We start from the raw sequence: 56,096 nt of genomic DNA on the forward strand, positions 1-56,096 counted from the left end.
CGCCGTTCGTGGGTAATGGTTTTCGGCAACTTGACGACGAAGCGGAAGTCCGCGGCGGTCTGCTCGGCCCACGACTGCACCGTCCGCCGGGCCGGGGTGGCATAGAAGGTGGTGTTGCCCTCCACCGCGTTACACCATTCGGCATAGCCACGCAGCCGCGCCCGCGAATCCGGCTGCCGATCCTGCCAGGCGGCATGCGTCCATTGCGCACATCCGACGTAGAGCTGCATGAATCCGACGGTACCCGGCGCGGTTTCAGGGTCGCGGCAGGGCAGTGGCGGTGCGCAGGCCGAGCACAGGAGAGCCGGTAGGACTTCCGGGTGCTACTCCGTGCTCTCCGAATCCGAAGGTTTGCTGCACTTGTTGTTCCGACATTCACCACTGCAGCACTGCCGGCCGTCACCGTTAACGCACGTTGCCCCAATGGGCTTGCAGCACTTGCTGTCCTCGCTGCACTGCAACGTGCGGCGGCATTCGCGTTCGAGGCGGTGGTCGCCAGACCGAGCCCGGCGGCATACGAACGCACTGGTGGTCGCGTGCCGGGGTGGGGCGGGCGAAATGCCGTACAGGACAACGGGAATCAGATCCGAATCGGGACATGTGGTCGGTTTGTCGATTCGCCCCTGCGAACCTGCGGGAGGTGGTGTCATGGGTGTACCGGCACAGGGCGGTGCGGGTCCGAAGATCCCCGCCGAGGAAAGGGCGCACCTCATGTCCACGCCGACCATACCGAGCATCGTCTTCGCCCACGGAATTTGGGCCGACGGTTCGTGCTATAGCAAAGTGATTCCCACACTGCAGGCGCAAGGCCACCAGGTCGTGTCCGCCCAGAACAGTCTCGACACCGTGGCAGGCGATGTCGCCGCGGTCAAGCGGGCGCTGGGCCGGGTCAGCAGCCCGGCCATCCTCGTCGGCCACTCCTACGGCGGCACCGTGATCACCGCCGCGGGAACCGACGACCGCGTTGCCGGGCTGGTCTACATCTCCGCACTCGCCCCGGACGAGGACGAGACGTCGCAGAGCCTGCAAGCCAAGTTCCCCACTACAGACGCGTTCGGTCACATCGACATCGCGGACGGTCGTATCTGGTTGCGTCCGGACGGTATCGAATGTTTCGCGGGAGACCTCTCCGAGCAGGAGCAGCAGGTCGTCTGGGCGACCCAGGGTGCGCCAGCGGCGGATCTGTTCGACCAGAAGGTCGAAGGCACCGCATGGAAGTCGAAGCCGAGCTGGTACATCGTGGCCAAGAACGACCGCAGTGTCCATCCGGAGCTGGAGCGCTTCTGCGCCAAGCGCATGGACGCCAGCACCTACGAGGCCGACAGCAGCCACGTCCCCATGCTCTCCCAGCCCAGCCTGGTGATCGACGTGATCCTCACCGCCGCGAAGTCCGTTCGAGGGTCGTGAGCGGCCGCTCGCAGCGGAGGCCCGTATGGACTCCATGACGCACGACATCACGCGACTGTCCTTCGACACCGGCCTGCCGTATGAGGAATTCCGTGCCCGCTACGAAGCGGCGGTCCCGGAGCTCGACCCGACGCGGCTGGCCGGGTTCGTCGCACGCGAGGCGGGCTGGCCGGAGGTGGTCGCGGATGCCGATACACGCGCCACCCACGGCTTCCTCATCTACTGGCGATCCGATATGACCCCCGTGATGAGCTTGGCGGGCAACACCGGCCGATGTACCGCATACCTGATGGGCAACCACACGATCGCCGAGCGCATGTACCGGCACGACCCGGCAGTGATGCTGTATGCGCCGCTACGTACCGTCATCTGCGTCGACACCGACGGTCGCACGCGATTCGTCATCGATCAGCCGAGCACCGTATTCGCCGGCTTCGGCAATCCTTCGATCACCGCGGTCGGCTTCGAACTCGACCGAAAGCTCGCGGACCTGCTCGCAGCGCTGGAGATCCCGACAAACGGAGCGCTGGGTGTGTAGAAGGTGACGCCATCCCCGCAATGACCGAATACCGTGCGCGCGTTCTACGCCGGGATGTATACCGCACGACCACAATTCGAGCCGACCTCGGTTGTGCATCTGCGACAACTTCGATCGAAAGCAACATACATACAGATCTGTATGTATAGCCTTCGGGCGGAGCCGCCCGAGACGTTCGGGGCGGGCGGCTGCGACGAGCGAAGGGGAACAATGATGTTCGATGCGAGGATCGCGCGGGGGATGGTCCGGGTGCTCGCGCCGGCCGTGCTCATCGCGGCCGCACTGCTTCCGGGGCCGGTCTCGGCGGAGCCCGCGATGGCCGATGCCGCCGCTGGGTGGACCGCGATCGAGGATGGGCCGCAACGGTATCCGGGCGTGCACATCGATTGGGATGTGCCGATCGCCATGAGCGACGGAACCGTGTTGAAGGCCAACATCTATCGCCCGGCCGACGCCTCGGGGCCGATCGGCACGCCCACACCGGTGGTCCTCAACCTCACGCCGTACACCAAACTCGGCTCGATGCTGCTGGATTCGGCGGTGTCGATCCCGGGCCTGTCCGATGTGCTCGTGCGATTCTTCCGCGATCTCGATCTCACCGGCACACCGTTGCAGGGAATCACCGATCTGACCCGGGTCGCGGGCGGCGGGCTGGCCCGCAGCTTCGGCGTGGACCGCGATCTGATTCGCTCCGGCTACACCCAGGTGGTCGTCGACGTCCGGGGAACCGGCTTCTCCCAAGGTGATTGGGTGCCGTGGGGACCGCGCGAACAGCAGGACACCCCGGAGGTCATCGACTGGGTGGCGCATCAGCCGTGGTCCAACGGCCGGGTCGGCATGAACGGCGTCTCGTATTCGGGCATCAACCAGCTGCAGGCCGCCGCGCAACGGCCGCCCGCCCTGCAGGCCATCTTCCCGGTGGTCCCCGGCAACGACATGATCCACGACGCCTATGCCCCCGGTGGCGCGCCGATCGGCATCTTCGCGCCGTATCTGCTGATGGTGAACGCGGCCAAGCTCATGCCGGATCTGATGTCACTGCTGCAGGGCCGCTTCGACACCACCTGGCTGGCCGACCGGGTGGCCGACCCGATGTCGTATCTCGGTGTGGGACAGGCACTCATCGCCCCGACCGTCGACGCGCTGACGCCGCAGGCGCGCGAACTCATCGACCCGGACAGCGTGCTGCGCCGGGCCTGGCTCGGCCATCCCGAGCGAATCACCGTGCCCACCATGGTCGTCGGCGGCTGGCATGACGCCTTCGCCAATGCCGGGCCGCGCATCTACGACGCGATCCCCTTGCCGCCCGGGCGAAAACAGCTCGTCTACGGCGACGGCATGCACGTCACCGCGGGCTTCGATATGCGCGGCAAACCGGGTGAACCGCCGCGTATCGATGTGCTGCAGCGCGCGTGGTTCGACCACTGGCTCAAGGATATCGATAACGGCATCGATCGCTACGGCCCACTCACGATGTGGCAGCAGGGCGGCGGCTGGCAGACCCTGGACCAATTCCCCAGGGCCGGAACCGATTACCGGCGCATGTACCTCTCGGCGGCGGCCAGCGGCACGACGGCCACCAGCGTCCACGACGGCAGTCTCGGCCTCGCCTCGGACCCGCGGGGCACCCGGCTGACCGTCGCGCCCGGGCTGATGAGCCTGTGCTCCCGCGACGGCGAACAGGGCGCGATCGTGGATCCGTTCGAGATCTTCGCCGACTGCGTCACCGACGATCGCATCCACGAGCGCGACGGGCTCACCTTCACCAGTGCCCCGGTCGCCGCGCCCACCACGATCTCCGGGCCGATCGCGGCGCATCTGAACACCGTGCACGACACCGCCGACGGTTTCTGGGCGGTGACGGTGAACGACGTTGCGCCGGACGGACGTTCGACGGTACTGAGCACCGGGCAGCTCACCGCGTCGCTGCGCGCGCTCGACGAACGCAGGAGCGCACGCTCGGCGAACGGCGACTACACCGATCCGTATCCGGTGCTGTCGGCCGCGCTGCGCATGCCCACGGTCCCGGGCGAGCCGACCACGCTCGATATCGGCCTGATCCCCATCGACGCGGTGCTGCAACCCGGTCATCGCCTGCGCGTGGATGTCTATGCCAGCGATTTCCCCAAGGCCATCCCCCTGGGCCCGGCGACGGTCGACAGCCGCCTGGCACCCCAGCATCTGGATCTGGATCCGGCGCGCCCGAGCTGGGTCAATGTCCCGATCGGCGGCGAGCCGGGCTGGTAGCGGAACTACTCCGTGGTACCCCGGCGGCGGAAGAACAACACCTGATCCCCATAGTCCGCGAGCGGTCTGTCCTGACCGGCCTGGCGGATACCGCTCGCGGGCAGGTTGGTGAGCTTGGCGAACATGGCCGTATTGCCGAAGGCGGCGCGGACCTGGGTCTCCGAGGCGTAGTCGGCGCCGTACTCGGCGAGCTGGGAGAAATCCAAGGGCGCCAGCGGTTTATCGAGCGGCGGCTGTCCGGCGGGGCGGCCGAGCGCGGCGTAGTGGGTGGCGGAACCGTCGGCGTACCAGCACAATTCATAGGCCAGATTCTCGGTGGTGCTCACCGCGATAACCGGCCAGTCCTGCGAAAGCCGCAGCGCGAGTGGATGTTTACCAACCGGGGCGAGCTCCCAGTTCAGGCTCTTCACCGAGATCCAGTGCCCGCCCGAGCGTTCGATCAGCACCACATCGTCGCCGAGCCGCTCGGTCAGATTCAGCTCCGGATCCGGCAGCGCCGCCTGGGTCTTGTGCACGCCGTGGAAGAAGCCGCTGCCCACCGGCCGCGCATCGTCGGCCGAATACGCGGCGACCACGGCCGCGCGCACCTGCGCCAGCGCGTCGGGGGTGGTGCAGCGCACGCTCAGCGTGCCGAACGAATGGGCGATCTCCACCGGCTTGGAGGGCAGATCCGGGAGCGCCCCGGCGGCCAGCGGCTTGAGGCCCACCAGCCCGAGCTTCCAGTTGATCTCCTCGATGGTGCTCAGATCACCGGCGGTCTGATAGAGGATCTGCTGCTGGGTGAGCCGCGCGGCGCGATCGAGGGTGGGGCATTCGAGCTTCTGCAGGGCGGCGAAGGTCTTACTGGTGAATTCCAGCTCCTCGATGGGTGTTTCGCGCAGGCGCGTCGTCATCGCGGGCGAGGTCCACGCGGAATAGCGCTCGCGGTACATGGCCAGCGCCTGTTTGCGCGGCCGGCCGATCATCAGGGTGCGCAGCAACATGTTGAGGCTGGCCAGATAGCGGCCCGCGGTATCGGGATCGGCCGCGAACAGTCCGCCGCGGATCCGCACGGCCTCCGAACTGGCCGCGACGGCCGAACCGGGATCGAGGCGGCACAGCCACACCCCGCATTTGGACAGCCCGTCCGCACAGACACCCGCGGCCGCCGGATACTGCTGCGCCACCTGGTGATACGCATCGCAGGCCTGCCGAATGGTGGCGGTCGCCAGTTCGCGGTGGCCGATCGTGCGGGCGGCCTGCTCGAACAGCCGCAGCGCCTCCTGCACCTGCCCGGCGAACTGCGCGGTCACATGTCCGGCGGTCAGCCACCGCAGCCGGATCAGCACCGCCTCCTGCGCCGGTTCCAGCGCGGCCGGCGATCGATCGCGTTCGGTGCCATCCTCTTTGGTGGCAATGAACGCCTTGGCCAGCTCGACCAGCGCAGCGGCCAGCCGCAGCTCGGCTTCGTCCGTCCGCTCCTGGGCGGCGATCCGTCTCTCGTCGGCCACCTGTTGCTCGATGGCGCTCAACTCCATCGCGTTCCCAACTCCCGCATCACCTTCCACACACGGTCGTCGAGCGGCCGCATCGTGCGTGCCGAGTCTGCCACAGATTCGCGCGAGGCACCCGGTCGATGACGCGGACAACGACGGACAGCCCGAACGCCGAGCTATTCCGGAGGCCGGACGGCATCGGGCGAAGGCGGCGAGCACCTCGCCGCTCATTTCGCGACAGGATTCGGGATCGGCGACATCCGCGCGGACGCCCAGGGTCTTGCCCGATGCCACCGCCGCCAGGGCGTCGGCCGCGCGCCGCACCTCCTCGGCCGTGCGGGCCACGACCGCCACATTCGCACCGGCCCTCGCGAAGACCTCGGCGATGCCGTATCCGATTCCCTTGGTTCCGCCGGTGACGATCACCGACTTTCCGCTCAGCTCGAACATGCCTGGCTCCTTCCGGGGGGTGCGGCGAATCACATCCTTTGACAGTGGTTCCTAGTGGAATGACTATTGGGTAACCAGATGGTACGTCTTCTACGGAGGTACGTGATGACGGTCTTCAATACAGGAATGGCGACATCGAACTCCTCCGATGCCGGGCGAGGCCTCGACCCGCTCGCATTGACCGACACCCAGCTGTCCGCACTCCGGAAGCTGGCCGAATACCCGTTACTGGACGCCATCTACGGACGGCGGTCGCGACGTTTTCCGGTCGGCGGATCCATCCCCGCGGGCCCGCTCGCCTTCACCAGCGGCAAACCGCCCCAGCCGCTCAGCGATCTCGAGCGCGCGGTCGTGCTCAATACCGTCGCGGGCTGGACCGGCTGGCATTTCGGGATCACCCATCATCCCGGCTACGCCCCGGCGTGGCCAAACTACAACGGCTCGGCCACCGGGCGCACCTTCGGCTCGGCGGCCGGATTCCACACCAGCGAATTCTTCTTCACCGACGATTCGGGCACCTACTTCCTGCCGACCCGCGACGCGGCACCGAACCGGGCCTACGCCGAGGGCGAGGGTGCGACCGGGGATCAGCTGAATCGGCTGCTGTCGCGCGTGATCCGATTGTCCGACAACCGCATTCACATTCCGCGCGAGGAGCCCTATCTCGAGGGGCACAACACCTGGATCGCCAATCACCCTGGCTCCCTGCTGGTTATACCGGTCGCCGATATCGCCCAGCAGACCCTGGCCAATATCGCCTTCTTCACCCAGAACGGCTTCGCCCTCTACGACGACGTCCACGACCGGCCCATTCCAGGTATCGAAAACTACCGGGACCGTTTACGTTTCACCGATCCGATGCCGCTGAGCTTCGTCGAGCAGTATTCGCTCACCGAGGCGACGGCCGAGCTGATGGCGGCGGTGCACAACGGCCATCTGCTGCTGGGCGCCATGGGTCTGGGCGGCTGGACCTTCGACGGCATCGACCGATTGACCATGCTGGGCGCGAGCGGCCGGGCCGATATCCCCGGCCTCGGCTTCCGCTACGACACCGATTCCCGTTGGGCGCTGCCGAATCCGACCGGCCTGCCCGGGGTGTTCGAGGCCAGCTGCCGCCCGCACCACGCGACGATGGCCGACGCCGTCGACGCGTTGGCCGAACGCAAGTTCGGTCCCGGCGGGCCGTATCACCCGGACACACCGGGCCCGTTCGCCGACAATCCCGGCGTGCGTGGCGCGGCCGCGCCGTGGGACAGGCGATTCCGCGAACTGCTGTCGCTGCAGGCGACCTATATCGATGAGACGTTCGGCAAGTTCCCGGGCACGGTACCGACGATCTGGATCATGAACTATCTCCAGGCCCAGCACATCGATCTGGACTTCTACGACACGCTCGCCACCGAGACGGCCTATCTGTCTACCCATCGTGAGCATCAACGCGTCTGGCACGGTCACTGAACCATCCGCAGCGGCCACGCGACGTTCAGCCTCCGTTCGCACGCACTCCCGATCTCGCGAATATGCTCCGCGTTCTGCGCCGATCCGGCGCATGCTGGACTGATCGAGGGGAGAGCGGAGGTTATGGTCATGGCCCGCGCGGTGGCTCCGGTGGTGCGCGAGAAGGGCGCCGAACCCGATAAGGGGCAGGGCGACTCCTATCAGGAGCGGCTGGCCAAGTACTTCCCCATCGAGACCAGCGGCCCGTATCTCGCCGCATCGGCCGCGGTGACCGGTATGACCGCCGCGAATACGACCGACCGCACGATGTGGATGCTGGTCATCTTCGCGGTCTTCGGCCTCGGCACGATCCCGCTACTGCTGAAGCAGTATCCGACGGCCGAATATCGGCATCGGTGGCTGCCCGTGGGCTTCGGCGTCGGTGCCTTCGTCATCTGGGCGTATTCGCTCGGCACGCTGCCGATGGAACTGCATGTCTACAGCCCGATCGCGGCCGTGGTCCTACCGATTCTGTACGGATTCGGCGCTAACTTCAGCCCGTCGAAGGCCGACGCGACCAGCTGATCCCCTCGCCGAGATTGACGCCTACGAGGTGAACGAGGCCTTCGACCCGGTGCCGCTGATATGGCGGGACGAACTCGATGCCGACCCGGAGCGGCTGAAGCCGAGCGGCGGCGCTATCGCCATGGGCCATCCGCTGGGCGTCTCCGGTATCCGCATCCTGGCCACGCTGGTCAACCATCTGGAGCAGACCGGCGGCCGCTACGGCCCGCAAACCATCTGCGAGGCAGGCGGTTCGGCCAATGCTATCCCGAGGCCTGATAGGCCGAGCGCCGACAGCTGTCGGGCACGAGATGGCCGGCCCGGACGAGCGCGTCGAAGGCAGCGCGCTTGTTCCGGCAACAATCGGTCGAGCAATCGGTGTGCATCTGCATCACCCGGTGTGCGCGTTCTACGGACAACGACCCCTCGGGGGCCGAATGTGCTGTCAGTGCAATGAAATCCGCTATCGAATACTCCATGGCGAGCCCCCTTGTGTGTGGGTAGAAACCAACCATGTCCGTAACTACACAGTAGCTCCGGAGCGACCCGCCGCCGCAGGACAAACGCCGGACATCTCAGTGGCGAAAACCATCGCCCAAGCCCCTGCGACGGGCGGATCGTAGCTGGTCAGCTCGCCATTCCTGGCTAATCCCGGCGAAAAGCGCGCCGGGATCAGGAGGGGGTCACTCACTATCCGGAAACGCCTGCTGCCGATGGCCGCCGCGCAGGGTGCCCTCCAGATAGGCCGCCTTGCAGGCGCGCCGGGCGATCTTGCCGCTCGACGTGCGCGGAATCGATCCCGCGGGCACCAGCAGCAGATCGCGCACGGTCACGCCGTGCCGCTTGGAGATCGCCCCCCGCACCGTCTCCGCGACCGGCTCCGGATCCAATTTGGCCGCGCCGGTGTTCCTTTCGGCGACGATGACCAATTGTTCGGAGCCCGAGTCGATTCCGGTGCGCGCCGGATCCGGTAGCTCGCCGGCCGTCACCGAGAACGCGGCCACGAAACCTGGTCGCAGCGCATCGGAGGCTTCCTGCGCCGACATCTCCAGATCCTGCGGGTAGTGATTGCGGCCGTCGACGATGACCAGATCCTTGACCCGTCCGGTGATGTACAGCTCGCCGTCGTGGTAAGCGCCGAAATCGCCTGTGCTCATCCAGATCGCGTCCGGCTCGGTGCCCTCGGCGTGACTGCCCGAGGCCTGGCGCGCGACCAGCCGATTGTGGAAGGTCGACTCGGTCTCCTCCGGCCGTCCCCAATAGCCGATACCCATATTCTTGCCGTGCAGCCAGATCTCGCCGACCTGACCGTCATCGCGCTCGATACCGGTGGCCGGATCCGCGATCACCGCCCACTGCGAGCGGGCGACGTAACCGCACGACACCTGCGCCACAGCGCTTTCGGAGTCGGCATCCACCTCGACCATGCGTCCGGCATTGAGCTCGGCACGGTCGACGTAGACCATCCGGGCCTCGTCATCGCGCCGGGTCGCCGACACGAACAGCGTCGCCTCGGCCATGCCGTAACACGGCTTGATGGCCGTCTTGGGCAGTCCGTAGGGCACGAAGGCGTCGTTGAACTTCTTCATCGACGTCACCGAGACCGGCTCGCTGCCGTTGATCAGGCCGATCACGTTCGACAGATCCAGACTCTCGCCCGCCTTGGGCAGACCGCGCGTGGCCGCATGCTCATAGGCGAAATTCGGTGCGGCAGCGTAGGTTCCGGCCCCGTCGGACGCCGCGGCCAACTCCTTGATCCAGCGATACGGGCGGCGCACGAAGGCGCTCGGCGACATGATCGTGATGAACTTGCCGACGATGGTCGGCAGGATCACGCACAGCAGGCCCATATCGTGGAACATCGGCAGCCAGGTGACCCCTCGTGCGTTCTCGACCAGGCCGAGCGCATCGATCATCTGCAGCAGGTTGGTACCCACCGACCGATGAGTGATCTCGACCCCGGCGGGCACGCGCGTGGAGCCCGAGGTGTACTGCAGATATGCGACGCTGTCGATATTGATATCCGGCCGCACCCAGGTCGCACCGACGCTGTCCGGAATCGCGTCCACGGCGATGATGCGCGGGCGCTGCGAGGCCGGCAGCGCGCGGAAGAACTCCCGCACCACCGCCGCCGACGAACTGGCCGTCAGGATGGCCGTCGGCTTGCAGTCGCCGAGCACCGCGTGCAGCCGGTCGGTATGGCCCAATTCCTCCGGGTCGAACAGCGGCACCGCGATATTGCCCGCGTAGACCGCCGCGAAGATCGACACCACGTAGTCCAGGCCCTGTGGCGCCAGGATCGCGACGCGATCGCGCGGCGTCGTCACCTGTTGTAGGCGGGCCGCCACCGCGCGCAGCCGCACGCCGAACTGGCGCCAGGTGAGTTCCTGATACTCCCCGTCGCGTTCGCGTGAATAGTCGATATAGCGGTATGCGAGCTCGTCACCGTTCGTCGCACTATGCCTGTCGACGAAGTCGATCCAGGTCGAATCATCCGGGATCGTGATGTTGCCGTGCTCGTCCAGATAATCATCGTAGGTCTCGCCGATCATTCCCTATCCTCTTTCACGCACGCCGCTTTCGGCCGTGCAATGACACCGATACAGATCGACACCGAAGCCCGAAGACTAGCAGCGCTTCGGTAGGGGATTGCTCAATATCGTCCGAATGTCAGCGACACGTTGTGTCCACCGAAGCCGAACGAGTTGTTGATCGCGTAATCGATCCGGCCGGACCGCGCCTGACCCTTCACGATGTCGAGATCGATCTCCGGATCCTGATTGTCCAAATTCAATGTGGGCGGTACGACGCCATCGCGGACGCTGAGCACCGTAATGACGGATTCCAGTGCGCCCACCGCGCCGATGGAATGCCCCAGAGCCGATTTCGGAGCGTACACGGAGGCATGGCCGCCGACGGCGCATGCGATCGCGCGCGCCTCGGCGGTGTCGCCGATCGGGGTCGCGGTGGCATGCGCGTTCACGTGCCCCACATCGGTTTTCGACAGGCCGGCCGTCTCGATCGCGCGGGCGATCGCCCGCGCGGCGCCCTTACCCTCCAGATCGGGCGCGACCAGATGGAAACCGTCGGAGGTCACCCCAGCGCCCATCAGCCGGGCGTGGATGGTGGCGCCGCGTGCCTTGGCATGCTCCTCGGTCTCGACCACCATCATCGCCCCGGCCTCGCCGAATACGAAGCCGTCGCGGTCGACATCGAATGGCCGGGAGGCGTGTTTGGGATCGTCGTTGCGAGTGCTCATGGCCCGCATCATCGTGAAGGCCGCGATCGGCAGCGCCTGGATCGAACCCTCCACACCGCCGGCCACGACCATATCGGCATCGCCCATGACGATCATCTTCCAGGCGTTGGCGATCGCCTCGGACCCCGATGAGCAGGCCGAAACCGGGGTGCAGATACCGGCTTTCGCACCCAGTTCCAGGCCCACCACGGCGGCGGCCCCGTTCGGCATGATCATGGGCACGGCCAGCGGCGGCACATGCTTGTAGCCACCGTTCTGCATCTTGTTGGCCGCGTCGATGAGGATCTCGGCTCCGCCGAGGCCGGTGCCGATCGACACGCCCAGGCGCTCACCGTCCACCTCGGGGCTACCGGCGTTTCGCCACACCTCGCGACCGAGCGCGAGCGCCATCTGCTGGACATAGGACAGACGCCGGGTCTCCTCGTATGTCAGGCTCGCCTCGGGCTTGACCTTCAGATGCCCGCCGATGCGCACGGGCAGCTCGAACCGCTCGATGAAGGGGTCGTCGAGAACGTCGATGCCGCTCTCCCCGTTGAGTAGTCCCTTCCACGTGGAGTCGACATCACCGGCGATCGAGGTGGTGGCCGCGAGACTTGTCACGACCACGTCGGGATAGCTCCTACCGCTGGAAATCGTCATTCTCAGCTCTCTTTCGGTGGCAACACTGCGGAGGTGGGGCAATACTGCGGCGAATACAAGCGGAGTGACTACCATGGCGACGCTAACACCCTGCGTAACAGGCGTTTTCGTACCGGTGACCGAGCCATCTGATACTGCTTCAGCAGGAGTTCGGTCCTCTTTAATGCGACGCGCCCTCCTACCTCGAACACCCGGCCGAGGCGGGACTACATTATCGAGGCGAACCTGACCGGCCAAACCGCGTGACACGCAGCAATCCGGTCGCTAATGCACTGTACCGGCTTCTTCCCGAAACGTCTCAACCGCGATCCGTATCGAGGAAAGGCATCACCTTGGCCAGGAACCTCACGCAGCTCGAACTGTTGCTCGAGCTGGAACCCGTCGCCGAAAGCAACGTCGATCGGCACTTGTCGATGGCGAAGGACTGGCATCCCCACGACTACGTGCCGTGGGATGAGGGCCGAAACTTCGCCGCCATGAGCGGGATCGATTGGGACCCCGAACAGTCACGACTGAACGAGGTCGCCCGCGCCGCCATGATCACCAATCTGCTGACCGAGGACAATCTGCCCTCCTATCACCGCGAAATCGCCGAGAACTTCTCCCAGGACGGCGCTTGGGGCACCTGGGTCGGCCGCTGGACGGCCGAGGAGAACCGGCACGGCATCGTGATCCGCGATTATCTCGTGGTGACCCGCGGCGTGGATCCCGTGGCATTGGAAAACGCCCGGATGATCCACATGACCAACGGCTACAACCCGATGAAACTGATTCGCGAGGCCGGCGGGGCTGAACATCTGATCAATACCGGATTCATGCATTCGGTGGCCTATGTGACCTTCCAGGAACTGGCCACCCGCGTCAGCCACCGCAACACCGGCAAGGTCTGCGACGACCCCATCGCCGACCGCATGCTCCAGCGCATCGCCGCCGACGAGAACCTGCACATGATCTTCTACCGCAACATGTGCGGCGCGGCGCTGGATCTGGCGCCCGATCAGGCGCTGGAGGCGATCACCGATATCGTCTGCCACTTCCAGATGCCCGGGGCCGGCATGCCCGGGTGGCGGCGCAACGGCGTGTTGATGGCCAAGCACGGGATCTACGATCTGCGCCAGCATCTCGAGGAGGTCGTGCTGCCGGTGTTGCGGAAGTGGAATGTGTTCGAGCGTAACGACTTCGGCGCGCGGGGCGAGCAGGCGCGCAACCGGCTCGGCGAATTCCTGGAGCGGCTGCAGTCCGACTGCGTGCGGTTCGAGGAACAGCGCGATCGGTCGCTGGCGCGCGAGGCCGCCAAGCGTGATCTGGTCGGCGTGAAGGGCTGAGGGACGTACCGTTCGGCCGGTCAGGGGCCGATTTCCCGGTCGGGGCCGGGGATTCGGGTGAGTCGGTCCCTACACCCGCCCTCGCCGGGGGGATTTCGGCCCGTCGCGGCCCATTCCGCCCGGCCGCGGGCCACTTCCGAGGGCCGCGAGCCCGACTTCCGCGGATCGCGGGCACTTTCGAGTCACCAGGGTCCCCGCCGGGGGCGCACAGGTGGGCTCACCAACACATTTCGGCATGTCGGGGCCGCATTTGCGTGTGCGCGAGGGACATTGCGGCCGCGCGGCCCAGCGGGCGGATCACACGCGTGTTAGCTGGTTGTGGACTGGGTACTCGTCGCCCCGGTTCGGCGGGCCTCGGAAGCTTGTGCACCTCCGAGCATTTCGAATTGGTCTCGACGCGGAATGGAGTGGCAGAACACATTGCCAGAAGATTGCCGTAAGTGCACACTGGTGTGCATGACTGCAGTACCCCACGTGGCTCGCGCCACCGTCCGGAAATCCGGACCGGTGATCGTGGACGCGCCCACCTCGAACGTGCACATCCGGTTGCGGATCGATGATCCGGAACGTCAGGCCAAGCTCCGCACCGCCCTCGCGCGAATCCAGCTCGGCAACCACTGATTTCGCGCCGACGGACCGACCGTCCGTCCCGCGCGCTCCGGGATGAGTCTGCGACATCCCGGGGCATCTCTCGCTCAGCCCGATGAAACTTCTTCTCGGCAGAACCCCTCAGATCGCGATTCCGACCAGATGCCCGACAAGAAATGTCGTGGCCATCGCCAGCGCGCCGCCGAACAGAACCCGAATCGTCGCGCGCCACACCGGCGCCCCGCCCAATCGAGCGCCGATCGCCCCGGTCGCCGCCAGTGCCACCAGCACGGCGGCGACCGTCAGCGGAATCCGCACGGCGGGCGGGGACCCGATCGCCAGCAACGGCAGCAGCGCCCCGAGCGTGAACGACAGCGCCGAGGACAGCGCGGCCTGCCACGGATTGGTCAGTTCGGTCGGGTCGATACCCAATTCGGCCTCGGCATGCGCGGTGAACGCGTCGTTCTCGGTGAGTTCCCCGGCCACCTTCCACGCCGTCGCGGGCGAGAGCCCCTTCCCTTGGTAGATCGCCGCGAGCTCGGCCAGCTCCTGCTCCGGCATCTCGGCGAGTTCGCGGCGCTCGACGGCCAGGACGGCCCGCTCGCTGTCGCGCTGCGCACTCACCGACACGTACTCCCCCAACGCCATCGACACCGCGCCCGCCGCCAATCCCGCCACCCCCGCGGTCACGATCGCCGCCGAACTGGTCGTGGCCGCCGCCACCCCCACCACGATCCCCGCCACCGACACGATCCCGTCATCGGCGCCCAACACCCCGGCCCGCAGCCAATTCAGCCGCCCCCCGAACCCATCCCCGTGCGGCTCGGAATGCACCGCGATTTCGACGGCCTCACGCTCAGTCTGCACACGCACAAAACTAACGGCTTTTCCAGCGCGCTTCCAGCAATGCAAGCCTCACCACAGTGAGGTAATCCATTGCAATGCAAGGGTTTACAAACCTAACTCAGCGCGATTACGCCCCGCGGAATTCGCCGGAACGAGAGAATCGCCCGGGAGGGGAGTTCGGGCTGACAGACCTGCGCAAGAACGGTCAAGCGGGATGACGGGGCCACGGGCCAGACTCTTAGCGTGACGAACGGACGAGACCGACTGCGAGAGCTGCTCGACGCGGTACTGGACGAGGAGAATACGACGCTCGGGGCGATGGCCTCGGACGCCTTCGCCTCGCCGTACCACTTCGCGCGGCAGGTCACCAAGGGGGCCGGCGAGGCGCCGGTGGCCATGCGGCGGCGGATCCTGCTGGAGCGGGCGGCGTGGCAGCTGAGCAACGAGGCCGGAGTCACCGAGGTGGCATGGACGGCCGGATACGACTCGGTCGAGGGGTTCAGCCGGGCCTTCAGCAGAGCGTTCGGGCATCCGCCCAGTGCCACGCCGGCGCGGCCGAAGATGCGGTGGCTGCCCGCGGTCAACGGAATCCACTTCCATCCGCCCATGGCGCTGTGGGTGGAGGGCGAGCCGCGGGGCAGGCCCGATATGGATCCGACGTCGTTGCTGGTGCACCACGATCTGGACGACATCCGCGAATTGCTGAAGCTGGCGGCCGGTCTGGACGAGCAGCGCTACCGGCACCGGCGCGCGGGCGGGGTCGTCCTGGAATGGGACGGCCCGGAGGATTCGATCGCGACCGTGCTGGATCATCTGATCCGGACCAAGGAGGTCTGGCTGGCCTCGATCGAAGGAGCCGATCAACCGCGGCGCCAACTCGACGATCTGCCCACGCTCGTGCGACGACTCGACGAGATCGCACCGCGCTGGCTGGATGCCGTGCACGAGATCGATCGGCGCGGCGGATGGGGCGACACCCTGATCGACGCGCTGTGCGAACCGCCGGAGAGTTTCGTACTCGGCAGCGTCCTGGCCCATGTCCTCACCTACTCGGCGCATCGACGCGTGCTGGCCCGGCAGTGGCTGCGCGACGAATTACCCGGCGCCACAGTCGATTACGGCGACCCGATCATGTGGTTACAACAGAGAGGCCGACCATGACGCGCACCGTCTACTACACCGCCACCACCCTGGACGGTTTCCTCGCGACCCCGGACCACGATCTGGACTGGCTGCTCACCCGCGACGTCGACCCCAATGGCCCGATGGGTATCGATACCTTCCTTCCGACCATCGGCGCAATGGTGATGGGCAGCAACACTTATCAGTGGATCGTCGATCACCAGGGCGCCGAGCCCTGGCTGTACCGGATCCCCGCGTGGGTGGTCACCCATCGCGGCTTCGCTGCCCGCACCGACGCCGACATTCGCTTCACCCAGGACCCGATCCCCACCCTGCACGAACGGCTGGCCGAAGCCGCCGGGAACCGGGATATCTGGATCGTCGGCGGCGGTGACCTGGCTGGCCAGTTCGCCGATCACGGCTTACTCGACGAGGTCTGCGTGTCCATCGCCCCGGTCACCCTCGGCGCGGGCACTGCCCTACTCCCCCGCCGCATCGAACTGAAGCTCACCGGCCTCGACCGCAACGGCGAATTCGCCTGCGCCACATTCGAGGTCGTCAAGGACGGTGGACAGTAGCGCGATTCACCCCGCACGCCGCCGATGTGCCGCCACGTGCACGCGGGTGGAGCAGCGGGTGGAGCAGAAGCGGCGGCGACCGTTGCGGGAGGTGTCGATGAAGACCAGGGGGCAGGAGTCGCGGGAGCAGCGGCCTATGCGGGTGGGGGCCTCGCAGAACAGGGTGGCCAGGCCGGCGGCGGCGTAGGCCTTGACGCGTTCGTCCATCGGATCGCCCTCCCAGGCGTAGTGCAGGTGTGGGGGGCGGTCGTCGTGGGTGGAAATGTAGGGGCGGGTGGTGGTTTCGGCGAGGAGGGCGTTCAGGCTGTCGACCGTGGGTTCGGTGAAGATCTTGTCGAGGCGATGGATCCAGGCGCGCAAGCGGGCGTCCTGCTCGGCGTTCAGCGTGGTGATCGGGCGGTAGCCGAAGTCGGTGAGCAGGCGCACGAGATCCTCGTGCGGATCGGAGTTCACCAGCAGCGCCGCGAGTTCCGCCGCGGCTCCACCGTAAGGGTTGAACTGCATTGACCGATTACATCAGGGTGGAACCCATGAGCGCCACCTGTCCCACCTGCTCCTGGCCCACGCCGACCGCGATCTCCGCGCACGGGTCGGTGCGCTATCTGCGCTGTGTCTGCGGCCGCTGGCTGATCGTCGACCACGGCGAGGTGGTGGCGGCTGCCGGGGCGAGCGCCTTCGCCGCACCGCGGGGACCCTCGACTTAACGGCTTGTCCTCGACCGGGACCGCTTCGCATGATGAGAGGGTGACCGCCGCTCGTCCGGCACGCTAACGGTTTCGCCGGGATAGCGACACGGTAGCCGAATGGTGAGCCTAGAATCTGCGGCACTGACTGGAAAGGGATCCGCAGTATGGACGCGGTCATCACGCAAGTCGCCGTAGAAGGTAAGCGGCTCATCGACCAGGCGTGGCTCGGCAGAATCACCCGCAATCAGGCCGTACACCTGTTCGTGCAGGTCGGTGATGGACTGGTGGAGTACGAGACCGCCGAGGACATCGTCGACGACGGTCTGGCCTGGCTCGATGCCCATTCCACGCGGCTGCGGGTGCTGGGCTGGTGCGCACTGCTCGAACCACCGATATTCGGCGGGCTCGCGATACTCGGCGTGGTCACCGGCGATTACGTGGCCGCGGCGGTCGCATTGGTTCTGCTGGCGGCGCTGCAATACATCCACCGGCGTTTCACACCGCATCCGACGCCGATCCGACGCCGACATCGGGCCCGGTCACAAACGGACTGATCGCCCGAATCACCCTCGGGGACAGCACGCCTCGCGGAATACGGTCCCCATCGTGCCCGGCGACCTCATCCGGCATGTTCCAGCTCCAGCAGCTGCCGCTTGCGCTCAATACCCCCGGCATAACCGGTCAGCGCGCCGTTGGCGCCGATCACGCGGTGACACGGGCGCACGATCATCAGCGGATTCGCGCCGATCGCCGCCCCGACCGCCCGCACGGCCGCGCGCGGTGCGCCGATCCGGGCCGCGATCCGGCCGTAGGTGACGGTGCTGCCGTAGGGGATCTCCTCCAGCGCCTGCCACACCCGGCGCTGGAAATCGCTTCCGACACCGCCGCATTCGATATCGAAGCCGGTGCGATCCCCGGCGAAGTACGCCCGCAGCTGATCGATGATCGCCGCGAACGCCTCCGGCCGCCGTACCCAGCCATCGCGCACCTCGGCGCGCTTCCCGCCTGCGATGGACAGCGCGGTCAGCACCATCGAATCCCCGGTCCACTCCCCTGCCAGCAGCAGCTCGCCGAGTGGGCTGTCGATCGTGGTGTACACGGTCATCACGAGTCCTTTCCGTCGATCTCGTCGTGGTACACCACTCAATCTGCCCGAGTCCGCGCGGCACTACTGGCGGGAATCCGCCATTGCGTTCGTCCGCGGCACGAGAGTCCGGTCGAGATCGGTGCGCATGGTCGTGAGGGAGTCGAGCAGATAGTTCTGCCGCACCTTCCACGGATGGCGATCGCCCTGGCGCGGGAAATCGCCGATCGAGCGCTGGATATACCCGGCGGCCAGATCCAGCATCGGACGTTCCTCGAGGCGATCCTCGGCTTCGGGGGCCACGGCCCGATGGCCGCGGCGATCCATATGCGCGAGCACCCGGCAGACCAGCCGCGAGGTGAGGTCGGCGCGCAGGGTCCAGGAGGCGTTGGTGTAGCCGATGCACAGGGCGAAGTTGGGGACGCCGGTGAGCATGGCGCCCTGCCAGACGAAGCGCTCGGACAGCCGCACCGGCTCGCCGTCCACGGTGAACGAAAGTCCCCCGAAGGCAAGCAGTTTCAGGCCCGTCGCGGAGACGACGATATCGGCGGGCAGCACGCGCCCGGACTTCAGCGCGATCCCCTCCGGCACGAAGGTATCGATGTGATCGGTGACCACCTCGGCCTTACCCTTGCGCATCGCCTTGAAGAAATCGGCGTCGGGCACGGCGCACAGCCGCTGATCCCACGGGTTGTAGTCGGGTGTGAAATGCTCGGCCACCAGCGCCTCATCCTTGAGGATGCGGGTGGTCAGCCCCGTCAGCATCTTGCGCGCGGCCTCCGGGCGGCGGCGGCAGTACTGATAGAAGCCGATGGTGAACAGGATGTTCTTGGTGCGGATCACCCGATGCGCGAGCGCCGGCGGCAGCAGTTCGCGGATGCGGTCGGCCCGGCGGTCGCGGCCCGGGACCGCCGAGATCCAGGTGGGACTGCGCTGCAGCATGGTCACCTGTTCGGCGTCGGCGGCCATGGCCGGAACCAGCGTCACCGCGGTGGCACCGCTGCCGATGACCACCACCCGCTTACCCGCGTAGTCGAGATCCTCCGGCCAGAACTGCGGATGTACGATCCTGCCCGAAAACGATTCGGCACCAGGGAATTCCGGTGCATGGCCCTGGTCGTAGTCGTAGTAGCCCGCACAGCAATACAGGAATCCGCAGGTGAGGCTGCGGCGTTCGCCGGACTGCTCCACGGTCAGCGTCCAGCGCGCGTCCGCGCTGGACCATTCGGCCGCGATCACCCTGGTACCGAAGCGGATTCGCCGATCGATCCCGAATTCGGCCGCGGTCTCGGTGAGGTAGCGCAGGATCGACGGACCGTCGGCGATGGACTTGGCATCGCGCCACGGCTTGAAGGGATAGCCGAGGGTGAACATATCGGAGTCGGATCGAATACCCGGATAGCGGAACAGGTCCCAGGTGCCGCCGAGCGAATCGCGGGCCTCGAGAATGGCATAGCTCTTGCCGGGTAACTGCGTCTGCAGCCGGTAGGCGGCGCCGATTCCGGACAGGCCGGCGCCCACGATGACGACGTCGAGATGCTCCATGAGTCCAGTGTGCTGAGTCACTCCTCGCCCTTCTTGACTCTGCGCGACAAGTATTTGATTCTGGACGACATGTCGGTGATCCGTTCGGCGGGACTGCGGGGTTTTCGCGCGACCGTGGCGGAATTGGGCGGCAACGCCGAGGAATTCGCGGTTCTGGCCGGGCTGCCCGTCGCCGCGCTCGACACCGACGATCTGCTCGTCTCCGATGCGGCCATGGCGACCATCCTGGAGATCGCGGCCGACCGGTTGCGCTGCCCCGATCTGGGTCTGCGCATCGCGGCCCGCCAGGATCTGGGCATGCTCGGGCCGCTCGCGCTGGCCATCCGCACCTCCCCCACCCTGGCCGACGCCCTGCAGTGCACCTCGCGCTATCTGTTCGTGCACGCCCGCTCGCTGAGCCTGACGCTCGAACCCGATCCCTACGGCGATCCGACGCTGATCGCACTGCGATACGGCGTGCCGCCACCACCGCCGGTGCAGGGCACCGATCAGGGTCTGGCATTCCTGCATCTCGCGATTCGGCGGCTCGTGCAGGGGCCCTACGATCTGCGCTCGGTGGATCTGCCCTATCGGCCGCCCGCGCCGCCCGAGGTCTACGAGGAATTCTTCGGTGCGCCGGTGCGTTTCGAGCGGCCGAGCGCGCTGCTGCGGGTGCCGCGCACGCTCGCCTCCCATACCCTCGCCGGCGGGGACGAGACGTTGCAGCGGCTGGCCGTGGCCTATCTGGCCGAACAGTCCGCGGACGCCGGTGCGTCGATCGTGCCGCGGGTGAGCGCCGCCGTGCGCCAGCTGCTCGGCACGACCGCACCCGAAATCGCCGCCGTGGCAAGGCTTCTCATGATCCATCCGCGCACCCTGCAGCGCCGGTTGGCGGCGGCCGGAACCTCGTTCGCGACGATTCTCGACCAGGTGCGCCGCAGCGAGGCCCGCCGCTATCTCACCTCGACCGATCTGCCGATGAGCCAGGTCGCCTCGCTCATCGGCCTGGCCGAGCAGTCGACGTTCACCCGCTGCTGCCGACGGTGGTGGGGTGTCACACCGTCGGCGGTTCGACGGGATCCGGCCGCGGCCCGCGGTTAGGCACGGAGTCCGGCGACCGCGACACCAGCGTTCGACTCGCCGTTAGGGGATCGCAGCCGCTGCGACGCGCATCCGCTCGGCTACTCGCTCACTTGCGCCCCGGTCGGCTTCGGACCGTGATCATGACCGAATCAGCGAATACTCAGCGACTCAATGAAGATCGCATTCCGTCCAAACGATCTTGTGCCGGTGCCACACTCGGATCTGGTTGGGCTCGAGGAGGATTCTGTGACCACAGCACCGTCTCGCGGCGCCCCCGAGATCGAAGCGGTCAGGCCTTATCCGCGGCGGGTCGCCCCGAAGGGTTCCTATATCTGGGACATCATCACGACCACCGACCCCAAGCTGCTCGGGGTCATGTACATCGTCACGTCCATGGCGTACTTCCTCATCGGCGGCCTGATGGCACTGCTGATGCGGACCGAGTTGGCGCGGCCCGGGCTGCAGTTCCTCTCGCCCGAGCAGTACAACCAGCTGTTCACCATGCACGGCACGATCATGCTGCTGTTCTATGCGACGCCGATCGTGTTCGGTTTCGCCAATTGCGTTCTGCCGCTGCAGATCGGCGCGCCCGATGTGGCGTTCCCGAGGCTGAACGCGCTGAGCTACTGGATGTATCTGTTCGGCGCGACCATCGCCACCGCCGGATTCATCACCCCGGGCGGTGCGGCCGATTTCGGCTGGACCGCCTACACCCCGCTGTCGGACATCACGCACGCGCCCGGCGTGGGCGCGGATCTGTGGATCCTGGGCGTGGCGTTGTCGGGTGTCGGCACCATTCTCGGCGGAGTCAACATGATCACGACCGTGGTGTGCCTGCGCTGCCCGGGCATGACACTGTTCCGGATGCCGATCTTCACCTGGAACATCCTCGTCACGAGTGTGCTTGTACTGCTGGCGTTTCCGATCCTGACCGCCGCGCTGATGGGGCTGGCGGTCGATCGGCATCTGGGCGCGCACATCTACGATCCGGCCACCGGCGGGGCGATCCTGTACCAGCATCTGTTCTGGTTCTTCGGTCATCCCGAGGTCTACATCGTGGCGCTGCCGTTCTTCGGCATCATCACCGAGATCATTCCGGTGTTCAGCCGCAAGCCCGTATTCGGTTACACCACACTGGTTTACGCGACACTCGGCATCGGGGCGCTGTCGGTGGCGGTGTGGGCGCATCACATGTATGCCACGGGAGCCGTTCTGCTGCCGTTCTTCTCGCTGATGACCTTCCTGATCGCGGTGCCCACGGGGGTGAAGTTCTTCAACTGGATCTTCACCATGTGGCGCGGGACGCTGACCTTCGAGACGCCCATGCTGTGGGCGCTGGGGTTCATCGTGACGTTCCTGTTCGGCGGGCTGTCCGGGGTCATCCTCGCCAGTCCCCCGCTGGACTTCCACGTCTCGGATACGTATTTCGTTGTGGCGCACTTCCATTACGTGTTGTTCGGCACGATCGTGTTCGCGACCTTCGGCGGGATCTACTTCTGGTTCCCGAAGATGACCGGGCGCTTCCTGGATGAGCGGCTGGGCAAGATCCACTTCTGGACCACGTTCTTCGGCTTCCACCTGACCTTCCTGGTGCAGCACTGGCTGGGCGCGGAGGGTATGCCGCGGCGCTACGCCGACTATCTGCCCAGCGACGGATTCACCACGCTGAACACCATTTCCACGATCGGGTCGTTCGTGCTGGGGCTGTCGATGATCACGTTCGTGTGGAACGTGTTCAAGAGCTTCCGGTACGGCGAGGTGGTGACGGTCGACGATCCGTGGGGGTACGGCAACTCGCTGGAGTGGGCCACGACCTCCCCGCCGCCGCGGCACAACTTCTACGAGCTTCCCCGAATCCGTTCCGAGCGGCCCGCTTTCGAACTGCACTACCCGCATATGGTCGAACGCATGCGGACCGAGGCGCACTGGGGCAGCCCGACACCCAGCCGGGTCGTCGAGGCGGCGCACACAGAGACTCCACAGTAACCGCCGGTATCGTCGCGGTGTGCGCGCACTGCGACGAGCCGCGGTCATACTCGCCGCCCTGACCGTGCTGATCGCGAGTCTCGCGATCGCTGGCCTGCCGGTGTTCGTACATCCGCAGACCGATCCGCTGCGCCCGGCCGACGCCATCGTCGTGCTGGGCGGAACGGCATACGCGCGCTTCGATATCGGGCTGGATCTGGCCGAGCGCGGCTATGCGCCCGAACTGCTCATCTCCCGCTCCACCGGCGCCGACGATCCGGTGATGGACAAGTACTGCGCCCGCCCCTACCCCTTCCACGTCGACTGTTTCATCCCCGATCCGTGGACCACCCAGGGCGAGGCCCAGGAGATCGCGCGGCAGACCGCACTGCACGGCTGGCGGCACATCATCGTGATCACCAATACCCCGCACGTCTCCCGCGCGCGCTACATCGTCGGCAAATGCTTCCACGGACAGATCACCATGGTCGCCAGTCCCGCCGACACCGGGCTGCGCTATTGGGCATGGATGTACATCCGCCAGTCCGCCGGATACGCCCGGGCGTTCCTGAGTCCCGGCTGCTGAGAGCACCTAGGCTGATCCGATGCCGACGATCATGAACACCGAGCGTGCCGAGATCGCCGAGGTCTGCCGGGGGCTCGCGGAGGCGGGTCTGCTGATCGGGACCGCGGGCAATGTCAGTGTGCGCGTGGGTGATCGGGTCGCGGTCACCGCGACCGGGACGGCGCTCGGGCGGATCACCACCGAGCAGGTCACGGTCGTCGATCTCGAGGGCGCGGTGGTCGCCGGCGGCCTCGCCCCGACCTCGGAACTCCAACTGCACCTGGGGATCTACCGCGCCTTCGATTCCCGGGCCGTGGTGCATACGCACGCTCCCCGCGCGATCGCGTTCGGGCTGGTGCGCGAGGAGCTGCCGGTGATCCACTATCAGCAGCTGCCGCTCGGCGGGGCGACGCCGGTCGTACCCTTCCATCCGTTCGGGACCGCGGAACTGGCCGCGGCCGTGCGGGATTCGCTGACCGACAGGCAGGCGGTCCTGCTGGCGAACCACGGCGCGGTGACCGTGGGCGAGACGCTGGAGCAGGCGGTCGAGTATGCGCTGCTGCTCGAATGGGCCTGCGGGATCTACCTCGACGCGCGCTCGGCCGGTGTCCCGCGCCCGCTGTCCCACGCCCAGCAGGATGCGGTCCGGGAGGTCACCACCCGCCTCGGCTACGGGACGCCCAAACCACTCTGAAACTGTCGTACCCCTCCGGCATACTCATATCCATCGGACGCCGAACAGGTTGCACCACACAGTTATCCGCAACCCGAGGAAAGGCGTACCCATGTCCGAGCCGTACTCGTCGACGTCCGATGCCGGTGCCGCCCGCCTGATCGCCGAGGCCGAGCGACACCGGGAGTTGCTGCGCAGGCCCGTCGACGAATATCGCCGACGGGTGGCCGAGCGGGCTCGTCGACTGGACCCGGCGGTGGGCGCGGTGCTGACCGATCAGGCCGAGCGGCTCATCGCCGATCTGATGATCGTCCCGGCCCGCCACCCGGCGTTGGACGTCGCGGCGTATCGGGCCGTCCGAGACGGCCTGCCCGTCCGCTACGACGCCCGCCAACACCTGTTCGTGGCCCGAACCGCGCGGCGCGAGATCCACATTCGCCCGAACGGCCCGGAACGCAGGCTGGGCATCATCGCCCGCCTCGCGGCCTCCGGGGTGGACCTCGATCAGATCCTCACCGTCGCGGCGGTGGTGGTCACTCACCCCGGCGGCCCGTGCGGGGCGGAGATTCCGCCCGCCCGGGCGAGTGAGGCCGAGCAGTTCCTCGGCTAGGAGACCGGCCCGGGCACCCACACGGTGCCCGAGCCGGTTTCAATTGCCGCCGAGGTGTGGAACGAGGTCTGGAAATGGGTTCGACCCGTGGTGACATGTGTTGTCGACACAGATGACGGTGTCGCGATCGAACGGAGAATTGGGGCGATCCGGCGGGAGAGTGGTGCCGTCCACTGTCACCGACCCCAGGACGCCGCCGCACAAGAGCACGACCACGATCAGCGCGAGGAGAAGCAGGCTCACCGTCGGCAATCCGTTGCGCACATGGCCGGGCCCCCGAGTGGTGGCCGCCGCCTCGTGGCCCTCGGTGTAGTACACGGTCACGAAGTCGCCCTCGAGCCTGGTCGCCGGGCCGCCTCTCTCCTCGAACCGAACCACGCGGCCGTCGCGGGTCGTGAACTCGTACACGTGGTGCACGTCCGTGCGCACGCTCCAGTCCCCGCCACCGCTCGTCGTCGTGAACATCCGCAGACAACGCCCCTCCGCGGTCATTTCCCCGCCCCGACCGCGCTGGCGCTGGGTCGTCGTATAGACGACCGCAGCGACGATCAGAAGGACCACGACGATGAACAGACCGGTAACGTAGGTAAGCGTCACTTCCATTGTGGTCTCCCGAGATACGAACACTGCCCGCGAGCGCGAACTGTCCGGTTTCATCGAGAGCGTGCGTGGGAGGTTACGCGCGAAACGTCACTTCTCGATCATTGCGCTGCTCGTGATCAGACGACATCGCGTGAACAGCCTTCCGCACCGAATCCCACCCGAACTGGGACGATCTTCGGCCGCACGACATTCGCCGACCACTGTCCTAGCAATGCCCGTGCGTCTTCGGCAATCGGAGTAGTCGAGGTAGCCGTCCACCTCGAAATCACAACGCTTCCCACCGCCATGGCCGCGGCACTTTCCCTCGCAAACACGCGATCCGATGCTTAGCCTGCTGTGCTACAGCGGCGCTGGCAGTGGCCTGACCCAGTGCAAACCCCACCCATCTCAGTTCTTGGATGTCGGCGAGCACCCGGAAACTCGGTTGCGTGGTGAGATCGAAGCCTCCGTACGCCTCGACGAAGGATCGATAGTCGGCTTCCGACACGCGACTGAAATCGGTGTAGTCGACCGCGAGCTGGATGAGATCCCACTCCGGCCAGCCGAGTGAGACCTTGTCCAAGTCCAGCAGGATCGGTGTGCCTGACGCGGGAACGACGAGGTTACCTTGCCAGGCATCACCGTGAATTACGTGAAGTGCTTGTGGTTTCGGTAGTTCGTCGAATCGACGCCGTAGGTCGTCATAGTGCGATTGGAGCCACATTCGGTCTCCTTCGTCGGCCACATCCGAGGCAACCAGCCGTTCCCGGAGCGTGTCGAAAGGGTCGTACTCCGGCAGCTTTGGTTCGTTCGGTGGGGTGAGCGTATGGAGAGCGTGCAGCATAGATCCGAGTTCGGCTGGCGTTGCTGGCCGGTGGTCGGGGATCAGCCGCCACCAGGTGACAGGCCGGTCGTCGACTACGACCGGCTGGGGGAGAGATTCGACAGGCTCGACAGCCCTTATCCCGACGCTGTTCAGCCACTGCGAGATTCGCACCTCACGCTCAGCCGCCTCGCGGCTACCGCGTTTCCCGATCCGAGCCACGATGCCGCCCGCTACCTGGTAGATGGCATGGGACCCCTCCCGGATGATCCTTCGGCCATTCAGGTCGATGTCAGCCACCTGAGCAGCGTCGGCCAATACTTCGTCCGATGTTTTGGCCGCAGTCACGATTTCGCTCCCGACATGGTTTGGTGGGTGATGGCGTCTCGCAACTCGATCACGTCGCTCATCCGGCGGTGTCGCGAGGCGGCCGCAGCCAAGTTCCCCAATTCGGTCTGAATACGTTGGGAATTCAGGCGATCGGCCTGCGCGGTGGCACGAAGCCCGAGAGCGGCTGCCTCTCGCGGATCACCGAGCTGCATGGTCAACGTCGCGAGTCGGGTGAGTGAAAACGTCTGGGATCGCGGATATTCCATACCTTGCAGAGCAACTGCTTCGCGGATGCGTGGTGCTGCAAGTTCGATCTGTTGTCGAGATTGCGCTGCTGGCATCAGCGCCTTGCCGGTACTTCCCAGATGTTCGGCTCTGTCATAGAAGCACAGCCACGGTGCATCCGTGATCGGGTTGCGCTCAGCGAAGTGCTCGTCGGCGCGAGCCACCTCCTTCAGCGCTTCGTCGATACGACCCATCGCAGCCAGGTACTGGGCACGAAGGGCTGCGAGCATGGCGAGTGCCGTGGCTGACAGCCGATCAGATCTCACCTGCGCTAGTTCTATCAGCGACAGTGCGGCATCGGGGTTACCGACGTAGGCGATCTTCCGCGCCATGTCGGCGAGCGTGCTGGCACGCAGTTCCCATGACCCGGCCGCGTTCGCGCACCAATAGGCGAACCGAAAGCGCCGCTCCGCGACCGCGTGATCACCAGCGTCGTACGCGGCATAGCCCGCTACGCCACTGAGGTTCCCGATGGCTTCGAAGAGCGCGCGGCGGACCGCAGGCGAAGCTTGGCCTCGTACAAGACCTTGATATCGCCGAACATATTTCGTGGCAAGAAGATTCGCGTTCCCACCACCGTGCAGATTCTCGGCACCCGCCGCGACCTTGGTCGCCTCTCGGACCTGCTCAACCTCTGCCCAGCCGACGCGCCCGGTGGGAGTGTCGGCCGAACCCTCGAGTTCGGTGAGCTCGACCTCTGTGGCGCTTGGTTCGAACGGACTGAACAAGTCGAGATCCGTCGTCTTCTCAGGCTGATCCGCAGGCTTACGTCGGCTGCGGACAGGCGTGAAACCCAGCTCGGCGTCGGTAGCGTTCAGAACCACGCAGAAGGCTTCGCGGTAGGCGTCGTTCGGCCATCGAACGACGCCGCGTTCGTAGCGGGCAATGGCGCGGGCATCGAGCTCACACCGCTGCCCCTTCACCCGCCAGAGGAAGTCGTTGACCGCTTCTGCCAGCTCGGCCCTGCCCATGATTCGACCAGGGATGATGCGCGAGGCCGTAGCCTCGCGACGTCGTTGGAACTGCAGATTCGGTGGCATCCACACCCCTCACCGTGCCGGTCCGGCTCAGTTTATCCAGGCACAGATCCATCGTCGCTGATCGCGTGAATCTGCTCCGTAACTTGCCCTCTTCCTCGACGGGCCGATAGCCGACTGTGGAACCACAGTCCAAGTACATACCGAACATCTGGAGGATCAGATGAGACAGTGCAATTCGCTGTCCGTTCCCATCCCCGGGGCCACGCCGCTTCGGCCCCTACGTTCATCGGACACAACACATCCGCCTGCCATGCATGCCGTCGGTCACCACGCAGATGCCCTGAAAACGGCCGTCGTCGGTCTCGGCCACCAAGCGACGAACAGCCATCTGCCGTGCCTCGCGTTGTCCCCGGTCGCGCGGCTCGCGGCAGTCTGCGACGAGAATCCCGCCGTCCTCCGCGACCATCAACACCGGCTCAGCGTCCCGAGCTATGCCGACTTCCACGAAATGTTCGAATCCGAAGATCTCGATCTGGTGGTTGTGTGCGTGCCGCACCACGTCGGGCGCGAGGTCATCGTCGCTGCGGCCCAGCACCACATCCATGTACTCAAGGAGAAACCGTTCGCCACCACGCTCGAGGAAGCGACAGAGCTGGCCGAGATCTGTAAGAAGTCCGGCATCCACCTGATGGTCAGCCTGCAACGCCGCCTCGATCCGATCTACACCAGCTTTCCGCTGCTGGCCGACCGGATCGGTAAGCCGTTCCTGATCGAAGGCCGCTACACCATGCACGTCGAGGATCCTTCCGACGGCTGGCGCGGTTTGTCGGCGAAGGCCGGTGGAGGTTGCGTCATCGACATGGGCTACCACCTGATCGACTTGATCCTGTGGTACTTCGGCCTTCCGGATGAGATCACCGCCGACTTGTCGGTCGGCGCTCGGCCGGACCGGTGCTACGCTGCGGAAGACACAGCGCTCGTCCACTTTTCCTACGATGACGGCCTCTACGGCTCACTGCTGTTGTCTCGGTTCATCGGCCCGAAGACCGAAGAGCTAGGGCTGATCGGCTCACACGGCGCTGTGCGTATGGAGCGCAGCCGAATCCGGCGATTCACCAACGGCGGCAACATTATCGAGGCATTCGTCCGCAAGCCGACAGGATCCCCGGCTGGCGCCGATCAAATCGAGTACTTCGCCCGCGTACTCGACGGCAGTCGCCCGAACATCAGCAGTCCCGATGACCACGTCGCACATCTGGCCTTTGTCACCGCCTGCTACCAGGCCGCCCGAACCCGCGCCACCGTACGCCCCAAGGAGCTGTTGTGACCTCACCACTGGCCCTGCTGGGCGGCACACCTGTCATTTCGACAGGGGGGCCGCACTTTTCGTGGCCGCCTCTGACCGACGACACTATGACCGCTGTTTTCGATCAGCTCGAAGACAGCATCTCGGTCTACAACCGCTCCGGCGTCATCGCACGGCTGGAAGACGCGCTGCAAACCTACTTCGGAACGCGCCACGCCATTCTGACCAGCTCCGGCACCGCAGCCCTGTACTCGACGTACGCCGCCTGCGACCTCGGTCCCGGCGACGAGGTGATCGTACCCGCCTACACCTTCTTCGCGACCGCCACACCACTGCTGCATCTCGGTGTCACCCCGGTACTGGCCGATTCCGACGCCAGCGGCAACATCGACCCACACGATGTGCCTCACCGCATCACCGAACGTACGAAAGCCATTGTCGTGACCCACATGTGGGGCATGCCCGCCGAGATCCATCAACTCCGACAACTGGCCGACATCTACGGACTCCAGCTCCTCGAAGACGGCTCCCACGCCCACGGCGCGACCGTCGGAGACCAGAAAGTCGGCACCTTCGGCCGCGCCGCCGCATTCAGCATGAACGGACCGAAACCGTTGTCGGCAGGCGAGGGCGGCTTCGTCCTCACCGATGACGACGAGGTCTACTACCGCGTCCTGCTGCACGGCCAGTACAACAAGCGCTGCCGCGACGAAATCCCGCCGTCGCATGAATTGAGCCGCTACGCCGTAACCGGGCTCGGGCTCAAACATCGCATCCACCCAATCGCCGCAGCCATTGCCCTGCAACAACTTCCGCACCTGGACGACTACCTCGAAGGGCGGCAACGGATCGCCGAATACATCGGCGAGGAACTCGAGGGACTCCCCGGTCTTCTCACCCCATGGCACGAGCCCGACATTCAGCCATCCTGGTACGGCCTGACCCTGTACTACGACAGCGACGCCTTCGACGACGTACCGATCGAACGCTTCCACGCCGCCCTGCGCGCCGAGGGCTGCCACGACATCGACCGCCCCGGCTCGACATGCCCGCTCAACCTACTGCCGGTTTTCCAAAGCCCGGGGCCACTGTTCCCCGCGTTCATGGGCAAACTGGCATACGCCCCAGGCGACTACCCCAGGGCCGAGGAGCTCCATCACCGCACTCTCAAACTGCCCGTCTGGCATCGCGAAGCGGATCTGCCCTTGGTCGACCAGTACATCGAAGCCATCCACAAAGTCATCAAGCATCACACTGACCTGAAAGGATAGGAACTCATGGTGCACACATCACTGCTCGGGCAACTGACAGCCGACGCAACACGCGACGGAGTGCAACAACTAGTCGTCGGGGCCGTCGTTCACCACGACGGCAAAGTCCTCCTCCTGCAACGGCCATCCGACGACTTCATGGGTGGCATCTGGGAACTGCCCAGCGGCAAAGTCGAGCCCGGCGAAGCCCTCGACCAAGCCTTAATCCGAGAGGTCAAAGAAGAAACAGGCCTCGACATATCCCGCATCGGCGACTATCTGGGCGAATTCGACTACAGCTCCGGAAGTGGCAAGAAGAGCAGGCAATTCAACTTCACCGTCAACGTGACGTCGCCCGATCCTGTCGTACTTCAGGAGCACGAGGCCTACACCTGGACAAACCTCATCGAAGAGCCGCCGGTCACCGACGCAGTCAAGCAGGTGCTGACGCGGTATCAGGAGATCTGAACCACCGCAACACTTTTCAGCAATCACGGATAACCCCAGACGACTTCGGCACCCTTGCAGGCACACTTCTAAACACCCCCCGACGAGCACGACCGCCATGCGCAAGGGTGCGGCGAGGACGAACGTGAACAGCAAACTCCCCCAACGTGTTCCGGGCATCACGTTACTCATCCGACCCAGACCGCTCGCACCGCCGCCGGTAGAGCTGATCGCACGGATCGCCCGAGCTCTTGCCCAGGACAACGAGTCTTTCCTGCCCCCACGCCAATGACGGCAGACTACGAGGCCGACCTGGAGGCGTCGTGATCGCCTGGCAGGTCGGCCTCGTAGTCGCTGTCGGGATTCCGTCTATTGTCTTGGCGCTGGCCGTATTCTGGCCGCGACGTTAGAGCTCCGGAACCGCGCCGACCGGTTCCAGCCTACGGTGGACGTAGTGCTGCTGCAGGAAGGTCCAGGCGCTCGTCGTGGCGAAGTAGATCAGGATGCCCACCGGCATGACGAGCCCGGCGAGTAGTGAGGCGACCGGCAGCAGCCACATGCTCATTCGATTGACCAGGCGGATCTGCGGGGTGACCTCGGTCTGGCGGGCGACCGCGGCGCGGGCGGTGCAGTGGGTGGCGATCGCCGAGGTCAGTACCAGCGGGATGATCAGGAGGGCGACCGAGACGAGTGCGCCGCCGGACTGGGCCAGCGTCGCCGACAGCGGGGCGCCCAGCACATCGGCCTGGAGGAAGGATCGCACCTGGGCGGCGGGGAATACGTAGTTGCCGCCGGTGTGATCGAACGAGCGCAGCACATGCAGCAGGCCGAGGAAGATCAGCAGCTGGCCGATGATCGGCAGGAATCCGGTGAAGATGTTGAACTTGTGCTCGCGCTGCAACTCCCGCATCCCGCGGGCCAGCGCCTCGCGATCGCCCGCGAACTTCTCTCGCAGCTCACGGGCCTTCGGTTGCAGCTCGGCCATGGTGCGCGCGAATCGCACCTGCGCGAGGAACGGCCGATACAGCATCAACCGCAGCGTGACGACGAGGAAGACGATCGCCAGCGCCCAGGACAGTCCGCTGGCCGGGCCGAACACCGCGGCGAATCCGGTATGCCAGACCCACAGCACGGCCGATACCGGGTAATACACGAAATCGAGCATGATGGGAACACCTCACGTGTGGCACCCACAGGGGGTGAAATGTGAATGGGGTCAACGAGACAGCTGATACGAGATCAGCGGTCGTGACCCGGTGCCCTGGGCCGCGCTCGGCCCGCGGTGTCTGGATTGCTCTGTCGCAGAAACGATCCCCGGCGGCGTTGCAGCGCCGAGACCGGCGGCCCCGCGCGCAGTGCCAGCGGTAGCAGCGGCACCCGCGCCGAATGCGCCGCGACCACGGCCAGCGCCAGCAGCGCGGCCGCGCCGACGGCCAGTAGCGAACTCGGTTCGCCGGCCGGGAGCAGGATCGCCGCCCATGCGGAGACGACGAAGGCGCACATCATCAACGCCACCGAGCGAATCCGCATCGTCATGGTTCGAGGCTACCGCGCGCCCCGCGACGCGCACCCTCGCGACGACCCGCGTGTCACTGCTTGGGCAGCGCACCCGCCATGCCGCCGACGTCGGCGACCTTCCAGCCGCTGTGCGGATCCACGTTCACCGTGTAGGTGACCGTGGTCTGCGCGCCCTCGGGGGTCTGGGCGCTGGTCGAGGTGACGTTGAGGAACACGTCGACCTTGTAGATCCCGTTGTCGGTGTTCATCACCTTGGCCGCGACCGGGGTCGCGGTCGAGGTCCACTTCAGCGGAACCAGGATGTCCTGCAGCTTCGGCGCGGTGGCGTCGAACTTGTTGGCCAGCTGCGGGGTGGTGTTGGTCTTGAGCTTGGCGATCCAGGAGTTCACGTCCTGGAAGTTGATATTCGAGGCCCCGACCGCGTAGTCGGTGGCGACCTGTTCGGCGTGCTGGTCGGCGGCGGCCGCGGCATCGTGGTCGCTCACCTGTCCGCGCGCCGAGACCCACAGCGAGGCGAAGACGGCGGTCGCGGCGATCAGCGCCACCCCCGCGACCGCGACCGCGACGGTCGACAGGCGGATCGACACGGTCTTCGGAGTGCTCTCGGTGCTCTCGGCTTCCTGCTTCGGTTCGGTCACAACATCATTCGACATCGCGTCCTCCATTCCTATTTGAGGGCTACCCGCACCTTGACGGCGCCGTCGGCGCTGACATCGGCGAGGGCTTGGGAGATCAAGGCGGAGATATCGATCCGCGGCGCGGCGGCGACGATCGCGTCGACCAGCGGGCCCAGCACGGTGGGCAGGGCACTGAGCTCCGGTTGCAGCTCCCGCAGCGCGTGGATGTTCTTCTCGGTGAACGGGGCGATCCCGTTCCCCGTGGTGTATTGATCGATCGGCTCGCTGTCGACCATGCGGCCGACGTGAGTGACCAAATCGTTCAGAGCCTGGGTGAACTCGACCCATTCGGGCGCGGCCGCGCTGAACGACGGGCCCACCCAATCCATATTCTTGGCCGTGTTCTGGAAGCTGTTGAGCAGCGAGACGATCTTCGGATTGCGGCTCATGATGGCCGCCGCGAGGAGATCTCCCGACCGCGACAGATTGGGTATCGCGCTGTCGGTGTCGGTCAGGGATTTCTCGGCCGTATCCACCAGCGAGCCGACGACCTTCGGATCGATCTGATTCAGCGTCTTGGTGGCCAGCCGGGCGACCTCCGGAATCGACAGCGGCATACGGACATTCGCCGTCTTCAGCTGCTGACCGTCGCGCACGTAGGGGCCGCTACCGGAATTCGGCCGGAACTCCACATAGGGCTCCCCGAGCGCGGACAGATGTTCGATGGTCACCGTGCTGTCGGTAGGCACATGGCGATCGGCCGCGAGCTTCAGGCCGACCTCGACACCGCCGCCGCTGTTGGCCACCGAGCTGACCCGGCCCACCTCGATGCCGGTGAGCAGCACCGGCGAACCCACGGCGAGCCCGCCGGAATTGGTCAGCACCATGGTGGCGTGGGTGTAATCCGCCAGCGGATTCACCCGCACCACACCGAAGGTCAGATAGCCCGCACCGAGCACGGTGATCGCGGCGATACCTCCCAGCGAGGCGAGCGGCCCGAGTTTCATCGGACGACTCCGATCATGCGAAGGGTCTGGAGAATTCGGTCGGTCTGATCCTGAATCGGCACGGGCGCATCGGTTTTCACGCCGGTGATATTCACCTTGGGCCCGTGTTCGGCGAACGGGATGATCTTGTCGCGGATCAGCGCCACCAGCGCCTGCAGATTCGACGGCTGACTCAGATCCAGCGGCCGCGCCGAGGCCAGGAGCGGCAGGAATGCCTGCACCGTGCTGTCGGCATTGGTCAGCAGCGGGCCCAGCCAGGCCAGCGAGGTGCCGATCGGGCCGAGCTGCTTGAAGATCTTGGTCACTCCGATGACGGACGGGGCGATGCCGTTCATCTGATCCACCGAGGCCTGATTGAGCAGATCGGCGAGTACGGGCCGGATCCCGTGCAGCACATTGGTGTTGTTATCGATGCCGTCGAGCAGCGAATCGAGCGCGTCGAGATGATTGCCCAGATCGACGGCGTCGTCGGCCATGGTCTTGCCGATCCGCGCGGTCTGGGCGGTGTCCTTGGGCAGGACGTCGTTGATCTGATTGATGGTGTCCTGCACCTGCTGCACCGCGCCGCCCTGGGTGAAGGTGGCCAGCGCGGCCATCGAGTCCTCCAGCTGGACCGGCGGTTTCGTCTGGGCCAGCGGAATCGTGCCACCGGCGGGCAGCAGCTTGTCGAATCCGTTGGGCGGGGTGATCAGCGCGACGTGGATATCGCCGAGCACGGTGTTCTGCCGCAGTTCGGCGAGCGTGGCCACGGGCAGCCGTACCGATCGCGAGATCCGGGCATCGACCTGCACATAGCCGCCACGGCCGCCGGTCTTGGCCGAATCCATCACCGACACACCGGAAACCGTGCCGACCTGGGCGCCGTTGGCCATGATCTTGGCCCGCGCGGGCAGATTCAGCACGTTGGCGAATTGGATGCGGACGTTGTAGGTGTCCCCGGACACCTCGGCCCCGGGCACCGGGACCGAGGAGGGGTCGAACGCGCAGCCCGCGACGGGGAGCGCCGCGGTCAGCGCGACCGCGAGCCCGGCGATCATCCGTTTGCGAAACCTCATCGCGCACCTGCCAATCCGAACACCAGGGCCGCCATATCGACCTTCACCAGCCCGCCGTCGGCGGTGCATCGCCCCGGCGCCAGCACGTTCACCGCCGCGCACACTTGATCGGCGTTCGGCTGGGCGAGCGCGACCTTCGGTGGGGCATAGGCGATTCCGGACTGCCCGACCGATCGGAACGCGTCGGTCAGCACCGGCATCATCGAAACGATCTGGGACAGCGAGCCGATCCGCGCCCGCAGGAACTTCACCAGCGGCACGGTGAAATCCAGGGTCTTCAGGATCGGATCGCCGAAGGCGGTGGTGAGGTCGTTGAGCACCGGAAGCAGTGCCGCGAGCCCGTCGATCACCTGCGCGCCCGGTCCCAGCAGATCGGTCCGCGCCGCGATCAGCGTCGGCGCCAAGCGGGTGAACATCGATTCGATATCGCCCCAATGGTCTTCGACCTTCTTGCCGACCGAGGAGAAGGCGTCGAAGACGCCGACCAGATGGCCGATATCGGCGTCGGGCGAGGCCATCGCGCCGCTGAGCTTCTTGATGATCTCGTTGATCTGCGGGCCGGTCCCCGCGGTCGCCGTATCCAGTTCCGACAGCCCGTGGGCGAGCGCGTTCGGCGTCTTCGAATCGGCGCCGTCGATCTCCTTGGACAGCTGCGCGACCGCGTTCAACGTCTCGGTGACGCTCTTGGGTGTCAACGTCTTGGTGATGCACTGCGAGGGGTTCCAGCGCGCGGTGTCCTTACCGCTGGACACCACCGCCAGCTGCCGCGCCGCGACGATGCTGTCGGCCAGCGTGGTGGCGCCCGCATCGGCGAAGACCGGTTCGTCGGACTGGACGGCGAAGTCGACCTTCACCGATTTGCCCTGTGCGGCAATCGAAGTCACCGACCCGACCGGGATGCCGCGCATGGTGACCTGATTGCCGACGTACAGGCCGACGCTATCGGGCATGATCGCGCAGTAGCTCTGCGTCTTCTTCAGCGGATCGAAGGCGATGAGATAGCCCACGACCACCACGGCGATGGTCACGAGGGTGCCGGCGACCGACATGAAGGCCCGTGATCCCAGGAGCTTGTGCATCAGCAATCCCTCCCCGGCACCGGGACGCAGACGCGGGCGTTTATGGTCTGACCGGATTGATCGACCTTCGCGCCGTCGTCGGGAATGGCCATCTTCGAGACCTTCTGCTGCATGTCCTGGATGGAGGAGACGACCGGATCGAGCCGGTCGAGCAGCCCCTCCATCCGCGGCACCGCGTCGAACAGCGGCTGCAGCTTGGGTTTCAGCTCGGCATAGATGGGCGAGATCGCCGCGGCCTTGCTGAGGACCGACTGCAACAGCCGCAGGCCCTCGCGCAGTTCGGCGCGCTTGCCCAGCACCAGATCCTCCATGAGGTTGGTGGCCTGTACCAGCCTGCCCAGCGAGCCCTTGGCATCGTCGTACAGGGTCACGTACTCGTCGGCATTGGCGATCGCCTTGGAGATCATCACGTGCTGGCGATCGAGATCGTCGACGAAGCTCGAGAGGCTGTCCAGGGTGGTGCGCAGCGTGTCCGGCGCTTGGGCGACCGAGGTGCCCAGCGCGGCGAGGTTGCGCCGCAACGTATCTCCGTCGATCTTGCGCAGCGGCTCGGCGGCGTCCTGGAAGGTCTGCACGAGGCTATAGGGCAGCCGGACCCGATCGATCGGAATGTGCTTGGCGCCCAGGGGTTGTGTGCCCGAGGGGAACAGCGCCACGTAATTGCCGCCGACGACGGTCAGCATGCGCACATCCAATGTGGACTGATCGCCGACGAAGACATTGGAGTCGACGGTGAACCGCATCAGCACCCGATCTGGTTGCAGCTTCAGCGATTTCACCGTGCCGACGGTGATTCCGGCGACCCGGATATCGTCACCGGCCTTCACCGACTGCGCCTCGGACAGATCGGCCGTATAGGTCTTCTTGCCGAACGGGACGACGTAGAGCACGCCCGCCCCGACCGCCAGGGCCGCGACCAGTGCGACACCGATCACACCCAGCCGGATCTCGCGCCGCCGTTTCTCCGGATCGCCGACGACCCGGCGATCGGCGAACAGGCCGCGCAGCGAACTCATCCCGCGCATACCGCCACCTGCTGTCCTGCGATCAGTACCCCGAGCACCTGCGGCACATCGGCATTTCCCTTGGAACACTGCGGTTTCCAGCCGTCGACGCCGGACTTGGGGATGGCGGAGTCGAAACCCGCCAGCAGTCCGGGCAGCTTGTCGAATATCGCGAGGGCCTGCTGCGGATCGGGGAAGATCTTGTGGATCAACGCGTCCACATCGTCGGGGGTGCGCAGGCCGAGGGCGTTGAACAGATTGTCCAGCGGGCCCAGCACCGAGGGTGCGGCCGCCGCGAAGTCGGCCAGCCCGGCCATATTCGTTTGCAGACCGGAGAAGATATCGGCGAGCCTGGCCAGCAGCGGCGCCATGTAATGGATCCTGCCGCCGGCCGTATCGTGCAGGTCCGACAGGTTCTGCAGAACCTTGTCGATGACCGCCTGGCGGTCCTTGACGTGGGCGGCGAGCTTGTCGATCGCCTCCACGGCGGGTCCGATGCCGTTGCCGTCGCCCTCGATCAGCGCGACCATGCTCGCGCTGAACTGGTTGATCTCCTCGGGGGAGATGGTGGCCAGCACCGGTTTCAGGCCATTGAACATGCTGGTCACATCGAACGAGGCCACGGTGTGGTCGGTGCCGATGGTGGCGTTGCCCGAGACGCGCTTACCGGGCTGCGGCTGCTGCTGCAGGTCGACATAGCGCTGGCCGGTGAGGTTCTGATAGCGAATGGCCAGTTTCGAGTTGTCGTAGATCGGCGCATCGGTCTTGAGCGACAACCGGACTCGCGCCTGTACACCATCCAGAGAGACGCCGTCGACCTTGCCGACCTGCACGCCGTACATGCGCACGTCGTCGCCGACCTTCAGGCCGTTGGCATCAGTGAACAGCGCGTCGTGCGCTTCGGTGGGTCCCGGCACCGGGCGCTTGATGGCCGCGCAGACGATGGCGAGCACGACGATCATCACCGCCGCGAACAGTCCCAGCCGCCACGCGGCGGCACTCACCTTCATCGGGCGCCTCCCAATAACGGTGCCAGCACGGGCATTCCGCTCAGATCGATCTCGGTATTCAGCACCGGCCCGTTCGGGGTGTCGGGCATCGCCGCGCGCAGCCGGCGCAGCAGCTCGGTCAGATCGCCGCCCGACTGCTGCGGCGTCGGCACCATCTGCGAGAGCAGGCGCAGGACCGGCACCAGCATGTCGGTGGTGCCGGACAGGTCGTCGCCGAGCACCGAGCCCAGATGTGCGATACCCGGGAGCAGGGTGTCGGTATGCATCCGCACGCCGGCGTCGAAGGCATCCCGATTGCTCTGCAGCCGTGGGAGGTTGCGGATCATGTCCACCATCACCTCGTTGGCCCCGGCGAAGTTGCCCGCGCCGTAGAACGCGGGCCCGAGCCGGGCCGCCAGTTCCGAGGGCGGCATGCGCTGGTTGTCAGTCACGATCTGGGCCACCTGGATGATCGACTGCGCCAGCGGCGTGAACGCCTTCATGTTGTGCTGGACCTGGCCGATCACGGTCACCATCTGCGGTGTCAGCACCGAATCGCCGGTCTGCGACAGGCTGCGCAGCATGCTGCCCATGGTGGCGTCGAAGATCGCGGAGGCATTGTTTCCGGTCAGATCGATGACGCTGTCGTTGCGCAGCGCGTCACCGCCCGAGCCGCGGCGCAGCTCGATCTCGCTGATGCCGAACAGATTCGCCGGAGCGTAGTCGACCTGCAGGCTGTCGTCGATGCCGTGCAGCTGGGAACGGTTCAGCCGCAAGGTGATTCGCTGAGTTCCCCGTTCGTCGGGGCTGATCGCGGTGACCGTGCCGACCTGCACACCGTCCACCCGCACCGGGGTGCCTTCCAGCACACCGTCACCGATCTGCTCGGTATGCAGCGCGATCTGTAAACCGTTGTCGGAGCGGAACTCCCGGTACAGGCATACCGTCGCCACCACGGCGGCGATCACCCCGATCGCGATCGTGCCGACGAGCCGGGATCGTTTCTTGTCGACCGCCACTCCGGGCATTGCGTACTTCGGCATTCGCGTTTACCCCGTGAAACTGATCGTCGCGTTGAAACCCCAGAGCAGGATCGTGAGCACCATGTCGATGCCGACGATCGCCACCGACGAGGCGCGCACCGCGCGCCCCGACGCGATGCCCACGCCCTCGGGTCCGCCGGTGGCGAAGAAGCCGTAGTAGCTGTGGATCAGGATCACCACGGTCGCGAAGATCGCCACCTTGATCACCGCGGCGATCACATCGAATCCGGCCACGAACTGGAAGAAGTAATGGTCGTACACGCCGCCGGACTGGCCGTGCACCAGCGTGATCAGTCCGCGGCAGGACAGATACGCCAGGATCAGGCCGATCAGGAAGGTGGGCACGATCGCGATGGCCCCGGCGATCACGCGGGTGGTCACCACGAACGGCACCGAGCGCAGGCCCATGGCCTCGATGGCGTCGATCTCCTCGGAGATGCGCATCGACCCGATCTCGGCGGTGATGCGGCAGCCGGCCTGGGCGGCGAAGCCGATCGCGGCGGCGATGGGCGCGAGCTCGCGGGTGGTGGCGTAGGCGGAGACGATGCCGGTGACCGGGCCCATGCCCAGCATGTTCAGCATCGTGAACGATTCGACGGCCACCGAGGCGCCCATGACCAGGCCGAGCACGATCATCATCGGAACCGTGCCGCCACCGACGATGACCGAGCCGCGGCCCCAGGTCATATCGGAGATGATGCGCAGCGTCTCGTCGCGATAGTGCTTGAGCGTCAAGGGAATCGACGACAGCACCTGCCAGACGAACGAGAGCACGAAGCCGAGCGATTCGAACCGGGCGGAGATCAGGCCGCGGCGCCGGTAGAACCGGGAGAACCAGGCCAGGCCCTTGGGCATATAGGTCGAGGCAGCCATGTCACACCAGCCTTGTCGGCAGGAACATCTCGACGATCTGGGTGACGCCGAGGTTCACGATCGCGATGGACACCACCGACAGCACCACCGCGGCGTTCACCGCATCGGCCACCCCGCGTGGCCCGCCCTTGGCCTCGAGTCCGCGCTGACAGGCGATGACCACCACCAGGAATCCGAACAGGGCGGCCTTGAGCAGCGAGACCCACACATCGGCGACGGTGGTGAAGGAGCCGAAGGTGGCCCAGTAACTGCCCGGGGTGACGTTCTGGCCACCGACGGCGACCGCATAGCCGGCGACGACGCCGACGAAGATGATGAGGATGTTCAGCAGCGGCGCGACGAGGATCATCGCGACCAGCCGCGGAATCACCAGGCGCGGAATCGGACTGATACCCATCGTGGTGAGCGCGTCGATCTCCTCGCGGATGGTCCGCGCGCCCAGATCCGCGGCGATCGCCGCGGCGCCCGCGCCGCCGAGCAGGAATCCGGTGGCCAGCGGGGCGCCCTGTTTGATGACGCCGAGCCCGCCGGTCGCGCCCAGCAGCGAATCCGCGCCGAGGGTGTGGATGAGGTTGCCGACCTGCACCGAGACGATGACGCCGAACGGGATCGCGATGAGAATCGCCGGGATCGCCGTTACGGTGACCAGTCGCCACGCCTGCTGGATCGTTTCGCGCCATTCGAACTGCCCGCGGGTGATCCCGGTGACCGTACCGGTCACCGATTCCCACGCGATGTCGACCGCTCGGCCGAAGGTCCGCAAGGACGAGACAACGGTGTCGGAGAAGTTCTTGCGGACGATGCGGACCGCGGAGACGCTCGAGCGAGCCCTGGTCACCGACGCCATGCGTGGTTCCCACTGGGGCGGTGTGTCTCGAGTTTCAATTCAATCTCTCCGTGATCGTCGACACTGCCAACATGAAGCTAACGGTGACAACTGGTCACAGTAAAGCCGATCACGGTGTGACCATCGCCTCTAAATCGATTGCCGAGGACTAGCTATAGGCACTGGTCAAGAGCACGGAATCTAAGTTGATGACGGTTCTGATACGCGTTATCAGCGCAAATCCGCTATAGGTGTGATGCAGGTCATGTGATTCAGCTAACCCAGGGCCTCCCTGGTCAGACGACCTGTTCATACGTTCGACACATCAAGACCGGTTGAAGATAATCTCGTCAGTAAGGTTTCCGCAATTTCCATTTGGGACTTTTGCGACATCAAGGACTAACTGCCAGGAACACGAAACCCGCGAAGAGAACCAGATGCACGCCGCCCTGCAGCAGGGTGGCCCGGCCGGGGACGACGGTCAGTACGCCGACGACGACGGTCAGTGCCAGCAGGACCATTTGGGTCGCGCCGAGGCCCAGGGTCAGCGGCGTCGAGAGCCAGATGGTCGCCACGGCGATGGCCGGGATGGTCAGGCCGATGCTGGCCATGGCCGAGCCGAGGGCGAGATTGAGGCTGGTCTGCACCCGATCGCGCCGGGCCGCCCGCACCGCGGCCAGGGTCTCCGGCAGCAGGACGAGCATCGCGATGACCACGCCGACCGCCGACCGCGGCAGACCCGCGGCATGGACGCCGTGCTCGATCGAGGGCGACACCATCTTCGCCAGCCCGACGACGCCGACCAGCGCGACCAGCAGCAGCGCCAGGCTGACCAATGTCGTTGCGGTGGAGGGTATTTCGTCTTGTTCATCGGGATCGTTGGGATCGTCGGAGGCCTCGACGGGCAGGAAGTCGCCCGGATGCCGGACCGTCTGCACCATGACGAACAGTCCATAGAGCAACAGCGAGACCACCGCGGCGAAGGCCAGCTGCGAACCGGAGAACTCCGGACCGGGCTTGCTGGTGGTGAAGGTCGGCAGCACCAGGCTCAGCGTCGCCAGGGTCGCCACCGTGGCCAGCGCCGCGCCCGTGCCCTCGGCATTGAATACCGCCACCCGTCGGCGGACCGCACCCACCAGCAGCGATAACCCGAAGATCCCGTTGCAGGTGATCATCACCGCCGCGAACACGGTGTCGCGGGCCAGCGACGAGGCGTCGTCACCGCCGGAGGCCATCAACGTGAGGATCAGCCCGACCTCGATCACGGTCACCGCGATCGCCAGCACCAGCGACCCGAACGGCTCCCCCACCCGATGCGCCACCACCTCGGCATGCTGCACCGCCGAGAGCACCGCGCCCGCCAACGCCAGCACCAGCACGATCACCGCGGGGCCCGAGGGATGAGTGAACCACGCGATCGCCAGGACCACGGCGGCGAGCAACGGAACAACGGTCGTCCAGTGTCGGGTCAGCGCGCGCATCATGTCTCCCATGATCCCAGCGAATTCCCAGCGTCCGGGCAAAAGAGACAATGATCGCGATCATGTCGGGCGAAGAATCAGTCTGCTGCCCGATGGCTATCGGGCAGCAGTGTCTGAATCGGGTTGGCGGCGCTCGAGTTAGGAGATGCCCGCGATGGTGTCGCGGACCTTCGCGGCGATATCGGCGGGCAGCGGAGCGTAGCCCAGGCCCGCGAGGACCGATTGGCCGTCCGCACTCGCGATATAGGTCAGGAACGACCTGGTCGCCGGGAGGGTGTCGGCCCGGTTGCCCTTGTCGCCGACGATCTCGTAGGTGACCAGGGTGATCGGATAGGCGCCCTCGGCCTGGGTGCCGTAGTCCAATTGGAGTGCGAGATCCCCGCCCGTGCCGACGATCATCGCCTGGGCCAGCGCCCGGGACGCGTTATCGGAGGTGGCCTCGACCGGGGCCGAGGCGCCGGTGGCGAGCTTCACCGTCTTGATGCTGCCCGCGGTGGCATAGGACAGCTCGAAGTAGGAGATGGCGCCCGGGGTCTGCCGGACCTGTGCCGAGACACCGGCCGAGCCATCGGCCGAGGGGCCACCCGTGGTCGGCCACGACTGGGCGGGCGCATAGGGCCACGACTGAGCCGCGGCGGCATGCAGGTATCGGGTGAAGTTGTCGGTGGTGCCCGACTGATCGGAACGGTGGAACGGCTGGATCGCCAGATCGGGCAGCGCGGCGCCGCGGTTGAGCCTGGCGATCGCGTCATCGTTCCACCGGGAGATCTTGCCGTCGAAGATCTTGGCGAGGGTGTCGGCATCCAGGACCAGGCTGTCGACTCCCGGCACGTTGTAGCCCAGCGCGATCGGGCCCCCGACCATCGGCAGGTCGATGGCCTGACCGCCCTTCAGGACGTCCTTGGACTTGGTGATCTCGTCGGGTGTGAGGGCCGAGTCCGAGCCCGCGAAGGCGGTCCTGGCCGCCAGGAAATCCTGGATGCCCGCGCCCGAACCCGTTGGCTTGTAGTCGATCTGAATGTTCGGACAGGCCGCCGTGAAGGTCGCGACCCAGGAGTCCATGGCATTCTTCTGCGCCGACGAACCCGAGGCCGACAGCTGGCCGCTGCCATCGCATCTGATATCGGCGGCGTGCCCGGCGCCCGCGGCGCCGTAGACCACGGCACTGGTCAGCACCACCACCCCGGCAGACGCAGCACCGCGTCCCAGTGCCGAGCTCACCCAAGACTTGTTCACGAGAGATCGCCGCATATCGGCCTCCTCATCGAAGGTTTGGTGAGCATGACGCTATCCCCGAAATGACTGCGGGCCAATAGATTTCACTGCCAACACCCTGTTTGTACAGCTGCGTGACGTCAGCCCTCGCGGGGAGTTCTCGAACGAGTCATCTTCGGGGACTTGATATTCGGTGTCAGTGCGCGTGGTCTCGCAACAGATCCCAGGCCGTCGCGATGTGCTCCTCGGTGGTGGCGGGGGATCCGATCGCCAGGCGCAGCGTATAGGCGTCGTTAATCTTGGTGTGAGTGAGGAAGATTCGACCGGAGACGTTGACGGACTCCAGGAGGTGACGGTTGGCCTCGTCGGTGTCGCGCAGCCGGAAACACACAGCGACAACGGATGTGGGGCCATGAGTTCGAAGCGGTCGCGGTAGTCCACCACCGCACCCGAATCGGTCGCGTTGTTGCGCAGGAATTCCGGGAGCACCGAGAGTGCGTCGATCAGCGCCCGGCGGTCGGCGACAGAGAAGGCGTCGCAGTCGAAGGTGGTCAGCGGCCATTTATGTGGGTTGGTGGCGTAGGAGTCGGCGTATTCGCCGACACCTCACCTCACGGATGCTACCGGCGCTGCTCCGCCGATTCGGTCCCTCGGCGGCCTAGTCTGCTGGTCGTGGACCAGACCAGTGACAATGCCACCCACCCGCATGAACCGCACGCCCAGGGACTGGCCTCGCGACTGAACTGGCTGCGGGCGGGCGTCCTGGGCGCCAACGACGGGATCGTGTCCACCGCGGGCCTGGTGGTCGGCGTCGCCTCGGCGACCACCGGCACCACGCCGATCCTCACCGCGGGTGTGGCCGGACTGGTCGCGGGCGCGATCTCGATGGCGGCCGGTGAATACGTCTCGGTCAGCACCCAGCGCGACAGCGAGAAGGCGCTGCTGTCGAAGGAGAAGCGGGAACTGGCCGAGGAGCCGGACTACGAACTGGCCGAACTCACCGAGATCTACCGCCGCAAGGGACTGTCCGACCGGACCGCTCGCCAGGTCGCCCAGGAACTCACCGCCCACGACGCCTTCGCCGCCCACGCGGAGGCCGAATTGGGTTTGAACCCCGAGGAACTCACCAGCCCGTGGCAGGCGGCGATCTCCTCGGCGATCTCGTTCACCGTCGGCGCGCTGCTACCGCTGCTGGCGATCCTGCTCCCACCGGTGTCGTGGCGCATCCCGGTGACCTTCGCCGCGGTGCTGGTGGCGCTGGCGATCACCGGATCGATCAGCGCCCGGCTCGGCGGCAGCAATCCGCGCCGGGCGGTGCTGCGGGTGGTGGTCGGCGGCGCGCTGGCCATGGCGGTGACCTACGCGATCGGGCGGATACCGGGGGTTGCGGGGTAATCGGCGGGGAGCAGGCCGATCGCCTCGCGTGCGGCAATCAGCTTGGGGCGTGCCAGTTCTCGCGCCGCGGCGGCCCCGGAGGCCAACAGCTCGCGCAGGTCCGTGTGGGCAAGTGTCGTATAGCGGCGCTGAATCGGCTCGACCATGGCGACGACCACATCGGCCACCGCGCGCTTCAATTCGCCGTAGCTACCGAAGGTTTCGGCCGATCGCGTCGGTTCGGCGCCGGTGCAGGCCGACAGGATGGTGAGCAGATTCGCGACGCCCGGTTGCCGCTCGGGGTCGTAGCGGACCCGCGCGTCGCCATCGGTGGTCGCGCGCATCACCTTGCGGCGCAACACCTCCGGCGGATCGAGCAGACGTAGCGAACCCGCGGCCGAAACCGATTTGCTCATCTTGTCCGTCGGCGTGATCAGATCCATGATCCGGGCGGCCACCGGCGGATTCACCGCCCGCGGCACCGTGAACACCGGACGGTAGGCCGCGTTGAACCGGATCGCGATATCGCGGGCCAATTCGACATGCTGGCGCTGATCCTGCCCCACCGGCACCTCCTCGGTGTCGTAGAGCAGGATGTCGGCGGCCATCAGGATCGGATAGGTCAGCAGCGACACCCGAACCTGTTGTCCGCGTGCGGATTTCTCCTTGAACTGGATCATGCGCCGCGCCTCGCCGAAGCCCGTCGCGCATTCGAGCAGATAGTGCAGTTCGGTGTGCTCGGGTATCTGCGACTGCACCGCGAACAGCGCGCGATCCGGATCCACCCCGCAGGCCAGCAGCAGCGCCGCGAATTGTGCCGTGCGCCCGCGGACCTCGGCCGGATCGTGCCAGAGGGTCAGGGCATGCAGATCGGAGACGAACACGATCGTCTCGCCCGGCGTCTGATCACGTACCAGGGGTTCGATCGCACCGAAGTAGTTGCCCAGATGCAATTCCCCGGACGGGGTGAAGGCGGTGAGTCGTCGAGGCATGAGCCGGTCCTTTCGGAGCGGACCACCCGGCGGACCAGACCGTCACCGGAACGCGAGACGGCCGCCCGATCCGGGCGGCCGTGGGATATCGGAATATGCATGAGGAGGCCGCCCGTCAGGGCAGCCACCACGCGCGATGCATCTCGGTTCGCATGGCTCGACGGTATCGCGGTCCGGCCCGTCGATGCCAGTGCATTTCGCGATCCAGTCCAGTATTCGAGCATTGGCTCTGTTTCTCGAGGCCAGTGCGACCTCATGCTGACCGCATGTTGTTTCGCCGCCTGTGTGCGTTGTATCTCGGACTGTGGTTCTACGGGTTCTCGATGGCGGTGATGATTCGGGCCGCACTCGGCCTGGATCCGTGGGATGTGTTCCATCAGGGCGTGGCGCGGCATCTGCCGGTCAGCTTCGGCACGGTCACCGCGCTGACCGGGGTGGCGGTGCTATTGGCCTGGATTCCGTTGCGGCAGCGGCCCGGTCTGGGCACGGTCAGCAATGTCGTGGTCATCGCGGTCTCGGTCGATGCCGGGCTGTGGCTGCTGCCCGAGCTCCACGCGCTGGTCCCGCGCGCACTCGCCATGGCCGCGGCCGTTCTGCTCAATGCCGTGGCGACCGTGCTCTATATCGGGGCCGGAATGGGTCCGGGCCCGCGCGACGGACTGATGACCGGTCTGGTCGGCCGCACCGGATGGCCCGTCTGGGGCGTGCGCACCGGCATCGAGGCGACGGTGCTGTGCATCGGATGGCTGCTCGGCGGCAGTCTCGGCGTGGGAACGGTGGTGTACGCCTTCGGCATCGGGCCGCTGATCCACCTGTTGATCCCGTTCGTCGACCGCTTCCTGCCCGGATTCCACACCGAGCGCGCACCCGAACCGGCCCCGGCCTAGCAGCCGGCCGCACGCGTGATCAGTTGTCGCGCACCGTGATTCCCGCCGCCCGCGCGAATGCGGGGGCGAGGTCCATCAGCTGCGGGGTGTTGATCGTGGCACCCTTGAGCGCATCGATCCCCGCGGTGAGATCGAGGGTGAGCGCACCGCGCAGATCGACCTCGTGCAGTGTCGCGCCGTGCAGCGACACACCCTCGAGGCGCGTGCCCGGGAAACTCACTCGGCGCAGCGTGGACTCGCCGAAATCGGTATCGCGCAGGACACAATCGACGAAGGACACATCCTGCAGCACCGAGTTGCGCAGGTTCACCGAATCGAATTTGCAGCCCTCGAACCGGATTCGCCGCAGCTGCGACCCCACCGCCTCCACCCCCGACAGCGCCGAATCCACGAATTCGGTGTTCAGCCAGCTGGATTGGCCGAGGTTGGTGCCGACCCAGCGCACATTGCGCAGCCAGGCATCGTCGAACCGCGCGTACCGCATGACCCCACCGGCGAATTCGACCATGGTGAAGGCGGATTCGGTGAACCGGATCCCGCTGGCGTCGAGGCCGTCGAATGTGACGGCATCGATATGTTCGGTCTCGTAGTCCATATCGGACTCCGGCTCACCCTCGAAGGGGTGTAGGTGACGAGCGAAGGACAGATCGGCAAGGTCGCGGGGCACACTTGCACCCTAGGCGAACCGTCCGACAGGCCCGCTCGCCGCGGGTGTCACCGCACCGGATCGAAGTCGGTCTTGCCGGTGTCGGTGAGCGAGTAGACGCCCGGGGCCAGATCGAGCGCGCTGACCGTCCGCGCGGCCGCCTCGTCGATATGGATGCGGGGCGGATCGGGGAAGTCCGCGGAATCCGGATAGTAGGTGTCGGGGCCGTAGAACTGGCCGTAGCGCAGCACGACTCCGCCCACGTCGAGCACCGATTTCTCCAGAAACTCCTGGGCGGCCAGGCTCTCTCCGCTCATCTCCCAGGCGACGCTCTGCGCGATCACACGCTGGGTGCCCGCGGCCCGGGCGGCGGCCAGCAGATTGGCGGTGCCCTCGCGGCGAATGCGGGCATTGCCCGAACGACCGGCGGCCAGATCCGCGCGACTGTCGGGGAGGTCGGTCAGCTGATGCATCACCAGATCCGGGGCGTAGGCGCGGACGGCCTGTTCGAGGGCGGCGGCGTCGTAGACATCGCATACCACCGGTTCGGCGCCGAGCCCGGCCAGCAGTTCGGCCTTCGCCGGCGAACGGGTCATACCCGCCACCTCGCATCCGGCCGCGATCAGCAGGGGCGTCAATCGGGTACCCAGCACACCGCTGGCCCCGGCCAAGAAGATCCGCACGCCTACCGACACTATCGAACCGCCCGCCCGCCGCGCACGGCCCGGCCTACAGCAGGCAGATCAGCAGTCCCGAGGCCGTGCCGACGATCAACAGCGGACCCATGACCGCGACACCGATACCGGTGAGCAGCCCCATGCGAGTACGGCGCAGGCGGGGATTGCGCGGGGCGACAAGACGTTCCGCGCGGGCGACGACATCCGCGCCGCTGGCGGCCAGCGCACCGGCCGGAGCCACGCCCGACAACGCGAGCAGACCCGACAGCAGCGGCGCGCGGCCGTAGCGGCGGACCGCGGCATCGTCGGCACACATCTCGAGCAGGCGCGCGACCTCTCGCGCGCCGACGGTGAACAGCCGCAGATGCGGGAAAGTGGCCGCCAGGCCGCGGGTCACGGTGAGCAACAACGGATGCTGGCGGCGCAGGTGGGCATGCTCGTGGGCCAGCACCGCGGCCAGCTCGGACTCTCCCAGCGCGGCCACGGCGCCACTGGTCACCACCACCACATTCGGCGAACCGGCCACACAGTAGGCCGCGCGCTCCTCGGATTCGAGCACCACCAGATCGGCCACGGCACATCGCTGTACGCGCCGGCCGGTGAGCCGCAGAGCCTCGGCGTGTTCGCGCGATCGCAGCCGCATGCGCAGCTGCAGCCGGGTCAGTCGCACGCCCAGCACCACGCCCAGGATCGCCAGTGCCCCGGTCACCATCAGCAGCGCCGCCTGGGCCCCGAGTCCGGCATGACCGGTCACGATCACCTCTGCCTCGTGCAGTCCGGTGACCACCAGCCGATCGGCGTGCAGCCACGAATGCGCGGTATCGGCGAGCGCGATACCCACGGCCGCACCCCAGGATCCGAGCACGCTGGCCATCAACGTCAGCCACGCCACCACACCCAGATGTGGGACGAGCCCGTGGCGCGTCAGCCGCGGCAGCACCCGCGGCGCGACGATCGCCACCACGACCGCGTAGACGAACAGCCCGACGGCGATGCTCACGCCCCCTCCGCCAATCGCCGCAGCGCGGCGCGCAATCGCTCGGATTCCTCGGGACCGATTTGCTCGACGAAATGGGCGAGCACCAATTCGGCGCGGCCGCCGTCGTCCAGCGCCTCGCGCATCAACCGTGCGCTGTGCTGTTCGCGGGTCAAAGTCGGCCAGTAGCGGAACGCCTTGCCCTCGCGCCGGCGCTCCAGCCAACCCTTGCGATGCAGATTGTCCATCGTCGACATGACCGTGGTGTAGGCGATCTCACGCTCGCCGACCAGTTCGGCGAACAGTTCCCGCACCGTGGTGGGGTCGCCGTCGCGGTTCCAGAGCCGGTCCATGACCACCGCCTCGAGTTCCCCGAATCCGCGTGTGCGCACTGCACCTCCTCGTCGTGCGGCCGCTCCGGATACGGGCGGCTCGGTCGCCATAGTATCTACGTAGCGAGGCAGTAGGTCGGTTCGCCCCGATCTCGGACACTTGACCGATCCGGGCGGGATAATCTACTGTCTACGTACGTAGATAGTAGCTAGTCTTGTCACGCCGCGACCGGCAGATCGCGTCCCGGCAAACCCGGATCTCCCTCATCGATCCTGGCGAGCCATTCGGCGCAAGGGGACGAGAGCGCCGCACGATCGACCGCGACGCGCGTGACAGCACCACCCCCGGATCGGGCGCCGGCACGCTCGGACCGGGGGTGGTGGCCTTTACGGCGACCGCCGCGCGGTTATCCCGGCATCGCCTCCCACCCCGATTGCGCAGTGGCGCACGGGAATCCGGCTCATCACCACACTCACCCCGTTCGCCGACGCGATCGATACTTGTGGACGAATACTCGTGGACGTATATTCGTGTACGAGCAAGGAGGTGGGCGTGGCGAAACAGCGCAAGGTCGGGAATCTGATGGCCCTGTCGATCCTGACCACCCTGTTCGAGCGGCCGATGCATCGCTACGAAATCGCGGCCAGGCTGCGCGAACGCGGTAAAGAGGGCCAGATGGACATCAAGTGGGGTTCGCTCTACACGGTCGTCCAGAATCTGGAGAAGCACGGCTTCCTCGAGGCCGTGGGCACCGAGCGCGAGGGGTCACGACCGGAGCGGACGATCTATCGGATCACCGATGCCGGTCGCGCGGAGGCTCACGACTGGATTCGCGAATTGCTCTCGACCGTCGAGTCCGAACCGAGCAGATTCGTCGCGGGACTGTCGGTCTTCGGCGCGGTTCCGCCCGACGAGGTGATCGCATTGCTCGATGCGCGCATCGATCGGCTCACCACGCTCATCGCCACCGGCGGGCAGCAACTGGCCGAGATGGCGGTGCCGCGGCTGTTCCTCGTGGAGGAGGAGTACCACCTCGCAATGCTGCGGGCCGAGGTCGACTGGGTGCGCGGCCTGCGCGACGAACTCGCCTCGGGCGCCTTTCCGAATGTGGACTTCTGGCGGCGAATGCATGTGGAGAACATCCCCGTCGCCGAGGTCGTCGCCATGGTGGAGAGGGGGGAACTCAGCGATCCGACGGACTGAATCCCTCTGTCCGACAACAGAACCGGGCCCGGCGAGGTGCGGCAACACCGCCGCCGAGCCCGATCGAAACACCTCTCGAACCGCATCCACCCTCATGGCGAACCCGGACCGAGTTTGGCGACTACAGGATAACTGGGCTCCCCGCACGTGGATCGGATCGGGCATTCCGATACCCAATCCAAGGGAGAACATCATGTCCATCAGGACAGCTCTGGTCATCGGCGGCGGCATCGCCGGGCCGGTGACCGCCACGGCACTGCATAAGGCGGGCATCGAGGCCCGCGTCTACGAGGCCTATCCGGGTCCGGCCTACAACATCGGCAGTTCGCTCGGCTTCCAGCCCAACGGCCTGGCCGCGCTGGATGTCATCGGCGCGGGTGATGTGGTGCGCCGCATCGCCATGCCGATGCGGCATTCGGTGATGTCGTTCGGGGGTAAGGAGGTCACCATGCCCACCACCGGCGATGCCGAGCCGTTGCAGTTGGTCGAGCGCAGCGAATTGCACCGGGTGCTACACGATTTCGCGGTCGCGGCCGGGGTCGCGTTCGAATACGACAAACGCCTCGTCGACGTCGACGAGGGCCGCGACGGCATCACCGCCCGCTTCGCCGACGGCACCAGCGCCACCGCGGACGTGCTGATCGGTGCGGACGGCGTCAAGTCGTCGGTGCGCACGCTGATCGACCCGGATGCGCCGGGCGCCGACTACACCGGACTGCTCGGATTCGGCGCCGTCATCGACCTTCCGCTCGATCTCGCGCCGGAGACCATGTACTTCGCGTTCGGCAAGAACGCGTACTACCTGTACACGATGCTGCCCGACGGCCGGATCGGCTGGGGCGCGAATCTGCCCAGCAAGCAGTACATGACTACCAGCGAGGCCCGCGCCGTACCCGCCGAACAGTGGCTGCGCACGCTGCGGGAGGTCTATGCCGAGGACACCCCGGGCGGCGATCTCGTGCGCCGGGTCCGCCCCGAGGATCTGCAGATGGTCGGCGGCATACACATCATGCCGCCGGTGCCGAATTGGTATCGGGACCGGATGGTCCTGGTCGGCGATGCGGTGCACGCGCCGTCGAACAGCACCGGCCAGGGAGCGTCGCTGGCCGTCGAGAGTGGCATCCAGCTGGCCCGCTGTCTGCGCGACTTCGACAATCAGGCAACGGCTTTCGCCGTCTACGAGCAGATCCGCCGGCCCCGCGTGGAGACGATCGCGGCGCGGGGCGCCCGGATCAATCACGCCAAGGCGCCGGGGCCGCTGATGCGCAGGGTGATGCCGGTGATGATGCCGATCATGTTCCGGGCCATGAAGATCGGTGAGGTCATGCGCCGCGAGACCGCCTACACCATCGACTGGGATGCCCCGGTCGATCGGCAGGACGAACTCGCACGGGTCTGACGGTATGCCCGCGCGGGTCAGATTATCCGCGCGGGCAACATATCCGGCCGTTCCGCCTCGTCGAGCAGTTTCGCCGCGATATTGGCCATGGCCTGATCGAGCAGCGCGCGGTCCGCGGGATCGCCGCAGTCCCAATCGTCGATGTATCCGCACAGCCAGCGCCGCCAGGCCTCCCGGATGCGATCCGACTCCGCCTGCCCGGCGGCGGTGAGTTCCATTCGCTCACCGTGGAATTGGACGTAGCCGTTGTCGACCACCTTGTCGTACACCGGCTGCAGCACCTCCGGCGGCACCCAGTGCGCCCGGGCGACCGCCTCCAGGGTGGCCGCGCCGCGCACCCGATTCAACATCCGCACCTGACTGATCGCCCAGGCCTGATCCCGGGTCAGCGAGCTGTCGGCGGCGGTCAGGATGCGCGGATCGGGCAGTTCGTCATCGCGCAACTTGCGGAGCATGGTGGCAAGCGAATGTTCCAACCGGCCAACGCGATCCGCGGAATCCGGCATCGAGAATCCGCTGCCCACATCGCCCGCCTCGGCTCGCACGGTATCGCGCAGCGGGACCTGTTTCAGGAACCAGGCCACCACGAATCCCAGCAGCGCGACCGGGACCGCCCAGCGGAACATGTATCCGATGGTGTCGGCATAGGCATCGATGATCGGTAGCGCCTGGATATGCGGAAGTTTGTGCAGCAGTTGCGGATTCCCGGCCGCGGCCGGCGGCACCCCCGGATCGCGCGCGAGCGCCTCGCGCAGATTCGGGCCGAGACGATTGCTGTACAGGGTGCCGAACACCGAGGCCCCGAAGGTGCTGCCGAGCGTGCGGAAGAAGGTGACCCCCGAGGTCGCGGTGCCCAGATCGGTATAGGGCACGGTGTTCTGCACCACGATCGTGAGCACCTGCATCGCCAGACCGAGCCCGAGACCCAGTACGAACATATAGAGCGACTGCGTCCAGAAACCGGTATCGCGATCCATCGTCGACATCAGATACAGGCCGAGCGCGGTCACGGCGGTTCCGGCGATCGGAAAGAACTTGTAGTGCCCGGTCTGGCCGACCACCTGCCCGGAAATGATCGAGGTGATGAACAGGCCGACCACCATGGGCAGCGTCCGGAAACCCGACGCCGTCGCCGTGAGGCCGTTCACGTATTGCATATATGCCGGCAGATAGGTCATCGCGCCCATCATCGCGAAACCGACGATGAAGCTGAGCACCGAGCAGACGGTGTAGGCGTTGCTACGGAACAGGTGCATCGGCAGCATCGGCTCGGCCGCCCGGAATTCGGCGAAGACGAAGGCCGTCAACAGAACTGCCGCCGCCACGAACAACCCGATGATCATCGACGAACCCCAGGCGTACTCCTGTCCGCCCCATTCCAGTGCCAGGACAAGGCAACTCACCCCGACCGCCACCAAAGCGATTCCGGCATAGTCGATCACCGGGCGAATGGCGCTGCGAATACTCGGAATGGCCCGCGCCGCAACGGCGATCATGAGAATCGCCAGCGGCACGTTCACGTAGAAACACCACCGCCAGCTGGCATGGTCGGTGAACAGCCCGCCCAGCGTCGGCCCGATGACCGTGGTGACGCCGAAGACCGCGCCGAGCGCGCCCTGATACTTGCCGCGCTCCCGCAGCGGGATGACGTCGGCGATCAGCGCCATCGCGGTCACCATGAGCCCGCCCGCACCCAGACCCTGGATGGCGCGCGCGGCGACGAGCAGGGACATGCCGCCCGCCAGGCCCGCGATCATCGAGCCCACGATGAAGATCAGGCCGCTGACCTGGAACACCAGCTTGCGGCCGAACAGATCGCCGAACTTGCCCGCCAGCGCGGTGGCGACCGCCTCGGCCAGCAGATAGGAGGTCACCACCCAGGCCAGATGGCCGGATCCGCCCAGGTCGGCGACGATCGTGGGCAGGGCGGTGGAGACGATGGTCTGGTCGAGCGCGGCCATCAGCATGCCGAGCACGACGGTGAAGAAGACCACATTGGCCCGGGTATGGCTCACGGGCGCGGGTGAATCGGCGACTTCCAAGGCACCGGTCATTAACCAAGTATGTGCCGAAGGTCTCCAATTCGCCGGGAGAGAGCTTTACTCGGCATTTCACAGGGTGCAAAGATGATTAGCTGAAGCTAATGCCAGCATTTAGATTCGCCGACCGACTACCGCCGAAAACTTACCCTGAAGTAGGGTCTAACAAAGACAGTTGCAGGCTAGATCACAACGGTAGTGAGGTCTCGACCATGGCGTGGAAACCCAGCCAAATCCCCGATCAGACGGGCCGCACGTTCGTGATCACGGGCGCCAATGGCGGCATCGGCAAGCAGACCACCAAGCAGTTGGCCGCCAAGGGCGCCACGGTGATCATGGCCTGCCGTAACACCACCTCGGCCCAGGCGGTGGCCGACCGCATCGAGGGCGATGTGCGGGTGTCGGCACTGGATCTGGCCGATCTCGCCTCGGTCCGGGCATTCGCCGAGCGGACCGGCGAATTCGATGTGCTGATCAACAACGCCGGGCTCATGAACGTCCCGTTCTCGCGGACCAAGGACGGCTTCGAAACCCAGTGGGGCGTGGATCATCTCGCGCATTTCGCGCTGACCGGCCTGCTGCTGGACCGGATCGGCGATCGGGTGGTGACGCTGGCCAGCATCGCGCACCGGCAGACCCCCAAGCTGTGGGTCGACGATCTGAACTACGAGAACCGCAGCTATCAGCGCAACCTGGCCTACGCGCAGGCCAAGCTGTCGAATCTGATGTTCGCGCGGGAGCTGCAGCGCCGGCTCGCCGAGGCGGGTTCGACCAAGCGCTCCTATGCCGTGCACCCCGGCGTCTCGGCGACGGATCTGTTCACCCGCACCGAGACCCCGATCGATCGCATCGCCAAGCCGTTCGTCGCGCTGGTCGGTCACTCCCCTGCCAAGGCCGCTGAATCCAGCCTGTTCGCCGCGACCACGCCCGATGCCGATCCGACCATCTACTGGGGTCCGACCCGGTTGTTCGGCGCGCAGGGACCGGTCAAGCCCTCGTCGTCGAGCAAGCTGTCCAAGGACCGCGAGCTGTGGCGGCGGCTGTGGGAGGAGTCCGAGCGCCTGACCGGCGTCGCCTACAAGTTCTAGGTGGGACCTACCCTCTACGGGAGCTGTAGTAGACGAGTACCGTAGAGGGCGTGTCCGCCCCACACCGCCGCCCGGCTCTGATCCTGTTGGTGATCGTGGCCGCGTTCGCCTGCCTGGCGCTCGGATGGTGGCAGTGGGGTCGGTACGAATCGACGGGCGGAAGTGCGCAGAACCTCGGTTATGCGCTGCAGTGGCCGCTGTTCGCGGGTTTCGTGGTGTTCGCCTATGTCCGCTTCGTGCGGTTGGAGCGGGAGACCGTCGAATCCGAGAACGAGGCGACCGAGACGCCGCATAAGGCGGCCAAGGTCACCAAACCACGGGAGATTCCGGCCGGGTTCCTGCCCGAGCGGCCGACCGCGGTGCGCGACGATGATCCGGTGCTCGCCGAATACAACAGGTACCTGGCCGAATTGAATGCGCGCGAGCGCGACACCGAGAGGAGCGCCGGTTGAGCGCCGACAACCCGACCGCCGCCACCGCACCGGCATCCGCCGCGAGCGGCACGCGCAGTACCGCCCGTATCCGCTCCGCGCTGACCCGCTATCGGGTGCTGGCGTATGTGACCGGTGTCTGGCTGTTGCTGCTGTGCGCCGAGATGGTCTACAAGTACCTGCTGCTCGACGACAGCAGCAAGGCCCCGCACTGGCTGTTCTACGTCGGCCAGATCCACGGCATCTTCTACATGATCTACCTGGTCTTCACCATCGACCTGGCGATCAAGACCCGCTGGAAGCCCGCCACCACGGTCATCACGGCCCTGGCCGGAACGATCCCGTTCCTCTCCTTCGTCTGCGAGCACTACCGCACCCGCCAAGTCCGAGCCGACTACGCGCTCTAACCCCCGCACCCTTTCTCGCACTTCGCACCCGTTGTGACTGCCTACAACGGGTGCGAAGTGCTGGAAGGGGTGCGAGGGTCAGGCCTCCGCCAGGGCGGCGAGGGCTGGGAGGAGGGCGCGGAGGGCGCGGCCTCGGTGGGAGGCGGCGTCCTTTTCCGCGGGGGTGAGTTGGGCGGAGGTGCGGGTTTCGCCGTCGGGGACGAAGAGTGGGTCGTAGCCGAAACCGTTGTCGCCCACCGGTTTACCGATGATGTGACCGGGCCACTCGC

General features: G+C 66.2%; 58 protein-coding genes and 2 pseudogenes (2 of these 60 only partly in view). 27 read left to right on the top strand and 33 right to left on the bottom strand.

What is annotated here, in order from left to right; translation table 11 throughout:
• Positions 1 to 230, bottom strand: partial view of a DUF72 domain-containing protein gene (locus ACIA76_RS18245; protein ID WP_397152973.1) — the beginning only. It extends 610 nt beyond the left edge of the window; 230 of the gene's 840 nt are visible here — the first part of the coding sequence; its start codon is at positions 228 to 230; its stop codon lies beyond the left edge, outside the window.
• A gap of 418 nt (positions 231 to 648) precedes the next feature.
• Here ACIA76_RS18245 and ACIA76_RS18250 point away from each other — a divergent pair, with 418 nt between their 5' ends.
• The 3 genes from ACIA76_RS18250 (at position 649) to ACIA76_RS18260 (ending at position 4,192) form a co-directional block, all read left to right on the top strand.
• Positions 649 to 1,407 (top strand): alpha/beta fold hydrolase, encoded by a 759-nt coding sequence (locus ACIA76_RS18250; protein WP_397152974.1) that lies wholly within the window; start codon positions 649 to 651, stop codon positions 1,405 to 1,407.
• Positions 1,408 to 1,432: 25 nt separating this feature from the next.
• Positions 1,433 to 1,945: a DUF302 domain-containing protein gene (locus tag ACIA76_RS18255; RefSeq protein ID WP_397152975.1), complete on the top strand. Its 513-nt coding sequence runs from the start codon at positions 1,433 to 1,435 to the stop codon at positions 1,943 to 1,945.
• Positions 1,946 to 2,155: 210 nt separating this feature from the next.
• Complete coding sequence (locus ACIA76_RS18260; protein WP_397152976.1) at positions 2,156 to 4,192, top strand: CocE/NonD family hydrolase; 2,037 nt, start codon at positions 2,156 to 2,158, stop codon at positions 4,190 to 4,192.
• Between the two features lie 5 nt (positions 4,193 to 4,197).
• Here the strand turns inward: ACIA76_RS18260 and ACIA76_RS18265 are convergent, their stop codons facing one another.
• Complete coding sequence (locus tag ACIA76_RS18265) at positions 4,198 to 6,117, bottom strand: SDR family NAD(P)-dependent oxidoreductase (protein WP_397152977.1); 1,920 nt, start codon at positions 6,115 to 6,117, stop codon at positions 4,198 to 4,200.
• A gap of 126 nt (positions 6,118 to 6,243) precedes the next feature.
• Here ACIA76_RS18265 and ACIA76_RS18270 point away from each other — a divergent pair, with 126 nt between their 5' ends.
• The 3 genes and pseudogenes from ACIA76_RS18270 to ACIA76_RS18280 all read left to right on the top strand — a co-directional run.
• On the top strand, positions 6,244 to 7,575 hold the full coding sequence (locus ACIA76_RS18270) for a hypothetical protein (protein ID WP_397152978.1): 1,332 nt from the start codon (positions 6,244 to 6,246) through the stop codon (positions 7,573 to 7,575).
• Between the two features lie 129 nt (positions 7,576 to 7,704).
• A complete protein-coding gene (locus tag ACIA76_RS18275) occupies positions 7,705 to 8,139 on the top strand; it encodes a hypothetical protein (RefSeq protein WP_397152979.1) in 435 nt (144 codons plus the stop codon).
• A gap of 10 nt (positions 8,140 to 8,149) precedes the next feature.
• Positions 8,150 to 8,383 (top strand): annotated as a pseudogene (locus ACIA76_RS18280) (steroid 3-ketoacyl-CoA thiolase); the annotation flags it as partial.
• Between the two features lie 418 nt (positions 8,384 to 8,801).
• Here the strand turns inward: ACIA76_RS18280 and fadD32 are convergent.
• Together fadD32 and ACIA76_RS18290 are read right to left on the bottom strand one after the other, a co-directional pair.
• Complete coding sequence (gene fadD32 / locus ACIA76_RS18285; protein WP_397152980.1) at positions 8,802 to 10,670, bottom strand: long-chain-fatty-acid--AMP ligase FadD32; 1,869 nt, start codon at positions 10,668 to 10,670, stop codon at positions 8,802 to 8,804.
• A 101-nt stretch (positions 10,671 to 10,771) separates the two neighbouring features.
• Positions 10,772 to 12,016, bottom strand: coding sequence for a KasA/KasB family beta-ketoacyl-ACP synthase (locus ACIA76_RS18290; RefSeq protein WP_397152981.1), 1,245 nt, complete (start codon positions 12,014 to 12,016; stop codon positions 10,772 to 10,774).
• Positions 12,017 to 12,348: 332 nt separating this feature from the next.
• Between ACIA76_RS18290 and ACIA76_RS18295 the strand changes: the two genes are divergently transcribed.
• On the top strand, positions 12,349 to 13,341 hold the full coding sequence (locus tag ACIA76_RS18295; protein ID WP_397152982.1) for an acyl-ACP desaturase: 993 nt from the start codon (positions 12,349 to 12,351) through the stop codon (positions 13,339 to 13,341).
• A gap of 456 nt (positions 13,342 to 13,797) precedes the next feature.
• A complete protein-coding gene (locus ACIA76_RS18300; protein WP_397152983.1) occupies positions 13,798 to 13,962 on the top strand; it encodes a hypothetical protein in 165 nt (54 codons plus the stop codon).
• Positions 13,963 to 14,070: 108 nt separating this feature from the next.
• Here the strand turns inward: ACIA76_RS18300 and ACIA76_RS18305 are convergent, their stop codons facing one another.
• Positions 14,071 to 14,796 carry a VIT family protein gene (locus ACIA76_RS18305; protein WP_397152984.1) on the bottom strand — a complete coding sequence of 242 codons (726 nt, stop codon included), beginning with the start codon at positions 14,794 to 14,796 and terminating at the stop codon, positions 14,071 to 14,073.
• A 222-nt stretch (positions 14,797 to 15,018) separates the two neighbouring features.
• Here ACIA76_RS18305 and ACIA76_RS18310 point away from each other — a divergent pair, with 222 nt between their 5' ends.
• The gene (locus tag ACIA76_RS18310) at positions 15,019 to 15,936 is read left to right on the top strand and encodes a helix-turn-helix domain-containing protein (RefSeq protein WP_397152985.1); all 918 of its coding nucleotides are present in this window, start codon (positions 15,019 to 15,021) and stop codon (positions 15,934 to 15,936) included.
• Complete coding sequence (locus ACIA76_RS18315) at positions 15,933 to 16,475, top strand: dihydrofolate reductase family protein (RefSeq protein WP_397152986.1); 543 nt, start codon at positions 15,933 to 15,935, stop codon at positions 16,473 to 16,475. The genes ACIA76_RS18310 and ACIA76_RS18315 overlap by 4 nt, the downstream gene beginning before the upstream one ends.
• Before the next feature lie 6 nt (positions 16,476 to 16,481).
• Here the strand turns inward: ACIA76_RS18315 and ACIA76_RS18320 are convergent, their stop codons facing one another.
• Positions 16,482 to 16,979 carry a CGNR zinc finger domain-containing protein gene (locus ACIA76_RS18320; protein WP_397152987.1) on the bottom strand — a complete coding sequence of 166 codons (498 nt, stop codon included), beginning with the start codon at positions 16,977 to 16,979 and terminating at the stop codon, positions 16,482 to 16,484.
• Positions 16,980 to 17,005: 26 nt separating this feature from the next.
• Between ACIA76_RS18320 and ACIA76_RS18325 the strand changes: the two genes are divergently transcribed.
• Positions 17,006 to 17,179 (top strand): hypothetical protein, encoded by a 174-nt coding sequence (locus ACIA76_RS18325; protein ID WP_397152988.1) that lies wholly within the window; start codon positions 17,006 to 17,008, stop codon positions 17,177 to 17,179.
• A gap of 146 nt (positions 17,180 to 17,325) precedes the next feature.
• Positions 17,326 to 17,715, top strand: coding sequence for a hypothetical protein (locus ACIA76_RS18330; protein ID WP_397152989.1), 390 nt, complete (start codon positions 17,326 to 17,328; stop codon positions 17,713 to 17,715).
• A gap of 65 nt (positions 17,716 to 17,780) precedes the next feature.
• On the opposite strand, the gene ACIA76_RS18335 is transcribed toward ACIA76_RS18330, so the two are convergent.
• Entirely contained in the window at positions 17,781 to 18,266 is a 486-nt protein-coding gene (locus ACIA76_RS18335) for a methylated-DNA--[protein]-cysteine S-methyltransferase (protein ID WP_397152990.1), read from the bottom strand.
• 63 nt (positions 18,267 to 18,329) lie between these two features.
• Complete coding sequence (locus ACIA76_RS18340; RefSeq protein ID WP_397152991.1) at positions 18,330 to 19,790, bottom strand: flavin-containing monooxygenase; 1,461 nt, start codon at positions 19,788 to 19,790, stop codon at positions 18,330 to 18,332.
• Between the two features lie 9 nt (positions 19,791 to 19,799).
• Here ACIA76_RS18340 and ACIA76_RS18345 point away from each other — a divergent pair, with 9 nt between their 5' ends.
• From ACIA76_RS18345 to ACIA76_RS18365, 5 genes are all read left to right on the top strand, one after another.
• A complete protein-coding gene (locus ACIA76_RS18345) occupies positions 19,800 to 20,870 on the top strand; it encodes an AraC family transcriptional regulator (RefSeq protein WP_397152992.1) in 1,071 nt (356 codons plus the stop codon).
• Between the two features lie 228 nt (positions 20,871 to 21,098).
• A complete protein-coding gene (gene ctaD / locus ACIA76_RS18350) occupies positions 21,099 to 22,838 on the top strand; it encodes a cytochrome c oxidase subunit I (RefSeq protein ID WP_397152993.1) in 1,740 nt (579 codons plus the stop codon).
• 19 nt (positions 22,839 to 22,857) lie between these two features.
• Complete coding sequence (locus ACIA76_RS18355; protein ID WP_397152994.1) at positions 22,858 to 23,403, top strand: YdcF family protein; 546 nt, start codon at positions 22,858 to 22,860, stop codon at positions 23,401 to 23,403.
• 19 nt (positions 23,404 to 23,422) lie between these two features.
• The gene (locus ACIA76_RS18360) at positions 23,423 to 24,076 is read left to right on the top strand and encodes a class II aldolase/adducin family protein (RefSeq protein ID WP_397152995.1); all 654 of its coding nucleotides are present in this window, start codon (positions 23,423 to 23,425) and stop codon (positions 24,074 to 24,076) included.
• A gap of 91 nt (positions 24,077 to 24,167) precedes the next feature.
• Positions 24,168 to 24,665, top strand: coding sequence for a hypothetical protein (locus tag ACIA76_RS18365; protein ID WP_397152996.1), 498 nt, complete (start codon positions 24,168 to 24,170; stop codon positions 24,663 to 24,665).
• A 39-nt stretch (positions 24,666 to 24,704) separates the two neighbouring features.
• Here ACIA76_RS18365 and ACIA76_RS18370 read toward each other — a convergent pair whose 3' ends face one another.
• The 3 genes from ACIA76_RS18370 to ACIA76_RS18380 form a co-directional block, all read right to left on the bottom strand.
• Positions 24,705 to 25,268, bottom strand: a complete 564-nt coding sequence (locus tag ACIA76_RS18370; RefSeq protein ID WP_397152997.1) for a hypothetical protein — start codon at positions 25,266 to 25,268, stop codon at positions 24,705 to 24,707.
• 265 nt (positions 25,269 to 25,533) lie between these two features.
• The gene (locus ACIA76_RS18375) at positions 25,534 to 26,418 is read right to left on the bottom strand and encodes a phosphotransferase enzyme family protein (RefSeq protein WP_397152998.1); all 885 of its coding nucleotides are present in this window, start codon (positions 26,416 to 26,418) and stop codon (positions 25,534 to 25,536) included.
• Complete coding sequence (locus ACIA76_RS18380; RefSeq protein WP_397152999.1) at positions 26,415 to 27,725, bottom strand: XRE family transcriptional regulator; 1,311 nt, start codon at positions 27,723 to 27,725, stop codon at positions 26,415 to 26,417. The genes ACIA76_RS18375 and ACIA76_RS18380 overlap by 4 nt, the downstream gene beginning before the upstream one ends.
• Positions 27,726 to 27,975: 250 nt before the next feature.
• Here ACIA76_RS18380 and ACIA76_RS18385 point away from each other — a divergent pair, with 250 nt between their 5' ends.
• From ACIA76_RS18385 to ACIA76_RS18395, 3 genes are read left to right on the top strand one after another with little or no spacing between them, the layout of a single operon-like run.
• Positions 27,976 to 28,992, top strand: a complete 1,017-nt coding sequence (locus tag ACIA76_RS18385) for a Gfo/Idh/MocA family protein (protein WP_397153000.1) — start codon at positions 27,976 to 27,978, stop codon at positions 28,990 to 28,992.
• Complete coding sequence (locus ACIA76_RS18390; RefSeq protein ID WP_397153001.1) at positions 28,989 to 30,242, top strand: DegT/DnrJ/EryC1/StrS family aminotransferase; 1,254 nt, start codon at positions 28,989 to 28,991, stop codon at positions 30,240 to 30,242. Before ACIA76_RS18385 ends, ACIA76_RS18390 begins: the two co-directional genes overlap by 4 nt.
• A 6-nt stretch (positions 30,243 to 30,248) precedes the next feature.
• Complete coding sequence (locus tag ACIA76_RS18395) at positions 30,249 to 30,689, top strand: NUDIX domain-containing protein (RefSeq protein WP_397153002.1); 441 nt, start codon at positions 30,249 to 30,251, stop codon at positions 30,687 to 30,689.
• A 385-nt stretch (positions 30,690 to 31,074) separates the two neighbouring features.
• Here ACIA76_RS18395 and yidC read toward each other — a convergent pair whose 3' ends face one another.
• The 15 genes and pseudogenes from yidC to ACIA76_RS18470 all read right to left on the bottom strand — a co-directional run.
• The gene (gene yidC, locus ACIA76_RS18400; protein WP_397153003.1) at positions 31,075 to 31,833 is read right to left on the bottom strand and encodes a membrane protein insertase YidC; all 759 of its coding nucleotides are present in this window, start codon (positions 31,831 to 31,833) and stop codon (positions 31,075 to 31,077) included.
• A gap of 74 nt (positions 31,834 to 31,907) precedes the next feature.
• Positions 31,908 to 32,204 (bottom strand): DUF6412 domain-containing protein, encoded by a 297-nt coding sequence (locus tag ACIA76_RS18405; RefSeq protein WP_397153004.1) that lies wholly within the window; start codon positions 32,202 to 32,204, stop codon positions 31,908 to 31,910.
• 53 nt (positions 32,205 to 32,257) lie between these two features.
• Positions 32,258 to 32,839, bottom strand: a complete 582-nt coding sequence (locus ACIA76_RS18410; protein ID WP_397153005.1) for a hypothetical protein — start codon at positions 32,837 to 32,839, stop codon at positions 32,258 to 32,260.
• Positions 32,840 to 32,853: 14 nt separating this feature from the next.
• A complete protein-coding gene (locus tag ACIA76_RS18415) occupies positions 32,854 to 33,810 on the bottom strand; it encodes an MlaD family protein (protein WP_397153006.1) in 957 nt (318 codons plus the stop codon).
• The gene (locus ACIA76_RS18420; RefSeq protein ID WP_397153007.1) at positions 33,807 to 34,865 is read right to left on the bottom strand and encodes an MlaD family protein; all 1,059 of its coding nucleotides are present in this window, start codon (positions 34,863 to 34,865) and stop codon (positions 33,807 to 33,809) included. Before ACIA76_RS18420 ends, ACIA76_RS18415 begins: the two co-directional genes overlap by 4 nt.
• Positions 34,862 to 35,944: an MlaD family protein gene (locus tag ACIA76_RS18425; RefSeq protein ID WP_397153008.1), complete on the bottom strand. Its 1,083-nt coding sequence runs from the start codon at positions 35,942 to 35,944 to the stop codon at positions 34,862 to 34,864. The genes ACIA76_RS18420 and ACIA76_RS18425 overlap by 4 nt, the downstream gene beginning before the upstream one ends.
• Positions 35,944 to 36,969, bottom strand: a complete 1,026-nt coding sequence (locus tag ACIA76_RS18430) for an MlaD family protein (RefSeq protein ID WP_397153009.1) — start codon at positions 36,967 to 36,969, stop codon at positions 35,944 to 35,946. Before ACIA76_RS18430 ends, ACIA76_RS18425 begins: the two co-directional genes overlap by 1 nt.
• Positions 36,957 to 37,958: an MlaD family protein gene (locus ACIA76_RS18435; RefSeq protein WP_397153010.1), complete on the bottom strand. Its 1,002-nt coding sequence runs from the start codon at positions 37,956 to 37,958 to the stop codon at positions 36,957 to 36,959. Before ACIA76_RS18435 ends, ACIA76_RS18430 begins: the two co-directional genes overlap by 13 nt.
• On the bottom strand, positions 37,955 to 38,980 hold the full coding sequence (locus tag ACIA76_RS18440) for an MlaD family protein (protein ID WP_397153011.1): 1,026 nt from the start codon (positions 38,978 to 38,980) through the stop codon (positions 37,955 to 37,957). The genes ACIA76_RS18435 and ACIA76_RS18440 overlap by 4 nt, the downstream gene beginning before the upstream one ends.
• A gap of 6 nt (positions 38,981 to 38,986) precedes the next feature.
• Complete coding sequence (locus ACIA76_RS18445; protein ID WP_397153012.1) at positions 38,987 to 39,853, bottom strand: ABC transporter permease; 867 nt, start codon at positions 39,851 to 39,853, stop codon at positions 38,987 to 38,989.
• 1 nt (position 39,854) lies between these two features.
• On the bottom strand, positions 39,855 to 40,700 hold the full coding sequence (locus ACIA76_RS18450) for an MlaE family ABC transporter permease (protein ID WP_397153013.1): 846 nt from the start codon (positions 40,698 to 40,700) through the stop codon (positions 39,855 to 39,857).
• A gap of 371 nt (positions 40,701 to 41,071) precedes the next feature.
• On the bottom strand, positions 41,072 to 42,163 hold the full coding sequence (locus ACIA76_RS18455; RefSeq protein WP_397153075.1) for a calcium:proton antiporter: 1,092 nt from the start codon (positions 42,161 to 42,163) through the stop codon (positions 41,072 to 41,074).
• Between the two features lie 135 nt (positions 42,164 to 42,298).
• Entirely contained in the window at positions 42,299 to 43,411 is a 1,113-nt protein-coding gene (gene pstS / locus ACIA76_RS18460) for a phosphate ABC transporter substrate-binding protein PstS (protein ID WP_397153014.1), read from the bottom strand.
• 160 nt (positions 43,412 to 43,571) lie between these two features.
• The gene (locus ACIA76_RS18465) at positions 43,572 to 43,766 is read right to left on the bottom strand and encodes a hypothetical protein (RefSeq protein WP_397153015.1); all 195 of its coding nucleotides are present in this window, start codon (positions 43,764 to 43,766) and stop codon (positions 43,572 to 43,574) included.
• A 47-nt stretch (positions 43,767 to 43,813) separates the two neighbouring features.
• Positions 43,814 to 43,960, bottom strand: a pseudogene (locus ACIA76_RS18470) (pyridoxal-dependent decarboxylase); the annotation flags it as partial.
• 87 nt (positions 43,961 to 44,047) lie between these two features.
• Here ACIA76_RS18470 and ACIA76_RS18475 point away from each other — a divergent pair.
• Positions 44,048 to 44,770 (top strand): VIT family protein, encoded by a 723-nt coding sequence (locus ACIA76_RS18475; protein WP_397153016.1) that lies wholly within the window; start codon positions 44,048 to 44,050, stop codon positions 44,768 to 44,770.
• Here the strand turns inward: ACIA76_RS18475 and trpS are convergent.
• Positions 44,734 to 45,741 carry a tryptophan--tRNA ligase gene (gene trpS / locus ACIA76_RS18480; RefSeq protein ID WP_397153017.1) on the bottom strand — a complete coding sequence of 336 codons (1,008 nt, stop codon included), beginning with the start codon at positions 45,739 to 45,741 and terminating at the stop codon, positions 44,734 to 44,736. The genes ACIA76_RS18475 and trpS overlap by 37 nt on opposite strands.
• A gap of 266 nt (positions 45,742 to 46,007) precedes the next feature.
• Here trpS and ACIA76_RS18485 point away from each other — a divergent pair, with 266 nt between their 5' ends.
• Entirely contained in the window at positions 46,008 to 46,628 is a 621-nt protein-coding gene (locus ACIA76_RS18485; protein ID WP_397153018.1) for a YitT family protein, read from the top strand.
• Positions 46,629 to 46,647: 19 nt separating this feature from the next.
• On the opposite strand, the gene ACIA76_RS18490 is transcribed toward ACIA76_RS18485, so the two are convergent.
• Genes ACIA76_RS18490 through ACIA76_RS18505 form a run of 4 tightly spaced genes read right to left on the bottom strand, consistent with a single transcriptional unit; the run spans position 46,648 to position 49,319 of the window.
• Complete coding sequence (locus tag ACIA76_RS18490; RefSeq protein ID WP_397153019.1) at positions 46,648 to 47,295, bottom strand: pentapeptide repeat-containing protein; 648 nt, start codon at positions 47,293 to 47,295, stop codon at positions 46,648 to 46,650.
• Positions 47,296 to 47,342: 47 nt separating this feature from the next.
• Positions 47,343 to 47,957, bottom strand: coding sequence for an NAD-dependent epimerase/dehydratase family protein (locus ACIA76_RS18495; protein ID WP_397153020.1), 615 nt, complete (start codon positions 47,955 to 47,957; stop codon positions 47,343 to 47,345).
• 46 nt (positions 47,958 to 48,003) lie between these two features.
• Positions 48,004 to 48,951: a M56 family metallopeptidase gene (locus tag ACIA76_RS18500; RefSeq protein ID WP_397153021.1), complete on the bottom strand. Its 948-nt coding sequence runs from the start codon at positions 48,949 to 48,951 to the stop codon at positions 48,004 to 48,006.
• The gene (locus ACIA76_RS18505; protein ID WP_397153022.1) at positions 48,948 to 49,319 is read right to left on the bottom strand and encodes a BlaI/MecI/CopY family transcriptional regulator; all 372 of its coding nucleotides are present in this window, start codon (positions 49,317 to 49,319) and stop codon (positions 48,948 to 48,950) included. The genes ACIA76_RS18500 and ACIA76_RS18505 overlap by 4 nt, the downstream gene beginning before the upstream one ends.
• A gap of 493 nt (positions 49,320 to 49,812) precedes the next feature.
• On the opposite strand from ACIA76_RS18505, the gene ACIA76_RS18510 reads away from it, so the two are divergent.
• Both ACIA76_RS18510 and ACIA76_RS18515 read left to right on the top strand, forming a co-directional pair.
• The gene (locus tag ACIA76_RS18510; protein ID WP_397153023.1) at positions 49,813 to 50,463 is read left to right on the top strand and encodes a PadR family transcriptional regulator; all 651 of its coding nucleotides are present in this window, start codon (positions 49,813 to 49,815) and stop codon (positions 50,461 to 50,463) included.
• A 193-nt stretch (positions 50,464 to 50,656) separates the two neighbouring features.
• The gene (locus ACIA76_RS18515) at positions 50,657 to 51,862 is read left to right on the top strand and encodes an FAD-dependent oxidoreductase (protein ID WP_397153024.1); all 1,206 of its coding nucleotides are present in this window, start codon (positions 50,657 to 50,659) and stop codon (positions 51,860 to 51,862) included.
• Positions 51,863 to 51,879: 17 nt separating this feature from the next.
• Here the strand turns inward: ACIA76_RS18515 and ACIA76_RS18520 are convergent, their stop codons facing one another.
• Positions 51,880 to 53,916, bottom strand: a complete 2,037-nt coding sequence (locus ACIA76_RS18520) for an MDR family MFS transporter (RefSeq protein WP_397153025.1) — start codon at positions 53,914 to 53,916, stop codon at positions 51,880 to 51,882.
• 197 nt (positions 53,917 to 54,113) lie between these two features.
• Here ACIA76_RS18520 and ACIA76_RS18525 point away from each other — a divergent pair, with 197 nt between their 5' ends.
• From ACIA76_RS18525 to ACIA76_RS18535, 3 genes are read left to right on the top strand one after another with little or no spacing between them, the layout of a single operon-like run.
• A complete protein-coding gene (locus tag ACIA76_RS18525; protein ID WP_397153026.1) occupies positions 54,114 to 54,989 on the top strand; it encodes an oxidoreductase in 876 nt (291 codons plus the stop codon).
• A 50-nt stretch (positions 54,990 to 55,039) separates the two neighbouring features.
• Entirely contained in the window at positions 55,040 to 55,441 is a 402-nt protein-coding gene (locus ACIA76_RS18530) for a transcriptional regulator (RefSeq protein WP_397153027.1), read from the top strand.
• Positions 55,438 to 55,827, top strand: coding sequence for a DUF3817 domain-containing protein (locus tag ACIA76_RS18535; RefSeq protein WP_397153028.1), 390 nt, complete (start codon positions 55,438 to 55,440; stop codon positions 55,825 to 55,827). Before ACIA76_RS18530 ends, ACIA76_RS18535 begins: the two co-directional genes overlap by 4 nt.
• Positions 55,828 to 55,905: 78 nt before the next feature.
• Here ACIA76_RS18535 and ACIA76_RS18540 read toward each other — a convergent pair whose 3' ends face one another.
• Positions 55,906 to 56,096, bottom strand: partial view of a non-canonical purine NTP pyrophosphatase gene (locus tag ACIA76_RS18540; protein WP_397153029.1) — the 3' end only. The gene runs 418 nt beyond the window's last position; the window shows 191 of its 609 coding nt (coding positions 419-609); its start codon lies off the right edge, out of view — the gene reads right to left on this strand; its stop codon occupies positions 55,906 to 55,908.

The organism is Nocardia sp. NPDC051570 (assembly GCF_044454005.1).
Classification (GTDB): Bacteria; Actinomycetota; Actinomycetes; order Mycobacteriales; family Mycobacteriaceae; genus Nocardia.

Coding starts and splice junctions, on each gene's coding strand:
- ACIA76_RS18275 (WP_397152979.1), top strand. CDS start 7,705: ATGGCCCGCGCGGTGGCTCCGGTGGTGCGCGAGAAGGGCGCCGAACCC.
- ACIA76_RS18365 (WP_397152996.1), top strand. CDS start 24,168: ATGTCCGAGCCGTACTCGTCGACGTCCGATGCCGGTGCCGCCCGCCTG.
- ACIA76_RS18250 (WP_397152974.1), top strand. CDS start 649: ATGGGTGTACCGGCACAGGGCGGTGCGGGTCCGAAGATCCCCGCCGAG.
- ACIA76_RS18455 (WP_397153075.1), bottom strand. CDS start 42,163: ATGATGCGCGCGCTGACCCGACACTGGACGACCGTTGTTCCGTTGCTC.
- ACIA76_RS18370 (WP_397152997.1), bottom strand. CDS start 25,268: ATGGAAGTGACGCTTACCTACGTTACCGGTCTGTTCATCGTCGTGGTC.
- ACIA76_RS18300 (WP_397152983.1), top strand. CDS start 13,798: ATGACTGCAGTACCCCACGTGGCTCGCGCCACCGTCCGGAAATCCGGA.
- ACIA76_RS18270 (WP_397152978.1), top strand. CDS start 6,244: ATGGCGACATCGAACTCCTCCGATGCCGGGCGAGGCCTCGACCCGCTC.
- ACIA76_RS18515 (WP_397153024.1), top strand. CDS start 50,657: ATGTCCATCAGGACAGCTCTGGTCATCGGCGGCGGCATCGCCGGGCCG.
- ACIA76_RS18410 (WP_397153005.1), bottom strand. CDS start 32,839: ATGTCGAATGATGTTGTGACCGAACCGAAGCAGGAAGCCGAGAGCACC.
- pstS (WP_397153014.1), bottom strand. CDS start 43,411: ATGCGGCGATCTCTCGTGAACAAGTCTTGGGTGAGCTCGGCACTGGGA.
- ACIA76_RS18265 (WP_397152977.1), bottom strand. CDS start 6,117: ATGTTCGAGCTGAGCGGAAAGTCGGTGATCGTCACCGGCGGAACCAAG.
- ACIA76_RS18445 (WP_397153012.1), bottom strand. CDS start 39,853: ATGGCTGCCTCGACCTATATGCCCAAGGGCCTGGCCTGGTTCTCCCGG.
- ACIA76_RS18425 (WP_397153008.1), bottom strand. CDS start 35,944: ATGCACAAGCTCCTGGGATCACGGGCCTTCATGTCGGTCGCCGGCACC.
- ACIA76_RS18330 (WP_397152989.1), top strand. CDS start 17,326: ATGGACGCGGTCATCACGCAAGTCGCCGTAGAAGGTAAGCGGCTCATC.
- ACIA76_RS18255 (WP_397152975.1), top strand. CDS start 1,433: ATGGACTCCATGACGCACGACATCACGCGACTGTCCTTCGACACCGGC.
- ACIA76_RS18415 (WP_397153006.1), bottom strand. CDS start 33,810: ATGAAACTCGGGCCGCTCGCCTCGCTGGGAGGTATCGCCGCGATCACC.
- ACIA76_RS18290 (WP_397152981.1), bottom strand. CDS start 12,016: ATGACGATTTCCAGCGGTAGGAGCTATCCCGACGTGGTCGTGACAAGT.
- ACIA76_RS18525 (WP_397153026.1), top strand. CDS start 54,114: ATGGCGTGGAAACCCAGCCAAATCCCCGATCAGACGGGCCGCACGTTC.
- ACIA76_RS18325 (WP_397152988.1), top strand. CDS start 17,006: ATGAGCGCCACCTGTCCCACCTGCTCCTGGCCCACGCCGACCGCGATC.
- yidC (WP_397153003.1), bottom strand. CDS start 31,833: ATGCTCGATTTCGTGTATTACCCGGTATCGGCCGTGCTGTGGGTCTGG.
- ACIA76_RS18420 (WP_397153007.1), bottom strand. CDS start 34,865: ATGAGGTTTCGCAAACGGATGATCGCCGGGCTCGCGGTCGCGCTGACC.
- ACIA76_RS18405 (WP_397153004.1), bottom strand. CDS start 32,204: ATGACGATGCGGATTCGCTCGGTGGCGTTGATGATGTGCGCCTTCGTC.
- ACIA76_RS18485 (WP_397153018.1), top strand. CDS start 46,008: ATGTTGTTTCGCCGCCTGTGTGCGTTGTATCTCGGACTGTGGTTCTAC.
- ACIA76_RS18385 (WP_397153000.1), top strand. CDS start 27,976: ATGCATGCCGTCGGTCACCACGCAGATGCCCTGAAAACGGCCGTCGTC.
- ACIA76_RS18320 (WP_397152987.1), bottom strand. CDS start 16,979: ATGCAGTTCAACCCTTACGGTGGAGCCGCGGCGGAACTCGCGGCGCTG.
- ACIA76_RS18380 (WP_397152999.1), bottom strand. CDS start 27,725: ATGCCACCGAATCTGCAGTTCCAACGACGTCGCGAGGCTACGGCCTCG.
- ACIA76_RS18340 (WP_397152991.1), bottom strand. CDS start 19,790: ATGGAGCATCTCGACGTCGTCATCGTGGGCGCCGGCCTGTCCGGAATC.
- ACIA76_RS18520 (WP_397153025.1), bottom strand. CDS start 53,916: ATGACCGGTGCCTTGGAAGTCGCCGATTCACCCGCGCCCGTGAGCCAT.
- ACIA76_RS18260 (WP_397152976.1), top strand. CDS start 2,156: ATGATGTTCGATGCGAGGATCGCGCGGGGGATGGTCCGGGTGCTCGCG.
- ACIA76_RS18315 (WP_397152986.1), top strand. CDS start 15,933: ATGACGCGCACCGTCTACTACACCGCCACCACCCTGGACGGTTTCCTC.
- ACIA76_RS18335 (WP_397152990.1), bottom strand. CDS start 18,266: ATGACCGTGTACACCACGATCGACAGCCCACTCGGCGAGCTGCTGCTG.
- trpS (WP_397153017.1), bottom strand. CDS start 45,741: ATGCCTCGACGACTCACCGCCTTCACCCCGTCCGGGGAATTGCATCTG.
- ACIA76_RS18450 (WP_397153013.1), bottom strand. CDS start 40,700: ATGGCGTCGGTGACCAGGGCTCGCTCGAGCGTCTCCGCGGTCCGCATC.
- ACIA76_RS18440 (WP_397153011.1), bottom strand. CDS start 38,980: ATGCCGAAGTACGCAATGCCCGGAGTGGCGGTCGACAAGAAACGATCC.
- ACIA76_RS18360 (WP_397152995.1), top strand. CDS start 23,423: ATGCCGACGATCATGAACACCGAGCGTGCCGAGATCGCCGAGGTCTGC.
- fadD32 (WP_397152980.1), bottom strand. CDS start 10,670: ATGATCGGCGAGACCTACGATGATTATCTGGACGAGCACGGCAACATC.
- ACIA76_RS18395 (WP_397153002.1), top strand. CDS start 30,249: ATGGTGCACACATCACTGCTCGGGCAACTGACAGCCGACGCAACACGC.
- ACIA76_RS18430 (WP_397153009.1), bottom strand. CDS start 36,969: ATGCGCGGGATGAGTTCGCTGCGCGGCCTGTTCGCCGATCGCCGGGTC.
- ACIA76_RS18435 (WP_397153010.1), bottom strand. CDS start 37,958: ATGAAGGTGAGTGCCGCCGCGTGGCGGCTGGGACTGTTCGCGGCGGTG.